The following is a 56,082-nucleotide window of genomic DNA, read 5'->3' on the forward strand; positions in this document are numbered from 1 at the left end:
CGGGTGACGTCCTGGCCGTCTACGCGGCACGGACCCTTCTGTTCGTCGTCATGCGACACATGCTGCCACGTCCTCGAACGACGAGGAGCCGACTTTTGTCCGCGGACAAAAGTCGGGACACCCGAGACGGGTCTCTCAACGGGTCAGGACCAGCCCGCAGCCCCGCTTCGCCGCCGGCGACCTCCATGCCACCCAAGCGCTGCCCGGGCGTCGGAGCAGCATGCCGCCCGGCTGTCGATAACCCTGCCACCCGGCACCGTCACGCCAGCACCGAAGGCGGCAGCCTCCGCCCCCCGGGCCGCCGCACCCACGGCGCCGGTGGCCCGCACTCCGAGGGCGTCGACGTGGTCCACCGGGCCGCTCAAGTCACCCTCCCCGTCCGGGAGCGACGGTCGAGTCGGTCGCCGCCCATCCCGGGGTGACCAACCAGACGCTGCGCAACGGGTTCCAGGCTGTCGACGGACGCCGCTTCGGCCCGGGGCGGCGCCGCAGCCCGGCGGTCGAGTTCCCGTGTCCCGGCCCCCGCGCCGGGGCCGCCCGCCGCCTGTCGCCCCTCGCGCCTCTTCTGCCGCCACTGTCCCGGGACACCCTCAGGACAACCACCCCTGGTGACTGGGACACGCCGCGCCTGACGATGTGACTTGTCCAGAACAACTGGGCCCGATCCTCTATCCCCAAAGGGAAACAATGACGCTCAGCGTGCTTGAAACACCCGCCAAGGCTGCCGAGTTCGACGCCGTGGACGAGTTCGACCTCGACGTGCGGATCGCCGTGAACGCGGACTTCCACTCGCCCGAGGGCTCCTTCAGCAACTGGTTCTCCTGCAAGGGCACCTGCAGCATCTCCCTCTGCTACTGCGGCACCAGTACGTCGTGCCGCGCTTGCTGATTTGAGCTCGCCGGGTCGGCCCGCTCCCGCCGGGGGCGGGCCGGCCCGCCCATGGGAGAGGCAGACATGACCACTGAACGAGTACTCGTCATATCCCCGCGCAAGAGCGGGACGCACCTGATCCAGGAACTCATGGTGCAGCTGGGTTTCCGGATCTACGGCGAGCCGGTTCCTCCCAGTGAGGGCCGACCTGCCTTCAGCATCGCTGAACGGCAAGAGCTTGCCGAGCGCTTCCTCGACCGCAGCGAGCTGGCCGAACTGGACCACCGGCGGGACCGCGCGGGGTTCCTGCAGACGACCGACCAGCTGTGGCACGAGCTCGCCTGGGCCTGGCAAGTGCGACTGGCCGTGGCGCCGCTGGCCCACGTGGAGGCGGTCGCCCCGGAGTCCGTCCTCAAACTCAAGACCAACGGCTCCTTCTGGACCTCGCGATTTTCCGAGACCCCTGCCGGGATGAGCTGGATCTTCCATTCCGCGGACGTCTGGAGGATGGACAACACCTTCCTCGCCGAGTGGCTGCACTCCGGGAGCCCGAAGGTCATCCTGAACTACCGGGACCCGCGCGACGCGCTCCTGTCCCTGGTGAACTTCTTCTCCAAGCAGAACGGGCTCGACTTCATCAGGTACCCGGAGTCGGCCATCTTCGGTCCCACCATGGAATCGCTCGGCTCACTGACCGAGAAGCTCGAGTACGCGATCACCGATCCGAACATGCCGCTGCTGGACGACTTCCGGTCCGCCATGACCCTGCTGCGCCACCCCAACGTGTGCAAGGTGTCCTTCGAGGAGCTGGTCGGGCCCGAGGGCGGCGGTAGCCGCGCCGGGCAGCTCGCCGCCGTGGGGCGGGTCGCCGAATGGCTCGACCTGGACGTGGACCGGGAGGCGGTTGCCGACTCGGTGTTCAACAAGAAGTCGTTCACCCTCAACAAGGGCCAGATCGGACGATGGCGCGAGGCCTTCACCCCTGAACTGACGGCGCGGTTCGAGAGCCGGTACGGGGACGTGCTCGACGCGTTCGGATATGCACGCGGCACGGCCGGGCTCCCGGAAGGGCCGGTATGAGGGCCGCGGCGACGGACGACACGGTGCTCGCCGGGCCGCTCGGCCGACGCGCCCGTGCGACCGCTCACCTCCTCGCCACCCGGCTCGCGGATCCTTCCTACGTATCGGCAGCGGTGGCCGCGTCACCGCCCGACCCGAATCTGCCCCACGGAAGGATCGGCAGCTCGCTACTGGCCGGCGACGCGGGCATCGCCCTGGTCCTGCGCACCGCCTCCCGGGCCGTGCCCGAATCCGCCTCGTACTGGGCCGGGCTGTCGCGGGTCCGGCTGGCCGCGGCCGTGCGCAGCACCCAGGAATCCCCGGTGCACGGCGCCGGCATCAGCCACGGCACCGCCGGGCTCGCCCTGGCAGTGGCGGACTCGGCCCGCGACGAACCGCGCTACGCCGGGGCCCTCGACAGGCTGAACCAACAACTCGTCCAGCAAATCGGCGCGTTGCCACTCGGGGGCGCGGTCCGCGACAGCGACTACGACATCGTCAGCGGCAGCGCAGGGGTGCTGGGCTACCTCGTGTCCGTGCCGGCGCCCGACCCGGCGTTGCGCAACTGCGCGCACCTCCTGATCGACCACCTGGTCGGCCTCTGTCTGCCGGCCGGGGGCGGCGGTCTCCCCGACTGCGTGATCCCACCCGAGTACTACCCGAAGCCCGAATACCGGGACGAGTACCCGCACGGATACGTCAACCTCGGCCTCGCCCACGGCCTTCCCGGGCCGTTGGCCGCCCTGTCGCTGGCCTGGCGGGCCGGCTACCGGCGCACCGGCATGGCCACCGCCATCCAGCGTGCGGCGGCCTACCTCCGATCCAAGGCTGTGCAGGACGAGTTCGGTGTCGACTGGCCGAACGGGATCCCGCTGGACCCGGAGGGACGGGAAGCGCCGGTCGGACCCTCGGCACGCACCGCCTGGTGCTACGGAGCGCCGGGCATCGCCATCGCCCTGCTCCACGCCTCGGCCGCCCTGGGTGACGACGGGTTGCGGGCGTACGCCACCGCCGCGCTCGCGGCCTCGCTACGGCGCATGCGGGCAGCGGACCGCCTGTCCCCGGCCACGCTGTGCCACGGACTGGCGGGCGTGCTCACCATCGCCGCCTCCTTCGTCCGGGCCACCGGCAGCACGGCCGTCGGTGCGTCGCTGCCGTGGCTCACCGAGCGCTTGCTGGACATGTGCGACGCCGACCTGCCGTTCGGCGTGCAGAACAGCGAGCCCCATCACCCGGTGATCGACAATCCGGACCTCCTGGTGGGTGCGGCTGGGGTCGCGGCCGCCCTCTGGTCGGCGTCGTCGCCGGTCTCCCACTACTGGCAGCGCTGCCTGCTCATCGCCTGATCCACTGCGGAGAGAAACCCCCATGCACCGATCGCACTCCACTCGCGCTACGGCAGCTACGGCACGTCCGGCGCTGTACAGTCCCGCCGGCTTCTTCCTCCTGCGCACCCCCACCCTGGCCGCCGACCGCTACCGGTCCGTGCTGCACGGCGAGGGCGGGGCGGACCTCCCCGGTTTGCCCGAACCGCCGGAGCCCGTCGCCGACCGCCGGCAGACGGCCCACTCCCGGCTGCGGGACCTCACGGCGGATCCGCTGGTGCGCCAGGCCCTCCAGGTGGCCACCCCCAGCCTGTTCCGAGAGCTAGACCGGCCGGCACGACGCGACGCCACCGGGTCGGCCGACGAGCGGGTGCTCTCCTCCCTCCTGCGCTACGTCGCCCGGATGAGCACCCGGGCGACCCCCTACGGCCTGTTCGCCCAGGTGGGAATCGGGGAGTTCGGTGAGTCCACCCGGGTGGTGCGGACCGGGGAGACGCCGGCCGCCATCCTGACCAGGGCCGACGTGGGCTGGCTGCTGACACTGATCCGTGCCATGGAGGAGGACCGGCTGCTGCGGGACTCCCTGCGGGTCGTCGTGAACCCCTGCCTCTACCGCAGCGGCGGACGCCTGGTGCTGCCCGTCACCGACGTCTACGGCCAGTCCGACAACCGCTCCGCCAGCGTCCGTTCCACCCGTGCCGTGGAGCTCGCCCTGCGGAGCGCGGAGGACCGCCCCACCCATGCCGAGCTGGTGGAGCGCATCCGCTCCGGCATGCCCGGCGTCGCGGAGGAGAGGGTCAGGACCCTGCTGGACGGGCTCTGGGACCTGCACGTCCTGACCAGCGACCTGCGACCGGCCACCACCGACGCGTATCCCGCGCGGGCGCTTCTGGAACGGATCCGCCTCCTCGACGGAGCCGCCGCGTACCGGACCGCGCTGGAGCGCACCTGCGCGCTCACGGACCGCGTGGACACCGCGTCACCGGGGGACCTCACGCCGCACCTGTCCCATCTGGACGCGCACCAGCGCTCGATGGCACCCGGCTACCGGAGCGACTCGTACCAGGTCGACGCGGCGGCAGGTCTCCTCACCCCCGTGATCACGTCCGCCGTCGCGGCGGAGGCCGCCGACGCCGCGGAAACGCTCCTGCGGCTGGGACTTGAGCCCGGTCGTCCCCGTCACCTCGTCCAGTACCACCAGGCGTTCCTTGAGCGGTACGGCGTGGGCGCGGAGGTGCCCGTTCTGGAACTGCTCAGCTCCGAACAGGGCTTGGACGCACCGGACACCTACGCGTACCCCCGTCGGTCGACCCCGCTGCCGCCCCTCGTCGAGCCGCGGCCCCGAACGGTCGAGCCCGCGCTGTTGTCCCTCGTGATCGCCGCGCTGTACCAGGGGCGACACGAGGTGGAGATCACCGACGACCTGCTGGCGGCATGGGACCCCGCCGGTACGGCCGCTGCCCGCGGGCCGTCCGCCAGGCCCTCGCTGGACCTCATCGGGCAGATTGCGAGCAGTTCCAGGGAGGCCCTCGACCGGGGAGAGTGGAGGCTGGTGCTCTCCCCTTCCCCGCTGCGCGACGGCGGACGTCTGCTCGGACGGTTCTCCGAGGTCGTCGTGTGCGACCTCACCACGAAACTGCGGGAGTTCGCGGAGGCTGAGGAGGCCCTCTGCCCGGAGGAGATCTTCGTCGAGCTGAGCTACGTCCACCAAGACGGCCGCGGCGGGAACGTGGCGATCCATCCCTCCCTGAGGAAGTACGAGGTCTGCGTCAACGCGGGCCCCTCGGCGGGCCAGGAGCAGCAGATCCCGCTCTCGGACATCCTGGTCGGCGCCACGGACGACCGGTTCTACCTCAGGTCCGCGAGTCTGGGCCGGGAGCTGAGGGTCACCCAGAGCCACGTCCTCAACCCGTACAAGGCCCCGAACATCTGCCGGTTCCTGCTCGATGTGTCGGACGACGGCTTCGCCGGGCTCGCGGAGTTCGACTGGGGTCCGCTGGAGTCCGCCCCGGTTCTGCCGAGGGTGTCCCGGGGCCGCGTGGTCCTGCAGGCGGCGCGGTGGCGCATCGACACCGGCCCGGGCATGCCCGGGGAACTCGCCGGGTCGCTGCCCGACCGTGACGCCTTCCACGAGTCCTTCCAGGAGTGGCGCCGCGCCTGGCGGGTCCCGAGGTGGGTCTGCCTGACGTTGATGGACCACCGGCTCCCGCTCGATCTGGACCACCCGGTCTGCGTGGACGAGATCCACCGGGAGCTGCGCCGCCCGGCCGGGCCCGATCTGCCGCTCGTCCTGGAGGAACTGCTCCCCGACTTCTCGGAGCTGTGGCTGCGGGACGGGGACGGAAGGGCGTACACGGCCGAGATCGTCGTCCCGTTGCTCGCGCGGGACGCCAGGTCCACCCGCCGCTCGGCCATAGCCGCACCGGTGACCGCTCCGGCCCCCGGCGCCGCGCGGCACGTCAAGCGGCAGCTCGTCGGCGGCGACTGGGTCCACCTCAAGCTGTACGCGGCCCTGGGCCGGCACGACGACATCATCGGCGGTCCGCTTGCCGCGCTCGTCCGGGAACTGCGCGCGGAGCGCCTCGTCGACCGGTGGTTCTTCATCCGGTACGCCGACCCCCACCCGCATCTGAGGATCCGGCTGCGGCGCGCACCGGGCACGGAGTCCGCGGCGCTCCTGAACCACGCCGTCGACTGGGCCCGGCAGCGGGTGGACGAGGGACTCGCGAGCGATCTCGCCGTCGTCGCGTACGACCGGGAGACCGAGCGGTACGGCGGGCCCGAAGCCATCGACGTCCTGGAAGCCGCCTTCGAGGCGGGCAGTGACACCGCCCTGGCCCTGACGGGTCTACGGCTCGCCCACGGCGGGCTGCCGGACGCCGACTTGGTCGGCGTGCTCGCCCTGGACAGGCTCCACCGCCAGTGGGGCGGCCCGGTGACGGCGGCGCGGGCGGCGGAGGGCGCCCACCGCGTCACCCCGGAGGACCGAGCACGGTTCCGGGCCCTGCGTGCCACGCTCTGCGACCTCCTGGCCCCCTGGGACGACCGTCCCGATCCCACCGCCCGGCGGTGGGCCGGCGTCCTCGGAGAGGCCCTGGAACGGCAGTACCGGGCGGTCGCCGGCGCTGGACGGCACGTCCGGGAGCTTGCCGGGGCCGGGCGGCTGGTCGGCCGGGAGGAGGACATCCTGGGGAGCCTGGCGCACATGCAGGCCAACCGGCTGTCCGGCCTGGACCGAGGGCGGGAGCAGCAGTGCCACTCCCTGTGGGCCCTCGCCCTGCGCGCCCTGGAGGGCCGCCCGGACGCGCACAGCGCGGACCGCGTCCGCGCCCCGCTGGCGACGGCACCGTGAACGGCCCGTCGAGGCGCGCCCTGGCCCTGCTGTGGGGAGTCGGCCGTGGGCAGATCCTCGTGCTGGCAGCCGCCACCACGGTCGGCTCGGTCGTACCCGCGCTGCAGGTCTACCTGGTCGCTCGCACGGTCCAGCAGGTGGCGAACGGAATCGGCGCGACGGGACACGGCGGGCACGGCCCCGCGATGGTGTCGGGGGTCTGTCTGGCCGCCCTCTTCGCCGTCAGCCACCTCCTGAGCGTCCTGCGGACCTACCAGGAGACCGTCCTGCGCGAGCGGATGTCCGACGCCGTCACGCTGATGATCATGGAGAAGGCCGCAGGGCTGTCGCTCCGGCAGTTCGAGGACGCCGAGACCTACGACGCACTCCAGCGCGCGACACGGGAGGCCGCGTTCCGGCCCTACCAGGTGTTCACGGGCTTCACCACCGTGGTCTCCTCCCTGCTGGCCTTCCTCTCCGTGGGCACCGTCCTGCTGCGCGGTGACATCCCGCTGGCGCTGGCCCTGTGCCTCGCCCCGCTGCCCTCCGCCCTGGTGGGCCTGTCGTACGGCCGACGCACCCATGCCGTCCAGCACGCCCGGGCGGAGGACCGGCGCAAGCTCGTCTACCTCGAACACCTGCTGACCAACGACCAGACCTACCAGGAGACGCGCCTGACGGACCTCACCGCCCTGCTGCTGGGCAGGTCCCGGGCCCTCGTGGACGGGTTCCACCGGGTCGACCGGGGCATCGAGCGCCGGCAGGCCGTGGCAACGGCGCTGTCCGGCCTGGTGAGCACGCTGGTCACCGGCGGAGCCGTCGTCCTCGCACTGCGCACGGCGCTCGACACCGGACAGGTCGGGGCTCTCGCCGGCTACATCACCGGCATCGCCGTGGTCCAGTCGTCCGTGCAGACCTTGTTCGGCAGCGCCACACAGCTCTACGAGAACAACCTGTACCTCGGGAACCTGCTCTCCTTCCTGGACCTGCCCCCGGACCCCGTCACGTACGGCGCCGCGACCCTGCCGCAGCCCCTGCGCGGGGGGATCGAGTTCCGCAACGTGTCCTTCAGCTACCCGGGCAGTACGGAAGCGGTCCTGGAAGACGTCTCGTTCACGGTGCCCGCCGGCAGCTGCGTCGCCCTCGTCGGACGCAACGGCGCGGGCAAGTCCACCCTGCTCAAGCTCCTCGCCCGGTTCTACGAACCGAGGAGCGGGACCATCCTCGTGGACGGCAAGCCCGTCACCGAGTACGACCTCGCCGAACTGCGCAGCGGCATCGGGGCGGTCTTCCAGGACTACCTCCAGTACGAGGCGCCCGCGCGGGAGAACATCGGGCTGGGCCGTGCGGACCGGCTCGACGACGAGCAGGGCATCCGTACCGCGGCCGAACGCTCGGGGGCGCTCGGCTTCCTCGACGACCTGCCCAACGGACTGGACACGTACCTCGGCCGCTGGTTCTCCGGGGGCCGACAGCTGTCCGGTGGGCAGTGGCAGAAGGTGGCCCTGGGACGGGCCTTCTTCCGCAACGCCCCGATCATGATGCTCGACGAGCCGACCGCCGCCATCGACGCCGCAGCCGAGGCCGAGATCTTCGAACTCCTCCGGAAAACGGGAGAGGGATCGACCGTCCTGCTCGTCGCCCACCGGTTCTCCGCCGTTCGCACCGCTGACCACATCGTCGTGATCGACGGCGGCCGGGTGCTCGAACAGGGCTCGCACGACGAGCTCATGGCCTCCCCGGGCCTCTACGCCCAGCTCTTCCAGCTGCAGGCCGCCGGATACCGGTAGTGCCCGCCCCACGAACTCCGGAGAACCGCTCCGGAACGCATGAAGTACCAGCGAGAAGGAGTACGCCATGTCAGTGCATGCCATCCGGCTGCCACAGTTCCCCGTTCCGGCGCTCGGCGAGGACGAGGCACCGCGGGTCATGACCGATTCCGCGGCCGAGCGCGCCTGGATCCCGGCGTACGCGGCGCAGACGACGCACGCGAGCGTCGACCGGTCCGTGCCGATGCCGCTCACCAGGGCGGCCTGACCGTCGGTTTGACCCCGTCCGCCTGAGCGGACGCACGGCGGTGGAGTGCCTGTCGCAGGTGCGCGCACCGGGCTCCACCGCCGCGCCCCGCTTCGGACGACTGCGCACGACCGCACCGTAGGAATGGAACAGAAAGGCATCACCGTGGCCACGGTCTCCCTCCGCACGGCGGAGGACATACTCGCGCGGGACGGTCTCTTCGCAGACTCCGCCGCCATCGAAGCCAGGAATCTCGCCAGGTACCGCCTGGGGCTGTCGCTCCTGGCCGCCCGCGACACCCGCCACGCCGACGTCCTGCACGCGCTCTCGCTGGAGGAGGACGACCGGCTGCTCCCCGTCCTGGCCGACCCCGTGCTGCGCAACGCCTTCGAGGACGACACGGCCTGCCTGGAGAACGGGGTGTTCACCGCGAGCGCCCTCGGCGGCTACCTCGCGGAGGGCGCGTGGCCGCTGTCCGCCGACGGCACCGGCCCCTGCGAAAGCCTCATGAGGTCCCGGGCCCGTCCCTGGCCCGGGACCGGGGCGGGCTGGGTATGGACCGGCCTCCGGGCCACGGCCTCCCGACAGCCCATGGCCGAACGGCTCCTTGAACTGTGCCTCAACAGCTTCGAGCCGGGCAATCGAACCGAACCCTTCGACGCGACCCCGGAGATGGTCGAGGCGCTGCGACAGGGCGCCGACCTGCTCACGTCCCTCCTCCCGCAGATCGGCCCGAGCGTCCTGCGGCACGTCTCCCTGATCGGGTTCAGCGACGGAGATTCCGCCGACGGCCCGCTGCAGTCGCTGTCGGGCGGCGACCCGCTGCCGTCCGCGATCCTGATGTCCCCCGGCCGGCTCCGCGAACCCTGGACGACGGCCGAGACGCTGCTGCACGAGGCCGCGCACCTCAAGCTGTTCGACGTACTGCGCTCATGCTCACTGGTGGAGGACGGTACGGCCCGGGTGCCCATTCCCTGGCGGCAGTCCTCCTGGAGCTTCATCAGGGTGCTGGTGGCCCTGCACTTCTACGCGCACCTGACGGTCTTCCAGTCCGCAGCCCGCGAAGCGGCTCCTGAACTCGTCGCCCGGTACGGAACCCCGCTCGCCGGCGAGGTCATCGACGAACCCACCCCCGGTAGCCCGGCCGCAGCCCTCGGCACCCATCGCACCGTGCTGGAGCGTCTGACCTACCTCGCGGAGCAGGCCCTGTGCGCCGACCACGGGCAGGTCACCCCGGAGGGCCGCCGTTTCGTCCACTGGCTGCTCGACGCCGTCGAGCACTGCGAGCCCGGGGTGCGCTCCCTGGTCCGGGTCCCCCCACCGGCCACCGCGGACCCGTCCGACGAACCCCACTCCCCCGACGGAGTCTTCGTACGCAACGAACCCGTGCTGGTCCGGGAGCTGCCCGCCCTGCGGCAGCTCCTGGTACTGCTGCCGGACCAGGCGCGCTTCCACTGGCTCGACGCTCACACCTGGACCGTCTACGCCCTGTGCGAGGGGGCGTCGCTGACCTCGCTCGCCGAACGGTATCGCCGCACGGTGCACGGGCCGATGGGTGAGGACGCCGCCCGCAGGATCACCAGCCGGTGCCTGGACCCGCTGCTCGCGGCCGGACTGGTGTCGCGGGCCGACGCCTCCATAGTCCCCGGCGGCACACCGTGACGGTCGTGCCCCTGAGCGTCCTCGACCAGGTCCCGCTGTACTTCGGGAGGTCCCGGAGCGACGCCCTCGCGGAGTCGGTGGAGCTCGCCAAGGCCGCGGAGGAGCTGGGCTGCCACCGCTTCTGGGTGGCCGAGCACCATGGCGGGGGCTCGAACGCCTGCGGCTCCCCGGAGGTACTGGCCGCTGCGATCGGCGCGGCCACCCATCGCATCCGGGTGGGGATCGGCGCCTTCACCCTGCCGCTCTACGCCCCCTGGAAGGTCGCCGAGTCGATCCGGGTGCTGGCAGGTCTGGCGCCGGGCCGGGTGGATGCCGGAATCTGCAGGGGCCCAGGTGCCACCCCGGAGGCCTTGGCAGCTCTGGTCGCCCATCACGATCCGGACCGGCGGCCGCCCTTCGAGCGGTTGTCCGCCGACCTGCTGGGCCTCCTGGAGCGGTACGCGGACGAACTGGCGGGCATGCCGCTCTTCGTGGCGGGTTCCGGGCCGGGCAGCGCCCGGCTCGCCGCCGCCCTGGGACTCCCCTACGTCTTCGGCCAGTTCGCGCTCGTGGAGCCGCGGCCCGACGTGGTGGCCCTGTACCGCGAGGAGTTCCGGCCCTCGCCGTGGTGGAACGCCCCCAAGACCGTCCTCGCCCTGCGGGTGGCGGCCGCCGACTCCGGGCGGACGGTCGACGCGCTGGTCGCCGGTTTCGCCGGAGTCATGGCCGGCGCCGCCCACCTACCGCGGGAGGCGCGCCGGCAGCTGGCCTCCGGCGCCCTGCCGACGATGGGCTCGTGCCTGATGACGGACGACCGGCTGCCGCCCGTGCCGGAGGTCGGCAGCACCCTGGTCCGGGGAGACGGGGAGGAACTGCGGGCATCACTCGCGGAGCACCTCGACCACTACGCGCCGGACGAGGTCATGGTCACCCCGTGGTCCTCCGACCTCGCCGGGCGGATCCGGGCGCTGGAGATCATCCGTGAGGCTCTGCCTCACTGACCCCGCTGACCCCACTGACCCCGCGGATCTGGTCGCCGGACGCCCGTCGGCGCGCACGGGAGAGCACCTCCGTGGGCGACGGCCGGACCGGCGGCTTCAGTGGTCGTCGGGCGCGGGCATCAGCGCGGGCCGAAGCATGGCGAGAACCGTTTCCATGTATGCCTCCGGCAGGGGGCGGGTGCGCAGGAGCCAGGTGTGGTAGATCGGCCCGTAGAGGATTTCGACCGCCAATTCGAGGTCCAGGTCGGCGCGGATCTGCCCGGCGTCGCGGGCTTTGGCGAGGCGGGCGACGCACTCGTCGATGGAGACCCGCAGGATGCGGGTGACCCCGGCCGCCGCGGCCTCATCGGACTGGGCGGCGCCGATCAGCCCGCGCCAGATCGCGCCGAACTCCGTGCTGAACAGTTGCATGACGCTCGCGGTCTGAGTGGCCAGGTCCGCAAAGATGTCACCGGTATCGGGATAGCCGGCGGCGGCGTCCCGAGCTGTCTCGACGCCCTCGATGAGGATGGCGGCTTTTGAGGGCCACCACCGGTAGATGGTCGTCTTACCGACACCCGCCCGGGCCGCGATCGCTTCGATCGAGACCGAGGCGAGGCCTCGCTCGGCACAGAGGCTGAAGGCGGCGTCGACGATGGCCTGACGGGACTGTTCGCTGCGAATGGCGGGGCTCACAGGCTCATCCTACCGAAGCGCGACGCTACGTATCGTATTGACAGCCTTCAAATCCAGCCGCACACTGATGACGCAACGATCCGTTTCGTATCGATTGCATCGCGGGGGGCGTCACCGGTACCCGTACCGCGGGTACCGGAACGACGCCCAAGTAGATCTGACACCTTAAGATCACCCGACCTTGCGGGAGGGACCGATGCAGACAGGGCACCCATGGTTTTGGCGTCGAGACGCACCTGCTTGTCCCGCACTCGCCACGGCAGTAGCGCCGTCCGTGCGTCCCCGTTCACAGCCGGCTTCGAAGCCGTGTCCTTCAGGACACAGGGATACCGCCGTCTGCGCGCCGTCGGCCTACTTCGACGGTTCCTCGAAGAGGCGAACGCCGACGCCGGTCCCGCGATGACACATGGTGATCACGCCAGGTCAGGTCACCGCCCAGGCGCGAAGGGGCCGTCCAGTGAAACAAACGCCGACTGAGCCGGTCCGGGTGTTCCTCGTCGAGAGGAATCCGCTCATGCGGATCGGAATCGGCGCGGTGCTGACGCACGACACCGTCCTTCTGGTGGGCGAGGCCCCGGATGGCGAGGCTTGTATGGAGCGGATCGGGGACACGGGCCCGGACGTCGTACTCCTGGACCTCGACAGGCCGAGGGGACCCGGACTCGCGGCGCTCCGGTCCCTGGTGCAACGCTTCCCCGCTGTCGGAGTGGTGGCGACCGGGTCGGTCCGGGACGAAGGGAACGAGCTGGCGCTGGCGGCTCTGTCGGCCGGCGCCCGGGGGTTCCTGTCGAAGGACCTGGAGCCGGCCATGATCCTGGACGCCATCAGGCTCGTCCGGGGAGGCGGGGTGGTGGTCAGCCCCGGCGCCGGCGGTGCGTTCCCCTCGTTCCTCGCCTCGGTGCCTGACGTAGGAAGCAGATGCGACCTCACCCCCCTGACCACCCGTGAGCACGACGTGCTCCGCCTCGTCGCCCATGGCTTCGACAACCGGCGGATCGCCAGGGAGCTGATCCTCTCGGACAAGACGGTGCGCAACTACGTCTCGGCCGTGCTGACCAAACTGGGAGCGGGCAGCCGCGGCGAGGCCATCGTGGCGGCGCGGACGGCCGGCTTCGCGTAGGCGCCGGGAGCGGGACGAAGCTGCTGGCGCTGCTGAAAGCGAAACGCTGACGGCGCCGTCGCCGGATCCACGGGCGCCTACGGCGGCGCTTCGCGCTGGGCTTCGCCCGCCCTGGACAGCTCAGCCCGCCCCTGGACCTGGCTTGCTATCGGCCGGCCCCTCAGCTGTGTCGCGCAGCCGGGCAGCGCGGAGACTCGCCGCAGTGCGAACCGGTGCTGGAGAGAGTCCGCGTGCCTTGCACCGGGGTGGGCGGGCCGGCTGCGCGTCCGTCCGGATCTTGTGCGTTCTGACAAGGCGTACGCCTCTCGCAAGAACCACGCCTACCAGCGCCGCCGTGGGATCCGCTGCACCATCCCTGACAAGACCGACCACATGCGTAGCCGCAGGAAGTTCGGCTCCCGCGGCGGCCGACCGCCGCACTTCGACGTAATCGCCTACCGCGAGCGGTACGCGGTCGAGTGCGGGATCAACCGCCTCAAGAGGCAACGCGCCGTCGCCATGCGATACGACAAGCTGGCGGTCCGCTACGAGACAACCGTCCTTGTTGCAGCCATCAGCGAATGGCTGTGACAAAGGAGTTGGTACGGGCGCACGCAACGGGAACTCCCGGTCTTCCGTTGCGCGATCGCCCGTCTTTGCAGCACCGGGATTGCAGCCGAGAACGACGATACCCGAGCCCAGCTGCCACGCCGCCTCACGGATGAAGATCCACTTTCGATACACGACCTAACAGACGGCTGCTGGCGCTGTTTCGTCTCATGGGTAGATCTGGCGGTACTTCACCCCGGCGGGTACGTACCGCCGCCCCCCCGGCTTTCATGAGCACCAGATCGACCGCGAAGAACTCCCCGAGCTGCCCGTCCACGTCCCACTCGAACTCGCCCGCCGCCTCGACTTGCACCCGGCCGACCAGATGCCCGGCGCCGACGAACTCTTCGAGCTGCCCGCCACCACTGGGTCATCGACCGTTGCCCGGCTGGCCCGATCCAGCCCGCCGAAGCCGAGGTCCTCCTGCACGTCTGGGGCGACCGAAGCATCGACCCTCACGACGACGCGCAGCGCCAGGCCCTGGAAGACCACGCAGCCGCCGTGTCGGACGACAGGAATGTGGGCCAGAGCCCATCCTCATGTCGTCCGACAAGACCCTCGACCTTTGTCCTGTCGTCTGCCGCGAGAACGTCACTCGTTCTGCCGCGGGAAGTGTCAGTGGCGGCTACGGGTGAAGGCGGGAGCTTCATGCCCCCTGAGCTACGAATGGCAAGCGATGACAGCTTCCGTTCGGACACGCTCTTCGAGCAGGTCGCCCTCCGGCCGGAACGCGGTCAGTGCTCGGCGAAGGTCACGTTCGAAGGCCGGAAGATCGGAGCCGAGGGCGGCCGGGCTGGTGAAGCTGAAGGAGAGCTGGAGCCCGACGACCTCGTCCACGGTCCGGCGGACCGTGCGATCCCAGTGAATCGCCTTGATCCGGGAGAACGGTGAGCGGAGCAGAACCTCCTCGTGCCGCACGTCGGGATAGGCGCCCAGGGCGGAGTCCGGACGGCGGTCTGGGCCTAGATAGCGGTTGCGGACCTCCTCGACCACAGGCAGCCAGGCCGGGAGATCGAGGTCCTCGTGCCTCGCTCCGCAGGTGGCCAGTACCACCGCTCCACCGGGTTCGATCAAGGTGTCCAGGTCTTGCAGCAGCCGTTCGCGGTCGGTCCAATGGAATGACGCGCCCATGACCGTCAGCAGTACCGGCCCCACGTTCAGCGCGAGCAATGTATTGGAGTCCCCCAGCCGCCAGTCGATGCCGAGCACACCCGCCTTGGCGGCAAGCCGGCGGCCCTCGGCAAGCATGTCCGGCTCCGGATCAACCGCGACCACTTCACGGACCAGCGCAGCCAGCGGCAACGTCAGCGCTCCGCTGCCGGCCCCCAAGTCCAGTACGCGTTGGGTCCCGTCCAGCGAGAAGCGCGTACCTAGCAGGGTGAACAAGTGATCGTCGTACGCAGGTCGAAACCTTGCGTAGTACGGCACGGTCGAAGCGAACAACCCACGCGGTGAAGACTCCATCCCTTCACTGTTCCACCACGGCCACTCGGTACGTCGGAGGCAGGGGGCGGCTGCGGGATCACCTGGCGTTCCCTTCGAGCTGGGCGGGGACGCGGGAGGTCCGCAGTCCCTTGAGGTCGGGGATGTGGTTGTAGAGGGTGCCCACCGAGACGCTGAGCAAGGCCGCGATGGTCTCGATGCTGTTCTCCGGGTTGGGCAGTATGTCGCGGGCGGCGCGCAGCAGCTTGTCGTTGACGACGGTGGGCCGGCCGCCGACTCGGCCGCGGGCCCATGCGGCGGCCAGGCCCTCGTTGGTGCCCTGCACGATCAGCTCCCGGATGAACTCCGCGAGCGCGGCGAAGACTCTTGGCAGAACCACTGACGTCCATTGGCAGAACCCACTGGCATCCCCATGGCAGACGACATGCCTGACCCCACCCATCGCCGCAAAGTAACTCTTCAACCCGCAAGATCCCCCGCAACGTACAGCTTCAATCCGCAGTCTCCGAAGTCACAGGACCTTTGTCCGCGGACAAAGGTCGAGGGTCTGCACGTGTCAGAGACAGATGGTTAGCACTCCACGTATCTTTGATAAAGGATCATGAGGCCGCTGAGGTAGACGCGGAAGAGGGGGTGGCCAGATGGGGTACGCGACTCCCATCTACGCCCCCGAGCAGGTCGATTACCGGCTGAGCGAGGCTGCGGATGTGACCGGGTCGAGGATGCCCAGGTCGAGTACCGGCTCGCCGGTGAGAGCAGCCTGCGGTGGATCGGCGGTGGGCTCGGTGAGTTGGGGCTGGTCGCCGGGGAGCGGGTGGATCCGGGGGCCGCGCACGCGCTGATGGACGGGCGGGACTGGCATACCGGTGAGCAGCTCGTCGTGCGGAAGAAGGTGCTCGATCCTCGGGGGAAGGTCGTCGCGCGGGTGCTCGTGGACGCCGTCGCCGAGGTGGCCGCCGATGCCGGGATGACCGTCACGGAGTACCTGGGGCGGCCCGCGCTCGCGAAGAGGTTCGCCCGGGCCGAGCGCGGGATCGTTCGGGACGGTGAGGTGCACCTGCTGCCGCTAGCCGACGCCGAGCAGCTGGCCCCTGCCGCCGGGCTCGGGCTGGAGGGGCTGTACGGGGCGGACGCGGTGGCCGAGGCGCGGAAGTGGATGGCACACCGGGTCGATGTCGGTCTGCGTGGTGTGGACATCACCCTCGATCTTCCGAAGAGTGTTTCGGCCGCGTACGGGTTGGCCGGCGCCGGGCTCGCCCTGCGGATCGAGGAGGACTGGCTGGCCTCCGTAGGCGAGGCCGTCGAGGCGCTGGAGCAGTGGGCGGCGTACGGGATGGCCGGCCACCACGGGGACGGGCGGCTGGCGACGTCCGGGCTGATCGGCTGGACCACGCTGCACCGTTCCGCGCGCCCGGTGGACGGGTCGCCCGGTGACCCGCACCTGCACGTCCACGTGAACATCGCGCATCTGGCGAAGTGCGTGGACGGGAAGTGGCGCACCATCGCCGGCGGGGGCGAGGACCTGCACCGTTACGCCCATCTCGTGAACGAGATCGCCGAAGGGCGGCTGCGGGCGCGGCTGGCGGAGTCGTACGGGGCCACGTTCGAGCGTTCGGTGCACACCGGGGCGTGGGAGCTGGCCGGGATCGACGAAGGGCTGCGCGAGGCGTTCTCCCGACGGCACCGGCAGGTCGTCGAGCTCGCGGGTGAGGGGGCCCCGCGCGAGCAGCAGAAGACGGCCGCCCGCCGGAGCGCGGAGGCCAAGGAGGAGGCCGAGCCGGGTGCGCCGAGGGAGGCCTGGCGCACCCGGGCGGCCGCCGTCCTCGGAGGTGGCCGCGCGGGCGAGGGCCCGGTCGACGCGATGGTCGCGGCTGCCCTGCCGGGGTGGGACGGATCCGGGCCGTCGCCGGCATCCGTGGCCGGTGGTCCCCGGATGCCGGGTCCGGCCGAGATCGCGGAGCTGATCTGGGACGAGGAACACGGGCTGACCGCTTCGCGGAAGACCGTCGCGCACACGCACGTCCTGGCCGCCGTCGCCAGGACGCTGCCCAGCCTCCGGTCGGTCGGGCAGCTGACGGCGCTCACGGACGAGGTCCTCTCCGTGGGCGGCCACGCAGTCCGCCTGGCGGACTCCAACCGCGGCCACCACACCCATCGCCGACGCTACACGCACACCACGGTCGTGGCCGCCGAGCAGATGGTGATCGAGTGCGCCACCGCGGGTCTGGCCCGGGGACGGGCCCGGCTCACCGCCGAGTCCGCCGAGTCCGCCGAGTCCGCCGAGTCCGCCGAGATGACGCTCACGTCCGTAGAGCTCGCGAACTCGACCACCGAGCGCCCCTTCGCCTTCACCGCCGAGCAGCGCGCCGTCGTGACGCGGCTGCTGACCGCCGGTCACGCGGTCGACGCGGTCATCGCGTCGCCGGCGCGGGCAAGACCACCCTCATGCAGGCCGCCCGGACCGGCTGGGAGGCCGCCGGGCTGCGCGTCGTCGGCGCCTCCACGGCCGCGGTCGCCGCCGCGAACCTGGCCGCCGAGGCGGGCATCGAGTCCCGGACCGTCGCCGCCCGGACCCGCGAGGTGAGCGGAGGCCGGGGCCTGCACGGAGTCGGCGTACTCGTCATCGACGAGGCCGCGATGGTCGACGACCGCGCGCTCGCCGCCCTCCTGCGGCACGCGGCCGGTACCGGTACCGGTACCGGTACCGGTACCGGTACCAAGGTCGTCGCCGTCGGCGACCCGCTCCAGTTGCGCGCGGTCGGCATCGGCGGCGGCTTCGCCCGCGTCCACCGCCTGGTCGGCGGCCTGGAGCTCACCGAGAACCGCCGCCAGCGCGACATCGTGGAGCGTGCCGCCCTCCAGGACTGGCGGGCCGGCGGGCGCACGAGCGCGCTCGCCGCCTTCGCCGCCCACGGCCGCGTCCACGCCGAGGACACCGCCGCCGAGGCCCTCACGGCGATGCTCGGCGCCTGGAACGAGGCCCGCACCGGCTGGGCGGGCGACCCGCACGGCCAGGTCGCCGAGCTCCTGCTCCTCGCCGCCCGCCGCGCGGACGCCGCCGCCCTCAACACCGGTGCCCGGGCAGCCCTCGTAGCCGCCGGAGAACTGGAGCTGGGGCGTACGTACGCGGTCGCGGGCGGGGAGCGGATCGCCTTCGCCCCCGGGGACCTGGTCCACATCCGCCGCAACGACTACCGCAGCCGGCGCGACCCGGGCGCGGTCGACGTCCTCAACGGCTTCCGCGGCGTGGTCCTGGCCGTGGACGAGCGCCGGGGCGTACGCGTCCAGTGGCGCAGCACGTCGCGTCCGGCGGACGGCGGGTTCGCCACGCACGCGGCCTGGATGTCCGTCCGGGACATCGCCGGGGGCCGTCTCACCCACGCGAACGCCATGACCGTCGCCTCCGCACAGGGCCTGACGGCCGAAGTCGCCATCGCCTACGGGCTACACGCCGACTCCCGCACCCTCGGACGCGATGGTCACGGACGAGCTCGTCCGGGCGGCCGCGTTCCCGGCCCCGGCCGCGCAGGAACCGGCGTACGCCACCTGGCGCGGCCGCCCCTACGGCCACCTGCCCGCTCCGCACCTGACGGCCCGGCAGGCCGAGGAGCAGGCGGCCGCGCGGCGCGCCGAGGGGCTCGCCGAAGCGGCCCGCGCGACGCGCGCCTCGGCCGAGGCGCTGCGCGAGGCCGGGCAGACCCTGGCTGCGTACCCGCACACCTCCCTGCTCGCGCCGCGCGGGACCTGGACCCTGCCGAGGGACGCGCAGGCGATGGCCGCCGTCCTGGAGGCGATGCGGCACCGCGTCCCGGAGCTGGCCGCCCGCATGGACGCCGGGCTCGCCGAGGACGCCCGGCAGCTGCGCGCCGACGCGGAGGCACAGCGCAGCACGGCCGAACGGCACCGCGCGTGCGCGACCGGTCTGCGACAGGAGGCCGCCCTGCGCGAGGAGATGCGCACCGCGGCCCCCGTCCACCACGCCCACGAGGCAGAGGAACGCGCAGTTGCTCTTCGAGGCGGGCAGGACAGGCCCCTGCCTCCGCAGGCTCCGGTTCCGGCACCAGCCTCTGCCGCGCCGCTCCGCCCTGCGCTCGCGCCGACTCCTGGCGACGAAGGCCTCGGCCACCGTCCTTCGGCGCGCTGACCCGCGCGCCGAGCAGGCCGCCGACGGGGATCCTGCGGTACAGGACTGGCTGCCAGGGCGCCGGAGCCGGCATGGCGGGGGCCGGCGAGAAGACGACGGCGCAGTCCGGAGTCTGTGAACGCCGAGAACGGGTTGGGCGCGTGTCGAAGGCAGGTGTCTGATAATTGGTCACAGCGGGTGTGGATGAAGCATGGCGGGGCGGCAACCGGTAGGGGGCTGGAGCGCTGCTGCGTCGAGGTGTGGGGATCGTGTTGGAATTGCCGGTTGCATCGGATGCTGTCGGGGCGTGCGAGGACAGGTTCGATTGGTTTTGCGAGGCGGTGTCCACTGATGTGATGCCCGTCACGCTCAGCACCCGGCATGCGGCCGACTTCCGGGCGAGCTTCACGTACCTGGATCTCGGCGTGGTGCAGCTGTCTGCCCTGGCATGTTCACCAGTGCTCTCGCGGCGCACGTTGAGTCACGTCCGGCGTGGTGATCCCGAGCATTTGCAGCTGGCGCTCATCACTCAAGGTGCTTTCAGGATTTCTCAGCGGAGCAACGAATCGGTGGTCGCGGGGGGACTCGTACTCACGGACACCTCACGGCCGAGCGAGGGGGAATGCAGAGGAGGGCAGGTCGAGACGGTGGTCATGCAGATTCCACGTCAGGCCCTGGCATTGAGCTCAGACCGCGTGGACCGCCTCCTCGCGCAGAACTTGGCCGCAAGCGCGGGGTCGGGGGCAATCCTCGCTGACTTCCTGAAGACGCTCCTCACACGCGGCCCGAGCTGCAGTCCGGAGGAGCTGCGTGGGATGGGGTCCGTCACCTTGGACCTGGCAACCGCGTTTCTCGCACGACAACTCGGTGACCCTGGTCAAGCGCCTGCCGAGGCCCGTGAGCAGGAGGCACTCCGGCGGATCTACCGCTTCATCGAGAACAATCTCGGCGACCCGGACCTGACGCCGCAGGCGGTGGCCGACCGACACGGGGTCTCCCTGCGCACCCTCTACAACCTCTACGCCGACCAGCCTTTGAGCGTGGCGGCGCACATCCGTCAGGCCAGACTTGAACGGGCGTGTGCGGACCTTGAGCGCCCGGAGGTGAGCAGGCAGCCCGTGCAGATGATCGCGCTCCGCTGGGGCTTCTCCAGCGTCAGCGCGTTCAGCCGCGCCTTCCGGGAGGTTTACGGGACCACTCCGACCGAGCACCGAAGGGCCAGCTTGAGCACGAGTGTCGGCATGGCCCGATAGTCGGTTGGCCCGTGACCCCGGATGAGCGGACCTTCGAGCGATTGAGGGCGTCGGTGACCAGCGCATCAACCAGCACTGCGCGGGCGGCTTCGTTATTCCAGGCGATCTTCGGTTTACCCGTGATGGACACCCTGCCGACCTTCCGCCGGACCCTGCACCGCGCCGGCCCGGAGGACCACGTCATCGCGATCGTCGGCCGGTCCCCGCAGGTCGCCGCGGCCTGGGGCGGCCCGCTCGGGCTGGTCTTCATCGACGGCGGCCACACGGACGAGCACACCACGGGCGACTACGAGGGCTGGGCCCCGCACGTCTCAGTGGGCGGCACCCTCGTCATCCACGACGTCTTCCCCGCCCCGGCCGACGGCGGCCAGGCCCCGTATCGGATCTACCTCCGCGCGCTGGCCTCCGGCGCCTTCGAGGAGGTCTCGGTCACGGACTCCCTCCGCGTCCCGCGCCGCACGGCTCCGGGGCTCTAACCGCCTGGGTCAGGGATTCGGCGGCGGAAGAGGCGAGTTCACCGAGGCCGGATCAGAGCTTCGACGGGTCCGGAGGGTCGAGGGCCTCCAGCATGCCCGTGTAGTCGCCGGTGGCGGTAAAACCACCGGATGTGTAGACGCAGTTGCCGGCCACGCCCACGGGACACGGCATGGCGGCCGCGGCGGGACTCAAACGGCGTGTCGGCAGCGGGGGCAGGTCTGTCCAGAGGTTCGAGGCGGGGTTGTACGACTGGACAGTGCCCAGGATGCCGGTCTGGTCGAGGCCGCCCACGGTGTAGAGGCAGGTACCGCTCTGCCCGGGCGGGCAGGTGGAGGCCGCCATGGCTGCGCCGGTCCGGGCCGTCGGCAGCGAAGCCACCGGGCTCCAGGCGTTGGTGGCCGGGTTGTACGACTCCACCGCGCCGCTGTAGTTGCTGTTGAAGCCACCAGTGGCATACACGCAGGTGCCGGACTGCCCCGGCGGACAGGCCGCCGACGCAGCACCCAGGAACCCTCGGGGCGTGGGCATCGCGGTCACTGTGCTCCAGGAGTTGTTCGTGGGGTTGTACGACTCCGCCGTGCCCAGCGGGCCGCTGCTGTTGCTGCCTCCGACGGCGTAGACGCAGGTACCGCCCTGGCCCGCCGGGCAGGGGGCCGCCGCGGCTGCCAGACCGAAGCGCGCCGTCCGTAGCGGGGTGACAGTGCTCCAGGCGTTGGTCACCGGGTTGTAGGACTCCACCACCGACTGCGGGATCGCGTTCTCCGGCACGAGGATCTCGCCGCCGATGACGTAGACGCAGGTTCCGGTCTGGCCGGGCGGGCAGGTAGCGGCCACTGCCGCCGCACCAAGGCGCCGTGTGGGCATGGGCGGGAGCGTGGACCAGGCGTTGGTGATCCGGTTGTACGACTCCGCCCTGGCCAGGTCACCATCGGCGCCGTGCCCGCCCAGACTGTAGACGCACACGCCGGTCTGGCCGGGCGGACAGGGGGCGACGGCCGAGGCGTGGTCCCGCCGGGGCGTGGGCATGCTCGGCAGGGTGGTCCAGATCGTGCCGTTGCTGGCGGCTGCGGGCAGTATCCCGGCGAGGACCGCGGCAGCGGCCAGTGCGGCGGCCAGGGCGAGTCGCCCCCGCCACTTCTTCCGGGAGCGGGCGGGGGGTGGTGTGCGCGTGGGCGGCACTCGTCTCCTCCTTCGTCGGGCGGGAACGTCCCGGGGGATGTCCCACGCCGCGCCGCGGGACCCGGCCGCCTACCGGCGAGTCACCCACCATTGGCCCTGGCAGGACACAGCGCCTGGAGTAAAAGGCGGCGGTAGAACGGGCCGAACGCCGAGAGGCGCGCAAGGCTGAGTCGTTCGACTCGCGGGGGGCCCACCTCGGCGCGGCAATCGTGACTGTCGCCCTGGTCCTCCTCCGCTGGTACGGCAAGCTGGTAGCTCTGGGCATCGTCAGCGGAGTCTTTCTGCTCTGGTTCTCCGCAGCCCTCGCGTGGGCCTACGCCGACGGGGACCATGGCCGGCACGCACTCCAGCGCGCGTACAACGTCACCTTCGGGTGGGGCGACGGGTTCTGAGTACCGAGTACGTGGCGCCTGCTCCCAATCTGGGCATGACTGTCGGCGTACACATCGATGGGCTCCATCGCTGATCTTGCGACCCTGGAAACCCGTACGCGGTGTATGGCTGCGGCTTAGGGTCGTGGTCATGGAGCCCACTTCGCCGAGCTCGATACCCTCCTCTATCCACAGGCCGGGGCAGCAGATTGTCCTGTTCCTCGTGGGGTGTGTGTTCGCACTGTTGGCCGCTGGGGCGCTGATCAGCGGATCTTTCGCCGGAGATCCCTTCGGCATAGTGCTCTACGTCGTCCTTGGCGCGGGCGGTCTCTGGATTGTGTTCCGCAGCCGGGGCCTGGGTGTAGAGATCTACTCCACGGGTCTGACCGAACGTGGCCTCGAACGATCGAAGGTCATTCCGTGGTGTGCGATCGACGCGGTCAGCACCGGTGCTGGTCCGGGCTTGGCCCCGGCTCAGGCTCCCGGATTGGTCCTCAAGAACGGTAAGCGGGTAGGACTCGGCGCCATCGCCTCGTCCTCCAGTCGTATCGTCGACCGAGACTTTGCCCTGATCAAGTCCCTACACGCCACCCACGTCGCCGAGTGCCCCAACTGCGCGTGAGTGCGGTCGCGGGTGTAGCCGCGGTCAGTCGCGTGTGTGTTCGCGGGAGGCTGGTTGGCTGGCCCGGCGGGACTGTCGGCTGGTGATTCGCCTGGTCATGAGGGTGATCGCGGCCCAAGTGATCAGCGACTCCGAATGCTGGCCTGTCATCGCAGTTCAGGGGCGCTTCCAGCTCTCTGGCCACCCCTTGGATGATGATCGGGTCAGCCTCGCCGAGCGCGAGTTGTCCAGAGAAGAGGAGCCCATCCATGTCGGCCGACACGTGGTCCGAGCTCTTGGTGAACGCCGAGCGGCTGACCGTGCTCTATGCCGAGCTGCCGCCCCTGGAGCATATGGTCCTCAGGTCGGTCCACCTGAGCCCCTACGGCCCCGGTGTGACGTTGCGGATGGAGTTTCCGCGCTTTCCGGACCGCGCCCCGCTGACGTGGACCGAGGCGGGCTGCGACCGGTTCGAGGCCCAGATCGAGTTCCTGGCCGTGGGCGAGGATCTGCGGATGCGGGGCATTCCCGACCGCACCGTGGTCGACGTCGAGCTCAGCCCCCTCGTCCAGGTCCACGAGCGCCGGATCAGGGTCGCGGTGCGTGGAGCGGAATTCTCCTTGGACTTCACCGCCTTCGCCGGCCTCAAGGCCGGCCGTCTCAACGCGTACCGCTCCATCGACGCGGACCCCGATACTGCTCAGCGCTGGTTCGAGAGCCGCATCGACCGGCATCTGCACCACGTACTGCCTCCCACGACCGCGAAGGCGTTCTATGAGTGACAACGACTGGTCCGCCGAGGTGACCGAACCCGAGACGGTCCGCGACGTTCTCGGCTCACCCCCGCCACCGCTGAGTGCCTACGACCTGACCTCCGTTCTCATCGACGAACGCGCAGCGTCGGTCACCTTGAGGTTCTCCGCCTTCGCCGTCCCGGACGCCGCCGCGGACCTGTGGCGGGCGCGCGGGCACAACGCGGTCGAGTTCGTCCTGGTCTGCATCGGCGTGAAGAACTTCGAGGTGGACGGCTGGTCCGGCTGGCCCACGACCACCGCCACCCTCACGGGGAACACGGTCGTGCTCGCCGGCCAGGACAAGCGCGTGTCCTTCGAGGCCACCGAGATCCGCGCCGAGCGTCCAGTCGGACGCCTGTGGAGCCGATCGCAGTGACAGCACTCACCGGTCAAGAACAGACCGGTACCCCGGGAGCTTCACCCGCGCGGTGAAGGTCGGCGGGACGCCACCGGTGTCGGTCGTGTCGTGCCGTTCGCGGCCGACCCCGCGGGCTCACAGCGCGCGTAGCGCGATGCCGAGGTCGGGGCCGTAGTTGCCCCAGCACTGGATGTCGCCGGCATCGGAGACGAGGTCGCCTAGGTACCAGTCACCGTTGCCGGCCCTCACCGCGCAGAGGCCCCGCAGATTGATCGCGTAGTCGGCGCGAAGGGGTTCGCCGTCAAGGGTCACCTTGCCGAGGGCGGTGAGCAGCTGGGCCTCCGGGCATCCGGTGACGCGCTGGATGTCGGCCATGGTCCACGGCTCGGGCAGACGCTCGTCGCGGGGCTCGGTGTCGGGGAGGAGCTCCACCACGGCGTGGCCGAGGCGCGGACGGATCCATTCGCCCTCGCGTTCGATGCCGAGCACGCCGCCGAGGAAGGCCATCTCGGATGTCCCGACGATCGTTTCCCAGCGGAACGGTACGCGGGACACGTGCGAGGGGAAGTCCTCCTCGTCGGTGGTTCCCGGACCGAACGACCGCTTGGGGGACGGTCCGTCGACGGTGTACCGGTGGGCGAAGAAGGCGTTGATCCAGCCGGTGACCCGGTCGCCGCCGGAGTCCGACTCCCACTTGTAGAGCGAACGCCAGAACGCTTGGTCGGTACCCCACCCCGCAGCCGCCGCGCTGATCGCGTCGAGTACCGGGTGCAGGGCGGTGAACCACGGGCGCAGGCCGTCGAACCACCCTTCCAGTTCCCGTACCCGGCCCGCCAGCAGGCGCCAGTCCCGGTCGGTGCCCTCCAGCCGGATCCGGGGAATTCCACAGAGGGTGACCCAGCGGAAGCGGTAGTACGGGCTGACCACGTCCATCAGCGCCACGAGTGCAACCGTGGCGTCGGTGGGGGCGGTGGTCGAGAAGGCGGGCTGGAACAGGTCGGCCACGTCGTCGCCGACACGGGCGCGCAGGGGCTGTTGGACCAGGTCGATCGAGCGTCCCCAGTCCAGCGGAGCGAGGTCGTCGCGGACGGTGATGGACTGCTGGTGCCCGGGCGTTTCGGTGAAAAGGCCCGCGTACGCGTCGGAGTTCAGGCGGACGTGGACGGCCACCTCGTGCACTACGGCGTACCAGAGCAGGTCGGGCGAGAGGCTCAGCGGCAAGTGGGCCGTGAAGCACAGATGGATGGCACGCAGCAGCAGGCTGGAGGCGGGCTCGGCGGACTCCGGAGCATCGGTGGGCCAGCCGACGAGGCGGTCGGTGCTGCGGTGGTGGACGTGCGCCCGGCCGGGGAGTACCGCCCGCAGGAAACGGTCGTTGCCGAGTTCGGTGAGCTCGGAAGCGAGCCGATCAGCGGCGGCGTCCTCGCCGAGCGGCAGGTCCATCTCTACAGCCATCGGTATCCCCCGGAGACAGTGATCGGCTCTGGTACCCGTCCCGTCCATTCGACGGGCCGGGCAGCCAGAACTTGGCGCGTACGTAGGATCGCCTGGCGGTCTTACGTACGCACCACCGGGCCCCTCCTACTCGGAACGCGGGGACCGGGGACCGGGGACCGGGTGCCGCAGCCGCCGTCGTCCGTAGCCCCGTGTACGTGCGAGGAACGGGCGAAGTCCGTCGTGCAGGCACCGAACACGTTCGCCGTGCGGCCCACGGAGGCGCCCGGGCCGGCGGCGAGCGTGAGGGTGGCCGCAGCCGCTAGACCCTTTGGGGGCAGGAGGTCCAGCACCTGCGCCGTCACCGCCACCTGGGGACTGGTTCGGAGCAGCCGTTGACCTCTCCCGGCCTTGGAGCTGGGAGGAGCGGTGGGTGGTCTTGTTCCCTCAGATCAAGCTGTCGGATATGTCGGATTCGGTGAAAGTGCTTCAGAACGCCTTTGTGTCGACCTAAAGTGGCAGGTCAGCAAGCCTGCTCCCCGCGCACGCGGGGATGACCCCGAACGGCCCACCTGCACGAGGGGTGGGTCACGATTCAAGCGCCGCCGACACGAGATCGGCCAAGGCGGACCTTCGGGCCGGGAATCAGAAGCCGGGCGCCCTTGGCACGCAGGGAGCCGCCGGGGCAGAGGGGTCCAGGGCCTGTTTGACCAGTCCGATCGCACGCGGGCTGTACGACATGCTCAGATGGGCGGAGAAGTCGACGAAGCAGCCCTCCTGCAAGGTGATGTTCTGCACCGTTGCTCCGGGGCCCGCCGTCATGAACGTGGTCTGCCAGGGGGTGGTGATCTCGTCGTACTTCGTAGCGATCACGGTGTAGTCGACCCCGGGAACGGTGTCGCCGTCGGCGTTGAGCTCCTTGATGAAGTCGGATTTCACGTACTGCTGGACGCCCGCCTCCCCGAGGGGCTTCGCCCCGGCTTCCAGTATGTGGAGCTTGTCGGCGAGGGTGGTGAAGCCGCTCATGGTGGTGCCGTGGTTGGTCGCGCCGAGCTCGACGACCTTCTTGACCTTGTTCTTCGAGGGGTCGGCCGGGTTCGCGCCTCCGTCGGCCTTGAGATACCAGCGGGCCAGGGTCCCGCCCTGGGAGTGGCCGACGAGGTCCACCTGGCCGGAGCCGCTGGCAGCGAGCACCTTGTCCACGAAGGCGGCCAGCTCCTTGGAGGACTTCTTGATGTCTCCGTAACCCTTGACGGTGGGAGCGAGAGCCACTCCGGCGTCGTCGGTGTCGCCGTAGTCGAGGGCGTAGACGCAGTAGCCCTGGGCCTTCAACTCGGGAGACATCCGGGCCCAGTTGTTGTAGCGGTTCTCGTAGGTCCCGTGCACCAGGACGACCGGGCGCGGGTGGGCGGCGCTGGGACGGCAGTTCCAGTCATTGGCGCTGGGCGGATCGATGTCGAGGTGGAGGATGGAATGGACCATGGCGGGAAGGAAATCGTCCTGCTCAGGTCCGGTCTCCGCGGCCGCGGCCGCGGACGTGGACGTGGCTAAGACCGTCGCCACGGCGGTGGCGCAGACGGCGGTGACATATTTCGGTATGCGCAAGACGGCTCCTGAGAGGTGTGGGACTCGGGCCACGCGCGATGTTTCACATGGGTGCCGACCGAAGAGGGAACCTCGGGTGACCCCCTCCGACGTCCCCACCGGATGGCGCACCGTCAGACCCGGCCCCGGTGACGCCCGAGGAGAGTCCCGGAGCGTCGGCCGCGTAACCCTGGGTAACTTTCTGGGCCCCCAGTATGCACGCGAGGCGGGAGGTTCTGAAGGGAGGAAACACTTGAACGGCAACCCCATAGTCCCAAGTGCCGCCACCAGGCAATATGGGTCCGTGAAAGACCTACCCCCAGGTCTGCCGCCCGCGGGCTCACGCAAGTGGCACAGCCGCCGATGGTGGGACCAACTGGGATATCTGCGCGTGCGCTCCTTGGCGAACCCGGGCTGGTCCCGGGACATGCCTTGGCTGATCGCGTGGTTGCGACGTGAGCGGTCGACCGCCCTCCCAACGGATCGCGACCTCTACGACAAGGCGATCACCGCAGCTCAGGGCTATGCACGAACTCCCGACCAGTCACAGAGCGCTGAGCGCGCATGGGATCGAGTTCTCGAACCCATCGACGAGTTGCTCGCGCGGCGGCAAGCAAGGCACCTCGACGACGTCCACAGGGCTCGAGCCGAGCAAGGTGATGTGAGCCTCTGACATGGGGGGCGGCGTCACCAGCCGTGTTCGGTCAGGCCGTCGGCGTTCTTGAGGTAGCCGTACAGGCCGGCGGCGGGGTATTCGATGATGTCCTCGGGCAGGGCGTCGATCGGGAACCACGTCAGGGCGAGGCACTTCGCGGGCTCGCGGTTGACCGGCTCGCCGTGCCACTCCGTCGCGAGGAAGAACAGGCCGATCCGTTCGACCGCCCCGCTCTGCTTGTGGTGCACGGTGTGTACGAGCCGAAGGTGCTCGGGGTCGACCTCGACGCCTGTCTCCTCGCGGAGCTCGCGGGCGGCGCCGACGGTGAGCGGCTCGCCCTGGTCGAGCTTGCCGGAAGGGGCGTGCCACCGTCCGTGGCCGTACGGGCCTCCGCGTTGCGACAGCAGGATCATGTCGCCGTCGCGCAGGATCACGTGCGTGTCGATTACGGGGGCTGCGGGTGTGGGGCTCATGGGTTCACCGTGTGGTCGTCGGTCTGTTGGGGCTGCCCTAGAAGCTACCGCCGGGCAGGGGCAGCGCGTCGGCGATTCGGTGCGCTACGTCCTTTGGGGCGAGCGTGGTGGAGTCGAGCACGAGGACTCGTACGCCCATGGTTCCCAGGGTCCGGGCTGCTTCCGCGTACAGCTCCAGCTCGCGGCTCGCGGCTCGCGGCTCGGGGCGTCCGGGTCGTGGTGGAAGCGGTGGCGTACGCCCCGGGTGGCGAGGCGGGCGGCGATCACGTCCGGATCGGCGGTGAGGATCACGGCGAGGTCGGGCAGCACGACTCGCGGTGCAGGTCGAGCACGAACTGCTCGGCGACGCCGTCCAGGCGCTGGAGGACGAGGGAGGAGGCGAGGTAGCGGTCGCTTATGACGGTGAACCCGGCCTCGCGCATCGGGCGCAGCTCGTTCTGGACCCGGGCGAGGCGGAGCGCGTCCGGGGTGGGGAGGGCCTTCCGCAGGCTGTACGCCTGACGGATCGCGAGGGCCGTCTCCGGGTGTTCCGGGCCGTGGAGGCCAACGTGGAGGTGGACGACGTGAAGGTACCAGTCCACCGCGGTGTCATGGTGGCGGCCAGTCAGATGTACGAGGTAGGCGCGGACTTCCCGGACCCTGACCGTCTCGATGTGCCTTTCGCCGTACGTGGCGGTGAGCTTCGCGTCGAGCTCCTCCGCCAGGACGTGCGCGCGGGCTAGGTCGGTGGACGCGGCCGCCTGAACGGCGGCCAGTTGGGCGGCGACCTCTCCGCTCACAGCCGCGGCCTCGCCCTCGAACGGGGAGACGGATTCGGCGGCCTCCTCGGGCTCCGCGCCTGTCCAGAACCGGGGGTCGACGACGCCCCAGGGACGGAAGAAGGGCTCGTCGTGCATCGGAGTTCCTGTGCTTGTGCCGGTCACCAGGCGACCACCCGGCGGATGGCGGTCCCGGGTCATACAGTTCGTCGAGTTCCGCGAGCTGCTGTACGGGACGAGCAGCGTACGGACCCCCGTGCGCGGGGACTCCACGAGCAGGCCGGACCCGATGTACATGCCGACGTGCCCCGGGCTGGCGGCCGAGCCGTCGGATCCGGCGTTGAAGACGAGGTCGCCCGGCTTCGGATCGTCCAGGCCGACCTGGCCGGGCAGCTTGACCTGGTCGTACGTCACGCGCGGGATGGTGACCCCGGCCGCCCTGTACGCCTGCTGTACGAGCGACGAACAGTCGCACCAGTGCTGCGGATCCGCCCCCAGAGCGTTCGTGCAGTCCTCAGCTGGACCGCGTGGGAGCCGCCTCCCCGGCCGTTGCCCCGACAGCACACGCGGCGACGGCCGACTTGCCGCACGGCTCCAAGCCCATCATGCGCTGGTCCACGGACTGCTGGAACAGGGGATGGGCCTCCGAGTCATCGCTCGGCACCTGGGGTGGGGCCGCCACACCGTCCAGCGGTACGCCCGCGCCGACCACTGGCAGCATGTCTCGCCCGGCCGCCACCGCCGCGGCAGCACCCTGGACGCACACCGCGCCTACCTCATCCGTCGCATGGCTGAAACACACGGGCGAGTCCCGCTCACCACCCTCCACCGCGAACTCGCCGCGCAAGGCTGGAAAGGTAGCTACTCCACCCTGCACGCCTGGGCACGCCATCAGCTTGACCAGCCCCGTCGAATGCCCCAGCCGCCAGCAGCTCCACCCAGCGTGCGGAAGGTTACCGGCTGGCTCACACGCTGCCCCAGGTCACTCACCGAAGACGAAGTCCTCCAGCTCAAGACAGTCCTCGGCGCCTGCCCTGAACTGGCCACCTCCTACGACCTGGTCCGCGACTTTGGTGACATGCTCACCCAGCAGACCGGAGTCCTGCTGCCCGCCTGGATCGATGAGACTCTCACGGCCGAACTACCTGGACTGACCAGCTTCGCCCGCGGCTTGGATAACGGCCTCAACGCGGTAACCGCCGGACTCACCCTCCGCTGGAGCTCAGGTGGCACCGAGGGACCAGCCACCGCGGCAAGTCCTGCTCGTTGCGCTCCTCGAACATCGCACACGTTCGCCGCATCGCTCCCTCAAGCCGGGAGAAGGCTGCCCTGTCTCACCGGAAAGAGCGGTCTTACCACCGAGCGTCACAAGTCCCCGTGATCGCTGCCAGACCCCAAAACAACCCGTTGAAAACAGGAGGCAGGCGTGGCTCAGCCTCTTCGGTCCTCGACCGTCCAGCCGTCGCCCAGGTCGCGGCGCAACGCTTCGAGTACTGCATTGGCCTCACACTGGAACGATTCCTGTTGCTCAAGGGTTCAGGGCGAGGGACCCGCCGGGTGGTCCCAGTCGAGTGAGGACTGGTACAGGTCGGCGAGTCTCGTGAGCTCGTTGCTGGTAACCGGAGTGATGGGCAGTTTCTCCGGGGCGTCACCAGCTCCGCGCTGACGGCCGATCCCAGACCTGGCATTTTTGGCGCCCCGTGCTGCCGGGCGCGAACGTCAGATCTGTGTCGGGTCGACTACCGGCGCCAATCGCCGCTCGCTGGGGCGGCGTTGGGGTGCTGGGGCAGGCCGGTGCGGCGGTCGTACGGGGCCGGGAGCGGAGCCAGAGGATGCCGGCGGACCTGCCAGATCTGGCAGCCGACCAACGCGGTGAGCGAACCGAGCAACGCCACCGATCCCCACAGTGTTCCCCAGCCGAGGCCGCCCTGGGCGGTCGGCTTGGTCAGTGAGTCGCCGCCCGCAGCACCCAGCGGCCTGGTCAGGATGAAGGCGAGCCAGAACAGCACGGTCCGGTTGGCGGCGGTGAACCGGTATGCCGCGACGATCAGCAGCATGATCGCTGCGATCAGGAAGAAGGCGTTGCGGAATCCCAGCCCGGTGTCGTCGGCCAGCCAGTCGCCGCTGGAGGTGCCCAGGGTGTTGGAGACGAGGATGGCGATCCAGTACAGGATCTCTCCTTGGCGGCTGGTGATGTTCTCCACGTCGAGGGTCTGCCCGGTGCGCCACCACATCGCGAACACCCCGGCGAGCAGGCCGGTGAGAAGGGCCGCGCCCCAGGCGTAGCCGATGCCGTCGGGAGCGCTGCCGTGCCCGAAGCCACGGTTGAGGAAGTCGGAGATCTCGGTGCCGACCATGCTGGTGCCGAGGATCACCGCCCAGTACAGGGCCGGGTGGAAGCGCCCGGCCCGCACCTGGGCTACCGCGACAGCCGTAAAGAAGGCCAGGAACAGCAGGGCCGTCGTCACGTAGCCGACCCCGAAAGTGATGCCCAGCAGGTCGCCGGCGGTCTCCCCCAGGGTCACCGCCACCGTCTTCAACACCCAAAACAGCAGGGTTACCTGGGGAAGCTTGCGCAGCACGTATCCGACCTGGTCGCGCTGCGCCGCGACGTCCGTGGTGTCCACCGGGTCATCGTGCCACCGCCGGCGGCCCCGGCCGGCTGTTCCCGGCCGTCGGAGCCGATCGCTACCCGAAGGAGCGAATTCGATAGGCACTCGCTGCCGCGGGGTGAGGCCGAGCAGCGACGGCCCCGCACAGCCGGCCGAGCGGTCAGGCTGGGACCCTGGACGGATTCTTCTAGCGTCCGCGCGGGGGCTGGGGTGCGCCTGTCGCGGAGGCCGTTTCCCGGTCGCGGTCGTGTGAGTTCCAGCCGTCGCGGCGGTTGCGGTGGACGGTGAAGCGGTCGAAGAGCACGGGGGCGGGGAACGGGTTGGCCGCGGTCGCCGTGGGGGTGTGGAAGTAGCTGACCGTGATCGTGGTGCGGCCGCCGGGGAGATGCCCGGGGTCGACGTCGAAGACCGCCATCCCGTACGGGTAGGCGGTGTCCGGGTCGCGGACCGCCGACCACGTGGCCTTCTCCTTGGCGTCGGGGTCGGCTTTGAAGGGGAGCCGCTTGGTGCGTACGAAGGCATCGGGGACGCCGCTGCCGTCGGGGTCCGTGAGGTAGACGTCGTCGTGGGAGGCGGTTCCGCCGCCGCCCAGGATGAGGTGGATGGTTCCCTTGGAGGTATCGATCTCGTCCAGGCGGTCATCGACCACGCTGGGCCGCAGGAGGCTGCCGGGGTCGGTGCCGCGTACCGGGTGGGTGCGCTCGTAGTCGTGGTCGTGACCGCACAGGACCAGGTCGACCGAGTACCGGTCGAACAGCGGCAGGAGCTGTTCGCGGATGCCGATGTCACCGCCGTGGCTGGCTGCGGATGAGGACATCGCGAACTGGTGCATCGACACGACGATCCAGTCCACCTCCCGGCCTGCCCGGGCGCGGGCCAGTGTCCGTTCCAGCCAGCGAAGCTGGGCGCCCTCGCTGTAGCCGCTGATGTACACGGACTGGCCGGTGGCCGGGTCGATGCTGGCGTCGTCCTCGATGGCGATGTCATTGCCGTCGACGGAGAGGAACAGGACCGAGCCGACCTGGAAGCTGTACCAGTTGCCGCAGAAGTCGCGGGTCTGGTTGTCCGGCAGGGCGAACCGGGTGTGGTACGAGGCGTAGCCCAGCTCGCCTCCCCCTGCTTCGACTTCATGGTTGCCGGGGGCCGGCATCCACGGCCTGTTGCGCGCGGAGGCCGACATGTTGTTCATGAAGGCGTCCCAGCACTGGGGCTGGCGCTCCTGGTTGTTGTTGGCGTACGCCAGGTCGCCGTTGAGGAGGTGGAAGAGCGGGTTGAACTGTTCGACCTGGTGCACGGCGGCCGCGCCGTGCAGTGCCGACTTCTTCCAGGAGGCGTCTCCCGTGCCGAGGTCTCCGAAGCTGGTGAACCTGAACGCCGCCCGCTCGCGGCCGGGCGCGGTGCGGAAGGTGCCGCGCACCGGGGCGGCGCCGTCGTGCAAGATCTCGTACACGTACGCGGTGTCGGGTCGCAGCCCGTGCAGTCGGGCGTGATGGGTGTACGTCTCGACCTTGTTCAGGCCGTCGACGTAGGTGCGGGTCTCGGCCTCGACCGTACGCCCCAATCCGCCGTGGGGTGTGCCCAGCCGGAGCTTGGGCCGGCGCACCGAACCACCCGTCGCCCAGGAGACCGTCATCTCGCGCGACGGCTCATTGCCGTACTGGAGGTGCACCTGCTCGGGCCCGGCGGTGCCGGCGACGGCGGGCTGGCTCCAGAGCAGCGCCGAGGCGGGCACGGCGGCGAGCGCGCCGGCCGCTGCCGTGCCGCGAAGAACGGTTCTGCGCGAGGGATGTGACACTTTCGGCCTCCTGAGTCCGGAAATCGTCCGAAGGCTCACAGCGGCGACCGACACGCGCACCAGCGGGACTCGGACAGGCGGCCAACACGAGGTGAACGGACTCAGAGGAACCGGCGAATCGGCTATTTGCCCAGAAGTGAGCAACTGTAGCCGGGCCGCGGCATCAGGCGCGTCAGGCTTCCCTGTGTACTGAGGCCACGGGGTATCCGGCGGCCGTGCAGCGCAGGGTGACGGTCAGGTCGCCAGTGTGGCCGCCGACCTGATCCAGTCTCAGTGCGGCGCTCTCGGCAGGCCCGCGGGAAACCTCGTCCAGGGTGAAGTCGGCGGCCGGGCTCCAGCTGACCAGGTAGATCCGGCCGTCGTGGCATTCGACGACCGCGCTGCCGCCCTGGAACCGAATGCTCTCGCGGATACCCGGTGTTGATGTACCTGTCGCGGCCGAGCCGTCCTGGGGCCGCGGTGGCTGAGCCGCATGCGCCGGGGCGGCGGCATCCGCGAGGGCCCGTCGTACATGTGCATCGTCCAGAGGCGCCGACGCGTTGGTCCCGTCGCTCGGTTCGACATGGGCGATGGACCAGGCCCCCAGAGCGCCCGCCACTGCCATCGCACCCACCCAGGTCGCGACCGTAGCGGCGTTCCGCCATCTCTTGGGCTTGCCCGTCTCATTCACCTGTGATCGCCATGGCACGGGTCCAGCATCCCCTGCCATGCCCTAACGCCGGGTTAAGCCCGTCCAATGATCGAGACGGGGGATGCGACGGTCTGCGGGTGCTGCATACGCTGCCTCGATGGCCCATCTCCTTGTCGTCGAGGACGACCCGCAGTTGCGTGATGCGCTGATGCGGGCCCTTCGCGACCGGGGGCACGCGGTCGCCACCGCCGCGACCGGCATGGCAGGTCTGGACGCGGCGGTCACCGACCGGCCCGACCTGGTGGTGCTGGACTTGGGGCTGCCGGATGTGGACGGCGTTCAGGTGCTGCGGATGCTGCGCGCGGTCAGCGACGTCCCCGTGATCGTGGCGACCGCCCGGGACGAGGAGCCCGACATGGTCGCGGCCCTCGGTGACGGGGCCGACGACTACATCGTCAAGCCCTTCGGGGCAGCGCAGCTGGACGCACGCGTCAAGGCGGTGCTGCGGCGCTTCGGGCCGCCCGAACCAGAGCTGCCCCTCCGCGTCGGAGACCTCGTCCTCTCGGTCGCCGCGCGCGAGGTAACACTGGAGGGGAAGGCTCTCGATCTGACGCCGCGCGAGTTCGATCTGCTGTGCTTCCTGGCCCGCCGGGCCGGGCAGGTGGTGAGCCGGCGTGAGCTGCTGGCCGAGGTGTGGCAGCAGCCGCTGGGCGGCGCCGACAAGACAGTGGACGTCCATCTGTCCTGGCTGCGGAGAAAATTGGGCGAGACCGCGCAGTTCCCGCGATATCTGCACACGATCCGCACCGTGGGCGTAAAGCTGGCCGCACCGGCCGGTACGGAAGCGGATTAGCCGACGATGCGCCGCCAGCTGCTGCTGCTCACCGCCGCCACGACGGCCCTCGTACTCATCGCACTGCTCGTACCCCTGGCGCTGCTCACCCGCAGCCACGCCGCGGACCAGGCACTGGCCGACGCCACCCAGCGGGCCCAGTCTCTCGCCGCTGCCGTGGGCGGAGCACTGGGCCGGCCGGACGGGACCGAGACGGTGGAGGCTGTGCTCGCCGGGGCGATCGGACCCGACCTCCCCCGTATCTCGGTGGTGCTGCCGGACGGTCACGTGCTCGGCGCGCCCGCGCCCGTCACTGACGCCGTCCGGCTGGCCCGGACCGGCCGCACGTTCGTCTACGCGCCCGCCGGCGGCGGCCGGGTGGTCCTGGTTCCGGTCCAAGGAGTCCTCCGGGACGGCCACGAAGAGGGCACGGCCGTCATTGAAGTCACCGTCGGCGATGAGCAGCTGTACGACGGCGTACTGGCCTCCTGGCTCACCGTCGCCGGTCTCGGCGCCGCCCTGATCCTGCTCGGCCTGCTGGTGGCCGACCGGCTCGGCGCCCGCGTGGTCGGCGCCACGCGGCGCCTGGCCGCAGTGGCCGACCGGCTTGCACGCGGTGACCTGGCCGCCCGCGCCGAACCGTCCGGGCCCCCCGAACTCAGGCTCGTGGCAGTCGAGCTCAACCAGCTCGCCACCCGCATCGGGGAGCTTCTGAAGGCTGAACGTGAGAACGCGGCCGATGTCGCCCACCGCCTGCGCACCCCGGTCGCCGCGCTCCGACTGGATGCGGAAGGGCTGCGCGACCGCATCGAAGCCGAACGCATCACGGCCTCGGTGATGGCGCTGGAGCGCAGCGTGGACGAGGTGATACGCACCGCCCGCCGCCCCCTGCGCGAAGCCGCCGCCGCCCGCTGCGACCTTGCGGCGCTCTCCCGGGAACGCGGCGCCTTCTGGCTTCCGCTGGCGGAGGACCAGGAGCGCACGCTACGGCTGAACACACCGGCCGCGCCGGTGATCGTGGGAGTGGAGGAGGCCGACCTGTCCGCCGTACTCGACGCCCTCATCGGCAATGTCCTCGACCACACCCCGCACGGCACCGGCTTCCGGGTCACGGTCGGCCGACGTACCGACGGCGGCGGCCTGCTGACCGTGGAGGACGACGGACCGGGCTTTCCCGCTCAGGACGTTACCGACCGCGGGCACAGCGGAGCGGGCTCGACGGGCCTGGGCCTGGACATCGTCCGCCGCACGGCACAGGAATCGGGCGGCGCCATCGAACTGGGGCCGCCCGGCGCGGGCGCCCGCGTCAGCGCGAGCTTCGGCCCGCCCCGCTGAGGGCGTCGACCGGCAATTCCGGCCGAAGCTCACCCAGCGCACCGCGATAGGTGGCGACATCGGCGCCCCGCGAAGCGAACGGAGCGAGCAGCACATCCGCCGCGGTCGGCGGCCCCGCCGTCCTCGTCACGACCCGGACCACACCGGTATCGGCGCGTACCGAGGTTCCCGCTTCCAAGTCCCGGACGGTGTGCCCCGCATCGCAGGTGATCCGCACTCCGGCCACGGTGAAGGTGGCCCGCTGGAAATCCGTGGCGACGACCGGCTGGAAATGCCCGGGCACCCCAAGACCGTACGCATCGTCCAGCACCTCCGCCAGCAAGTCACGAGCGGACGCACTCAAGGAGCCGCCCGCGCCTTCCAGCCCGATCCGGTGCTTGACGACATCACCCCGCCACCCCGTCACCTTGACCTCGAACTGCCGTGTACCCGACTCTTCATAGAGCCTCTGGGACGCATCGAACCTCTCACCCTCCAGGCCGCGATCGCGGTAAAACTCCAGCCCCGGGGTGTCGTAGTGGACGACGTGGTGGCGGAACCAGCGGCGCCCGTTGATCGACAGCGCCCGAAACGCCCCGCCCGGCCGCCCAGGGGCCGTCAGTTGAGAGGCCACGCCCGGGAAGACATCGTGCGGCACGAAATAGATCCGGTCGTGGCGGGTGAGCAGCCCGGCCTCCGCCACCGCGTCGGCGAGAGCGACCGGACGAGCGGCGAGCGCGGCACGCCCGATGGCGCGCACCGCCGGGACGACGGGGGCCCTCACGCCGCGTGCCCGGGTGAGCGCCGCCGGGCGGATCGTACGCAGAACTCCATGAGCTGTTTCCCCTCTCCCGGCGTGGCCGCGTAGCCACGCCAGATCCCCGACGCTAGGGGCAGCGAGGTTAAGGCCGCCCCCCGACAACGGTTAATTAGCTGAGGGGTTCGTGCACTTGCCCCAGGGGATCGTCGGCTGCCGCGAGCCAGCCGATGCCGAACAGCCAGCCGCCCAGTACGTCCGTGGTCCAGTGGGCCCGCAAGGCGAGGCGGCTGAGACCTACGGCGGCCGTCACGCACGCCGCCGCACCTGACGCGTGAGTTCCCGCGACCAGCCGTGCTGTGAGGAACGCGGTCGCCGTGTGGCGGGACGGGTAGCTCGCGCAGCGAAGGGCGCCGTCCGACCGGACGACTCCTGTGCCAAGGGCCGAAGACACAGCTATGCGCTTGCGGTTTGGTTCTCCCCACGTCGGTTCGGGCATGAGCGAGGAACTCGAAGCGAGCGGCGACAAGCCCTACCGCTTCGACGTCGTCTGCGACAGCGAGGATGTTCGCGACATAACGGTTTCCCTCACCCGGGAAGCGTTGAAGAAGCAAGTCGAGGTCAGCTGCGCGAGCAGCGCGCGCAAGCTCCCCGTACACATCAACTTCCCAGCCGGCCAACCCGTCACAGTGACAGTCGCACCAGCATCCAGCGGCCTCATGGGCCTCATGGGCCTCATGGGCCTCATGGGCCTCATGGGCCTCATCGTCTGGGAACTCAAAACCCTCGACCTCACGAACGTACAGGGTTGCACCGACGAGATCTTGGGCTGCTGACGACCACAGCGAACCAAAAAGAAATATCGCCACGCCTTCGGCCCGCTCACCACACGCGAGCCGGATACTGGCAGGAAATCGGAACGGTTCAAACAGCCGAATCTTCAAACCGGTTACGTCCAACCAGGACATCTCGACAAGATCCTGTTACGAGTTCTCACAAGAAGAAACGGCCCGCCGAAGAACCGGCGGGCCGTTACGAAACATTACATAAGACTAGTTGTGGCCAGACACGGCACAGTAGTTGCGCCAGTCCCCTCCAGGCCATGACGGATTCGACCACATCGCCCAGTCTGCTACGCCGTTGGACTTGTAGAAGACGAAGTTGCCGTCGTCCTGGACCTGGGCCCAGCCACCGGAAGCGCCGTTATTTCCGCGGATCGTGCACGCATTGACTCCGTTGGCCCTCATGAGCTTGATACCGCCGGTCGAGGCCGACCAGACCAGGGTGACGACGCCGTCGTTGTAGGTGCCCGAGGCCCACATCACGGCATTGTCACGCCCGCGGTAGGCCACCAAGTTGCCATCGGACTGGAACTTGATGTAGATGCTATTGGGGCCCGGCTGACCACTTACCGGCCACGAGCCCCACGTCCAGTTTTCTGAGGCCTGTATGTCCCTTTGGGACGTAACGAAGTAGGCGCACCGGCTATCGGCGAACGCATTGGAGCCGGATACGAAAAGCCCGAATGCTGCCAGCGTTGCGACTATGCTTCCCCTTGCGAGCTTGCGCTTGTGACGCATTTTGCCCCTTTTGGGTGGAAACCGCTACGAATTGCCTTCGTCGAGCCGTTGCGCCTTGGCTTGGTACACCCTCGATCCTGCTGCTGAAAACAGAGAAGCGTCAAGGGGCAGTTCGATCCGGCTCTTCGGCACGTTCCGCGATGGAGATCATTCGGCGAGGAGACATGACTTTGTCCACTCGCCGGTCACCTCTTTCGGTTCTGATCTCGCCATCGGGATCTGGTCAACCAATACGCGCGGCTAGGCCGTTTTGTTTGGATCATCGGGCTGACCACAGGAAGATGCCTCCGATGTGTTGTCTGGCCAGGCAGATCGTGGCGATCTTCTCGTACCATCAGCGCGGACGCAGAAGGCCGCAAGGCGGAGACCGTCGAGGTCAAGCCGTCCGTTCCGCCCGCGCAGTGACCTGACGGACACGCCGGAGAGGAAGGGCACCGTATGAGCAGGCTGCTGGAAGCGGTGTGTGCGCTGACCATAGGCGTCCTCGTTGCGCTCCTTGTATGGGGTGCTGACCGTGGCGCCGTGCGGGTGGCGTGGCGGGAGGGCGAGATGAGCGGTGTGACGGTCGTGTTCGTGGCGGCGTGTGCGCTGTGGCTGATGTTGTGGCGCAGGCGTACCGGGCGGGGCTGGCTGGCATGGCCGCTTATGGTGCTGCTGTGCGGTGCGGCTGTTGCGCTGGTCGTGGCGGCCATGGGCGGTTGACCGGCACGGGCGGGCAGGTGGGGCTTCCTACAACCGGCTGAGGATGTGGGTCGTGGACGGCACCTGGGAGCGGGTGTTCACCGCGCTCATGGCCCCGGCCGACGCCGACGAGGACCTGAACTGGGCCGTATCGGTGGACTCGACGATCGTGCGCGCTCACCAGCACGATGCCGGGGCCCGCAAAAAGGGGCCCGGTCGGTGAGCCGCACGACCATGCCATCGGTCGGTCCCGCAGAGGACTGACCACAAAGATCCATCTCGCGTCCGACGCCCACTGCCGACCCCTGGCCTTCCTTCTCACCGCCGGACAGGCCGGCGATGCGCCCGCTTTCCCGGACGCGATGGCCCAACTTCGTGTCCCTCGCCCACGTGGACGGCCCCGGACCAGGCCGGACACGGTTCTGGCCGACAAGACGTACTCCTCACGCGCCATTCGCGAGCACTTACGCAAGCGCGATGCATCAACCGCTTGAAGCAATGGCGCGGCATCGCCACCCGCTACGAGGAGACCGCCACGATCTACCTGGCCGGACTGCACATCGCAGGCATCTTCCTGTGGTCAGCCCGATGATCCAAACGAAACGGCCTAAGAAGTCGCCGGGTGATCGTTTCCCACCCGGACTGCCCTGGTAGAGAACATCAACACTATGGGGTGAGGCAACCGCCGGGCGCTCGCTCCTGGCCCACGAAGCCGGATTCCCAGGCCCAAGCGGCGATCTCGACCCGGTTCCGGGCATCCAACTTGGCCTGCACGTTCCCCAAGTGGGTCTTCACCGTGCCCACCGTAATGGACAGTTGGGCAGCGATTTCCGCATTGGTGCGCCCTCGGGCCACCAGGCGCACGAGGTCTAGCTCTAGCCTGTGGGTTCTTGAAGTTCTGCCAGTAGTGCCGGCACGGACCGTCGGGTGGCTTTCTTTCCGGCGTACAGGAACGGCCATTGGGGGCCGTCGAAGTGGCCGGGTACCAGGCCCAGGCGCTTGCACAGCCCGCGGCCGACGGGGAACGCGGCGGTCAGCAGGCCGAGGAAGTCGTTGAAGCCCGGGGTTCCCGTTGCGAACGGGCTGAAGGTGAGCCAGCAGTCCAGGCTCGCGACGGCTGCGGATGCTGCTTCGTCCGCTGTCCAGTGGCGTCCCAGTTCGGACAGTGCCAGCCCTGGGAAGCCGGCCTGTGCGAGTTGGTCGGCGAGTTCCCGGGCGACATCCACGTTCGCTGCGGTGACTCCCTGGGATTTGACCCGCTCGCAGACCGCAGCCGTCCAGGCCACCAGCGTGGTGTGCTCCTGGGTTCCGACGAATTTCCCGATGTCGGTCCGGTCTGTCTCGATGCTGCGCAGGACGTCCAGCAGTTGCCCGGTGACCTCGGCGAGATTGACGGGGACCGCTGTCTCGTCACCAGCCTGCGCAGGGTGTGGCAGGTGCGGTAACTGAGGTGGACACGACATGGAGGCGATCCGGGTGATGAACTCACGGTCGGTCCTGCGCATCAGGAAGGGAACGTCGGCGTCCGATTCGCGGATCGCGTGGCCGTGGTTGTACACGTCACGGAGCACTGCGATGACCTGTCGGCGCGGATCGTCGCCGCCGAATCTCCGTGCCGTCTCCAACGTGCCGGGCGGGATGACCTGCTCGGCCTCTCCCGAAGCCAGCAGCCGCTCCCACTCCAGGGTACCTTCCCGGTCCTCCTCGACCGCTGCCTCCGCGAACGCCCACCCCTGCTCGTCCTCGGCCGCCACGACACGCCGCAGGCTGCGGTCCGAGATCGCCAGGTCGTCCTCCATCATGCTGCGGATCGCCCCATCGACCGAGGTGTCCCACCGTGCCCCGGCCCACGGGTGGGCATCGCGCGCTTCGCGGTCGATCAGCCACTTGCGCCGCGCGACGATCCTGATGTGCCCCTTCTCTACATGCTTGACGAAGTCGGCTGGCGTGATCCGGCAGTCCGGATCCTGCAGAAGCGCACTGGATGGCGCCCACAGCGTCAGCGGCTTGCTGGCCGCCAGCATCCTGTGCAGTTCCCCGTACCCTGGGGCGCCCAGCTCGCTGATATGGCAGAACGTCGCGAACCGTGTCGGTGTGGACGTCATTGGGCCACCACTTCCCTTGAGTACGCGTCAGGTGCCGCAGGGTCGTAGACCCCGTCGGACAGTCCGGTGATCTGCAATACGGCGGAGCCGTCGTTACGCACAGCGTGGGAAACCATGGGCGGCACCTCGATCAGCACTGCCCCGTGCCCCTCGAACCCCCGGCTGTGCACAGGCGTTCCCTCGCTGCCCTCATCCCAGTGAGCCGACCACGCGCCCTGATGCACAACGATCAGCAGCTCGCGTCGCGCCCGGTGAAAGTGGTTCCCGCGCACGCCCCCGGGCACAAGCGTCGTCACATGCACATCTACGGATCCGCCGGCCGACCCGAGCCAGGTGGCAGGCAACGCAAAACTGCTCCCCCGCTCATCTCCGCCGTCCGGCAGCACATGGAAAATCAGACTGTTCAGGCCCATTTCCACAGCCTGACAGGTCAGGCCCGCCCAAGAGAGCGGAACCCCGAACGCGCTCGGTCCCCGGGCCACGCCGGGCATTCTCTGCCACAGGGATTGACGTCGGGTCGTACCTGGCAGCAGGTACCTGCGGCACCATTCGGGCCGTCGGGGGCGACAGCTCACCGGCGGTTCACCGAGTGGAGCAAAGCACGGGTGTGGGCCAAGCTCCAGCGCCTGGTCCTCGACGAGGTCGGCGCCCGTGGAGAGTTGGACTGGTCCCGCTGTGCGATCGACTCGGTGAACATGCGGGCCCTGAAAAGGGGGACCTGACGGGTCCGAATCCTGTGGACCGGGGAAAGTTCGGGTCGAAGATCCACTTGATCACGGAGCGGACCGGTCTGCCGCTGTCCGTCGGAATCTCGGGCGCGAACCTGCACGACAGCCAGGCTCTCGAACCCCTCGTCCGCGGGATACCGCCCATCCGTTCCCGTGTGGGCGCCGACGTCGCCGGCCCGGCAAGCTCCACGCGGACAAGGGATACGACTACGCCCACTTGTGGAGACGGTTACGCGGACGTGGCATCAAGCACCGCATCGCCCGTAGAGGCTTCGAGTCCTCACAACGGCTGGACGTCATCGCTGGGTAGTCGAGCGGACCATGTCCTGGCTCGCCGGCTGCCGCCGGCCGCACCGCCGCTACGAACGCAAGGCCGAACATTTTCTTGCCTTCAGCAGCATCGCCTGCACCCTCATCTGCTACCGCAGACTGGCCAAATGAGATGACTTCTAAGTGCTGACACAACGCCTCAGATTGATACCTGAGCCGCCACTCGCTGGGCCGGATCAGCCCGTCGACGTGAACTGTTCGGTGCCGACGACCCGGAGGAGGGCGAGGCGGTCGGCCGTGTCCGTGCCGGGCGGGGGCGTCAGGAGCACGAGGCGCTGGTCGCCCTCCGGTGCGAGGAGCACCTGGCAGTCGAGATCCACGGGGCCGACGACCGGGTGGATCACACGCATGCGGCTGTGGCGGCGGACGGCGACCTCGTGCAGTTCCCACAAGGCGGCGAACTCCTCGCTGGCCTCCCGCAGGCGCTCCACCAGGCGGGTGGCGGCCGGGTCCGCGGAGCGGCGGCCGACGGCTGCCCGCAAGTCGGCGACGTGGACCCGGCTGTACTGCTCGTGTTCCTCGGCGGGGTACGCCTCCCGCGCGGCCGGGTCGGCGAACCAGCGCCAGATCACGTTGCGGCCGTGCTCGGACACCGTGCACACGCCGCCCAGCAGGTTGCGGGCCATCTCGTTCTGAGCCAGGACGTCGCCCAGGTCGCTGAGGACCTGGGCCGGGGTGCCGGGCAACTGCTCCAACAGGTGCAGCAGGCCCGCGCTGACCTGGTCGCCGGCGATCCGCCCGGCGGGCGGGCGGTGGCCGGCCAGGAGGTGGAGGTGGTCGCGGGCGTCGTCGCTGAGCCGTAGGGCGCGGGCGAGCGAGGACAGCATCTGTGGTGACGGTTGCGGGCCTCGGGCCTGCTCCAGCCGGATGTAGTAGTCGGCCGACATGCCCGCGAGCTGGGCGACCTCCTCGCGCCGCAGACCGGGCGTGCGCCGCCGGGGGCCCGCGGCCAGCCCCGCGTCCTGCGGGCGCACCCGTTCTCGGGAACGACGGAGGAAGTCGGCGAGTTCACGGCGGTCGATCGTCATGTGGATCATCCTGCCGGACACCTCCGCGCCGTATCCAGGGATCCCCGGTCCCAGGTTCGAGGGGTCTCTCCCGCCCCTGACACCGCGGCGGCAATGTTGGCGGTGCCGGAGCGAACGCCCCGGCACCCACCGCGGCAGAAGGAACAGTCAGCCATGTCCACCACCACCCCCCTCGCCACCACCGCCACCGCCACCGTGAGCGTCGCCGCCACCGCCACCGCCACCGTGAGCGTCGCCGATGCCCGGGTCCACTACGAGCGCACTGGTTCAGGGCCGGCACTCGTCCTCGTCCACGGCACCGGCTCGGGCGGCTCCGCCGTCAACTGGGGCCAGACCCTCCCCCGTTTCACCGCCCGTCACACGGTGATCACCCCCGACCTCTCCGGCACCGACCGCACCACCGACGACGGGGCCCCGCTGACCGTGGAGGGGCTGGCCGCGCAGGTCATCACCGTCATCGAGGACGCGAACGCCGGCCCGGTGGACCTGCTGGGCTTCTCCATGGGCGCGCCGGTGTCCGCAGCCGTCGCCGCTCTGCGCCCCGACCTCGTACGCCGCCTGATCCTGGTCGCCGGATGGGCCCACACCGACGGCGACGAGTACCTGCGCAACCTCTTCACCCTGTGGAAGCAGCTCGGCACCTCCGACCCGGCCGCCTTCGGCCGCTCCGTCGCCATGACCGGCTTCAGCCGCGGCTTCCTCAACGCGATCGGCCGCGACCAGGTGGAACTCCTGATCCCCAACATGCCGCCCACCCCCGGCACCCTGCGCCACGTCGACCTCGACACCCGCATCGACATCCGCGCCCTCCTGCCGCGCATCCAATCCGAGACGCTCGTCATCGGCTGCGCCCAGGACATCACCATCCCGGTGGAGAACAGCCGCGACCTGCACACGAGGATCGCGAACAGCACGTACGCGGAGATCGACGCCGGACACGTCGCGTTCTTCGAGAAGGAGGACGAATTCGTCAAGCTGGTCAGCGAGTTCACCCTCGCCCCGTGATCCCCCACGGAGCACGGGGCGTGAGGCGGCCGAGGCCGTCGGCTCGTCCATCCGTACGCCTCCCCCTGTCATGGCGACCGTGCAAAGGCAACTCTTGGCCTGTCGCGTCGCCATGGAGTCCTTGAGGCCACGCGCGGCAGCCAAGGAGGGCGCCTCACGGTGCGAGATGCGGCCCCTTCAGGACGGTGGCGGTGCTGTCATGCAGCTCGCTCCGCCGGAGCCCCGGCACGTCCTCTACCTGTGAGCCGCCGACCAGGTCCTGCACCAGTTCCGTCATCCGGGTGGAGGGGAAGACCCCCAATTCCCTCCGCAGGAACGACTGGTACTGCTGGTACCGCTTGAGCGCGCTCGCGACGTTCCCCTCGACGATGTACACCTCGATGATGATGCGGTGGGCGGTCTCCCGGATCGGATCGATACCGATGACCGCAAGTGCGGTCTGGAGCGCGGGCAGGTATCCACGATCATCGCCGTCGAAGCCCTCGCCTTAACCGATCAGCCACACCACCTGACCGTGATCGGCCAAGGACCCCGACGGGAGCGTCTGGAACGGCGAGCCATCGAACTCGGGCTCCGGGACCGGGTCCAGTTCGAGCCGTTCCTGACCCGCGCCGAGCTGTGGCGCCGCCTGCCGAACTTCGACGCTTTCGTCTTCACAACCAGAGGTCTGGAGGCTTGCGGGCTCGTCCTCATTAAGGCCCAAGCCCACGGACTTCCGGTCGCCCACTCCGATCTGCCCGATATGAGGGAAATCCTCGGGAGCGCTGGTGCTCCCTACACTCCTGGCGACCGGCGTTCGCTGGCCATGGCGCTAGACGAGATGGGCCGGGACCTCCACCGGCGCAAGGCCCTGACCAGCGCGGCTCTCAATAACGCACGCCGATACGACATCACTACCACCAGCCGCCAGCTTCGCGAACTGACACTCCGCGTTACCCCCTAACCCCACCCTGGTGCTGCTGCCTGCGCCGCCAAGGCGATCCGCTCGCCGGTCGGCCCGCCGTCCCCTGCCTGCGGGGTCAGGTACCGGCCGTGGGCAGGCCGAGGACGGTGTCGCGCTTGTCGTACCAGCGCAAGGAGTTGCGGATGCCCTCTTCGAGGGAGTGCTCGGCCTTCCAGCCGAGGTGTTCCTGGGCGAGGTCGACGCGTGCGTAGGCGCCTGCGGAGTCGCCGGGCCGGCGGCCGGTCTCGATGGTGGTGAGCGGTGTGCCGGTGACCGTGGCGAAGGCGGCGGCGAGTTCGCGGACGGTGGTGCCCTGGCCGGTGCCGAGGTTGATGACGCGGTATGGCTCGGTGTGGGCTACTGGGCGGCCCGAGGCACGTCCGGCGGCTTGGACGCCGCGCAGGCCGCCGTGCACCTCGGGCTCGACGAGGACGCCGCACGCAAGCTGATGGCCCGCTTCGGGCGTTGGAACTCGTACCGCTGACCCGGACGTCCCGGGCGGTTGGCAGCCCGCCAGGGCCGACGTGCGAAGGAGGACTCGGACGGGCTAGCCAGCGTGCCAGGTCGGTCAGGCAAAGTTGTCGGGTGGAATGAGAGCCTCAGGCGCTGGAATCGCCAGCTGTTCTCTCCTGGCCCTTCGGGGGCGTCTGCTCGAAGAGTGCAGTTTGCCGCTCATGGTGCAGGCCTGCCTCCTGCGGCTTGCCCCAGGCCTCAGGATGGAGGTATTTCCCGCGGTCGCCTTCGGACTTTCCTTGCTCGACGATATGGGGATTCGCTCGCGCGTACGGGTCCTGCCGGACGCCGGTCACCTGGCTGTCCGTCGCCGTGTACAGGCCGACCGGGCGTTTGCGGATCCGGTCAGGGGTACCGCGCTGCAGCTGGGGGAAGTGACGCACGCGTCTCCGGGTGCGACTTAGCGCCGTACTTGGCCTGTCTGGCCAAGTACGGCGCTCAGGGCCAGGCCGGGGCAAGGAACCGGTCCGCTGTGGCTGGAAGCGAGGTCGTGGGTAGCGATGGTTAGGTGGTGGGGAGGAGACCGGCGACGAGGGCGGCGAATTCCTTGGGGTCGAGGATACGGATGCCCAGCTCTTCGGCCTTGGTGCGCTTGGATCCGGCCTTCTCGCCCGCCACCAGGAGCGTGGTGCGCTTGGACACCGACGAAGATGCTTTTCCGCCGGCCCGCTCGATCAGCTCGTTCATTTCGTTCCGGGACAGCAGCTCAAGGGGCCCGGTCATGGAACCGGTGACCACGACGGCCTGGCCGGCAAGCGGGCCGTCCGCCGAGTCCCCGCCGTCGTTCGCGTCGGTTGCGGGCTGCTGCGGCTCGGAGACCTGCGTGCCGACCTGCTGGGCCTGGAGCTTGTCGAGGAGCGGGCCGAGTTCGACGAGTTCGGCCGCAATGACGCGGGCCTTCTCGGTGCCGATGCCGTCGACACCGGCCAGCATGTCCGCGTCGGCGGCCCGGATCGCGGCCATCGAGCCGAAGTGCGCGGCAATCCGGCGGGACATCGTGCGTCCGGTGCCGCGGACACCGAGGGCGCAGAACACGCGGCTCAATGCGGCTCCGCGGGCAGTCTCGATCGCGTCCAGGAGGTTGGCTGCGCTGGTCTCGCCCATCCGCTCCAGACCGAGGAGCTGCTCGCGGGTCAGCGTGAACAGGTCGGCGACGTCCTTGACCAGACCTGCCTCCACCAGCTGGATCGCGCGCGTGCCGCCGAGACCTTCGATGTCGAACTGGTCGCGGCCGGCCGCGTAGATCACCGAGGCCACGGCCTGACAGTTGCGGCCGCGCACACACCGCCACCGCTGCTCGGAGGTGTCGATCGCGTCGCCGCAGCGTGGGCACACGTCGGGGAAGACGATCGGGCTCTCGGCACCCGTGCGCTGGTCGACCAGTGGCGCCTCGACCCGGGGGATCACGTCGCCGGCCCGGTAGACGAACACCTGGTCGCCGATCATGAGCCCGCGACGGCTTATATCGGACGGGTTGTGGAGCGTGGCGTAGGTGACCGTCACCCCGTCGATGACCACGGGCTCCAGGACGGCGCGCGGGGCGATGATCCCGGTCCGGCCGACGTTCCACTGCACCGCCCGCAGGCGGGTCACCTTGTGTTCGGCTGCCAGTTTCCGGGCCACCGCCCACCTCGGGGCGCGGGAGCCGTTGCCGGCCTGCCGCTGGTCCTCGGCGGTGTCGGCTTTGACGACGACACCGTCGATCCCGAACGGCAGGTCTGCGCGCAGGCCGGCGATCACGTCGATGCGCTTTTGCACTTGCTCTACGGTCTCGCATCGCATCGGGGCGGCGTCCGTGCTGGCGGCGGTGTTCGCGCCGAGCGCGGCCAGGTTCTCCAGCAGGGCGACGTGGCCGAGGTCGTTCAGGCCGATCGCGCTGTAGGCGAAGAAGGTCAACTCGATCCGGTAGGGGCGGTCCTTGGCCCGCAGGGTCCCGGCCGCTCCACTGCGCGGGTGCGCGAAGGGAGTGGCCTCGTGGGCGAGCCGGATCCGGTTGGCCTCCTCGAACTGCGCGGTCGTCAGCAGCACCTCGCCGCGCAGCTCGACGTCGATCGGCTTCGTGAGATTTGGGGGCAGACCGAGGACGGCGTCGGCGGCGTGGGTGATGTCCTCGCCGGCCAGGCCGTCGCCGCGGGTGAGGACCTGAACGAGCCGGCCACCCCGGTATCGGGCGGCGACCGCGAGGCCGTCGAGTTTCGGCTCCACACACCACCCGGCCACAGGGTGTCCCAGACGCCGTTCCAGCCCATCGGCCCACTCGGCGAGCTCGTCGGCGTCGAAGACGTTGTCGAGGGAGAGCATGGGAACCGAGTGCGGCACGTCACCCTGCACAGCCCCGCCAGCCACCTTCCCGGTCGGCGACTGGGCAAGCACCTCGTCCGGGTGGGCCTCCTCGTAGGCCGCGATGGCGCGGAGCAGCCCGTCGTACTCGTCGTCACCGAGCGCGGTGGTGCCGTCGCCGTAGTACGCGGCCGACGCCACCACCGCGGCGGTCACGGCCTCCGCGTAGGCGGCAGGAGAAAGCAGGGCGATGTTTTCGGTCATGAAGGTCATCATCCTGTCCCCCACTGACAACGCCGCCAGAGCTCGTCTTGCCACAGCACGCAACCGAGCCGCTCTGGGACACAGGGGGAACGGCAACGGCGGTGAGCTAGCCTGCCCGGATGCGTAGACAGTTCACTGGCTGGCCTGAGCAGGCCATGGACGTGTTGTGGCAGCTCCAGGGCGAACCGACCCACGCGACCCGCGAGCGCTGTCGCGCGGACCGCGAACGCCTGGTCCGGCAGCCGATGATCGCCCTGCTCAACGAGGTCGCGGACACCGACCCCCGATACGAGGACTTCTCCGTCTGGCACTACCGCACCGACTCCTGGTGGTGGCAGCACCAGAGCGCGGTGATCCGGATCGACCGCAAGATCGAGATCGGTCTCCGGTTCTCCCTGGACGGCCTTCGGATCCAGGGCGCCTGGTGGTACCCAGATCCCGGCCAGGTGGACAGGTTCCGCAGGGCCGTTGCCTCGGAGGGGAGCGGCCGCGAACTGTCCGCCATCATCGAGGACGTGCGGAAGAAGGGCTACGACATCTCCGGGGACGTGATGAAACGTCCCCCGCGCGGCTATCCGACGGACCACTCCCGTACGAACCTGCTGCGCCACCGTTCTCTGATCGCCGCCCGTCCCCTCGGCTGCGGGGAATGGCTGCACACCCCCGAGGCGGTCGACCGGGTCCTGTCGGCCGCCGCCGACCTGGACGCCCTGATGCTGTGGCTGGTCCGCCACATGAAGCACGCATCCTGACATCACGAGGTCGCCGCGCGGCACGGGAGGGTAGTCGAACGCTCAGCGAGGCCAACCTGACAACCTGTTCCTGAACCACAAAACTGCAGGTCAACCCCTGGAAATCCGAAACGGGAAGTTCGCGGTGGCGTTTGCCGAGGCGTCGCAGTAACCGTGCGGCAGGCTCTGACCGCGCTTCCGTGACGACTACGCCAGAGCTAGGGGTCTTCCACCCAACACGGTCTCTTTCGGATCCGTGTTGGGTGGAGGACGACGGGTTCCTCTGCTGACCAGGCGTTCCACCAGAAGGAAGGCGCCGATGGCGATCACCATGGCACCGCTGATGCGGGTGACGACCCGGGCGGCCGAAGGCCGGGTCTTCAGGACCCTGCGGGCCAGGACACCGACGGCGAGGTAGACGACGGCACACGCAGTCAGGTGCAGCAGGCTGAGCAGCCCGGTCTGCGCAGTGACCGGCCAACCGTCGGCGGAGTCGATGAACTGCGGGAACAGCGCGAAGTACAGCAGCAGCGCCTTCGGGTTCAGGCCGCTGATCCCGGCCCCCTTGAGCATGACCCGTACCTGGCAGACGTCTGCGTACTCTGCAGCGGCCGTCGGTACGGCTGGCTGCCTCAGAACGCTCCAGCCCAGCCACAGCAGGTAACCGGCGCCCGCCACCTCGCAGGAGCGGCCGCGGACAGCTCCGACCAGGAGATCCTCCGCTACGGCTACACCGACGGTCACCTCACGGAGGTAACCAACTCCTGCGGACGGCCCCTGCGCTTCGGCTGCGACGAGTACGGCCGGATCACCTCGTGGACCGACAGCAACGGCAGCCGCTACGACTACGTCTACGACGAGAAGGACCGCTGTACCTATCAGTCCGGCACCAACGGCCACCTCGAATCCCGGTTCACCTGGGACGACACGGACCCCGAAACCGGCCTGCGCACGACAACCCTGACCGATGGCCTCGGCCACACCAAGCGTTTCGTGGTCGACGAGCGTTCCCACGTGGTCGCCGAGATCGACGCCCTGGGTGCGGTGACCCGCTTCGAGTACGACCGCTACAACCGGCTCCTGTCCCGGACGGATCCACTGGGCCACGCCAGCCGCTTCACCTATGACGAGCACGGTCACATGACGGTGTGGGAGCGCCCCGACGGACGTACCGCGCGGGCCGAGTACGACGAGCATGGTCTGCCGACACGCCTGATCCGCACCGACGGAACCGTCCTGCGCCAGAAGTTCGACGAGCGCGGCAACCGCCTGTCGGTGGCCGAGCCCTCCGGAGTGACAACAAAGTTCGCGTACGACGACGCCGGCCGGCTCACCTCGGTGACCGACCCCCTCGGCGCCACCACCCACCTCGTCCTGGACCGCCGGGGCCTGCCCGTCGAGGTCACTGATCCACTGGGTGCCACGACACGCTACGAACACGACGCCTTCGGCCGGACCATCCGCATCACCGACCCCCTCGGCGGCCAGACACGCCTGGAGTGGACGGTCGAGGGCCTCCCGTCCCGGCGCACCGCACCCGACGGCACGGTGGAGTCCTGGACCTACGACGGCGAGGGAATCCGCCTCAGCCACACGGACTCGATGGGCGGCACGACCCACTTCGCGTACACGGACTTCGACCTGCTGACGGCCCGCACAGGTCCCGACGGGATCCGCCACGAGTTCTCCCACGACACCAACCTGCGCCTGACGCAGGTGACCAACGCGCAGGGCCTGACCTGGGCCGCCGGGTGGGAAGGACGACGCCCGGCGGTGCGTTCAGCCAGTGGTCGTACGACGCGGTGGGCCGCAAGACCAAGCTCATCGCGTCGGGGCGCGAGATCGACTTCTCTTGCGACGCCCTGGGCCGCGAGGTAGGGCGCACAGTATCGGACTTCGTGGCACTGTCGTCGTCCTTCGACGAGATGAGCCGCCTGACCGGCCAGGAGATCACCTCCCGGGGCAGGCCCATCCAGCAGCGCGCCTACACCTACGGCCCGGGCGGAGGTCTGCTCGGCATCAGCGACGCACTCTCCGGTCCCCGCGGTTTCGACGTGGACGCGGCCGGCCGAGTCACCGGCGTCCACGCGGACGGTTGGAGTGAGCACTACGCCTATGACGACGCCGGAAACCAGACGGATGCAGCGTGGCCGGCGACGCATCCCTCCCATGCCGCGACCGGCGCACGCACCTATCGAGGCACCCGGATCATCAGCGCGGGCGCTGTCCGCTACGAACACGACGCCCAGGGTCGGATCGTCCTGCGCCAAAAAACCCGGCTCTCCCGCAAACCCGACACCTGGTGCTACGAGTGGAACGCGGAAGACCGTCTGACTGCAGTGACCACCCCCGACGGCACCCTATGGCAGTACACGTACGACCCGCTGGGCCGCCGAATATCCAAACAGTCGCCTTTCGAGACGGTCCACTTCACCTGGGACGGCACGACCCTGTGCGAGCAGACGACCGGGAACCTCGTCTTGACCTGGGACCATGCGGGCCCGCGCCCTCTGTCCCAGACGGAACGCCGCACGGACACCGACGAGGAACGCTTCTTCGCCATCGTCACCGACTTGATCGGCACCCCCGACAGAACTCGTCGATGAACACGGCGAACTCGCGTGGCGCACCCGCACCACCCTGTGGGGCACCACGACGTGGAACCGCGACGCCACGGCGTACACCCCGCTTCGCTTCCCGGGCCAGTACTTCGATCCCGAATCCGGCCTCCACTACAACTACTTCCGCTACTACGACCCGGAATCGGCCCGCTACCTCAGCCAGGACCCCCTCGGCCTCGCCCCGGCCCCCAACCCGGCGGCATACGTCCACGACCCTCTGCTGTGGGCAGACCCCCTCGGGCTTCTGGCCTGCAGGAATAACGAGCCGGACGACCCCACATGGGACGGCAGGGTCGTCTACGGCGAACTCGACTCACTCGGGCGGCCGACAGGAATACACGCCACCCTCGGGGACGACATGATGGGGAAGAACCCCACGGACCCGCACGGCGATCCCCCTGGCTGGGGAAAGACAAGGGATACAACCGGGCCCACCTCCTCGGCGCACAGCTCGGTGGATCAAACTACAATCCGGCGAATTTTGTCACCATGCACTCCTATGCCAACTCCCCCGTCATGCGGCATATCGAAAAACAGGTCAGGGATGCAGTCGAATCCGGGGAAACTATCCAGTACAGCGCCACCCTCCTGATGTAATGGGACCGATAAAATCCCCATAGGGGTGGATATCGAGGCCTATGGCTCGAACGGCTTCACATTCACTGAACACAGAAGTACCGGAATTACCGATTCGGGAAATACTGCATACATACCCAACAAGAAGAGAGGCAGTTGACGGGAGAAAAACCCCACAAGGGCAACCTGTCCCAGCCTTGCCTTCCGGACTTGTAGATACCAGAATAAGGAGAACGCCATGCCCAACGCCCTTGCGCGTCTTCGTGAAATCGCCCCAGCCCCGAGCGAGCCCCGCCAGAAGGACTGGGAGGAGGTCGAACGCACCCTTGGTGTCGAACTTCCCTCCGACTATAAGGAGCTCATCCGTGTCTATGGAGGAAGCAACTGGGACGACTACCTGTACGTCCTTGAGCCCGACTGCCTGAACGATAATTACGACCTCATCGAATGGGCAGAGAACCAGGCCGAAGACCTCGAAGGTCTATGGGAATTCGAGAAGAAGCCAGTAGAGCTCGAACCAGAGGGCTCCCGTGTCCTCCCGTGGGCGACCACGGACAACGGAGAGTGCCTCTACTGGCTCATTCAGCCGGGTCTTGAACCTGACCAGTGGACCGTCATGGTGAACGAGGCGCGCGGCGATCGTTGGGAGCATTTCGACGCCAGCTGTACCCAGTTTCTTGCAGCATCGCTCGATGGACAGCTGCAATCGAATGTCCTCTCATCCCTATTCCCCCTGGCCGCCCATGAATTCCGCCGACTCGGCGCGGTGTGACGGTGTGACACGCTGTAGTACACAAACGGTCCTCGCGGTCTCTCGGGCGGTCGCTGGCCAGGCGGGCGTGTGCGCTGGGTTTAGACATCGTTTCTCATGGCGTGATCGTTCGTTGAACCGTGCATGACAGATCTGGTTGAGCGGCTGGTGCCAGAGAGTTGTGGGTGCTGTTCCGGCGGGTGGTACCGCCGACGGAGGTCATACGTCCTCAGGGCGGCGGCCGACGTCGAGCGGGTGACCGTGAAGCCTTGGCCGCGATGATCTTCGTGGCGACCTCGGGCTGCACCTGGCGGCAGTTCCCGCCGGTGTTCGGCCCGAGTTGGCAGACGGTCTACCGACGTTTCGCCCAGTGGAGCCGGGCCCGGGTCTGGGCCCGGCTCCATCACATCATCCTCGACGAACTCGGCGCCCGCGGGGAACTGGACTGGTCGCGCTGCGCGATCGACTCTGTCAGCATGCGGGCTGCAAAAGGGGGCCTCTGACAGGACCGAATCCGACCGATCGAGGCAAGTTGGGATCCAAGATCCATCTGCTCACCGACCGGAACGGATTGCTGCTGTCGGTGGGTATCTCCGGTGCGAACATGCATGACAGTCAAGGTCTTGAACCGCTCGTGCGGGGCACCCCGCCGATCCGCTCACGCCGCGGCCCACGGCGGCGACGGCCGGCGAAACTACATGCCGACAAGGGCTACGACTCCGATCACCTGCGTCGATGGCTCCGCAAGCGCGGCATCCGCCACCCCATCGCCCGTAAAGGGATCGAGTCCTCACAGCGGCTCGGCCGCCACCGTTGGGTTGTTGAGAGGACTGTGTCCTGGCTCGCCGGCTGCCGTCGGTTCCACCGCCGCTACGAGCGCAAGGCTGAGCACTTTCTCGCCTTCGCCGGCATAGCCGCAGCCCTCATCTGTCATCGCAGACTCGTCCGTGTGGACGGGCAGGAACAGTCAGCGTGAGGCCCCGACACTGGTGACCCAGACACCGAACGGCCTGATCTCCGGCTCGGTCGCGGTCTTCATCGAGAGGCTCTGCACGTCGTCCAGATCCGACCAGGCGATGGAGCCTGGCTCGCTGACGGCCAGAAAGCACTCGACGACCGGACCCCAACCGATCGCCCGCTCCGTGAACGCGGAGCGGGGCTTCGACCACGACGTCCTCGATCCCGTCGACCATCGCCGGACCTTCCTCGACCTCGTCGAGGAACTCCGGGGCCGGCTCCGCGACGAGCAGCAGATCGCCGGACAACTCACCCTGTCCGTTCGGTATGCAGACCGTTTCACCAGCTCGCGCAGCCGTACCCTGGCCGAGCCGCGCCCGGGCGCGCTACGGGCCCGGCACCATCCGGCCAGCCACCCTCGCCGTCATGGGCAGCCGAGCCCTGCACGGCGTACCCGGGAAGGGGTGATTTGTAGGGGCGATCGACTTCAGCAATCGAGCCCGCATCTCAGCAGTAGACGAGCAGTCGACGGTCTACTTGAGCAGATAGCGAGCTGTGTCGTTGGCTGGGTGTGTACTGGTGCCCGACCTGTTGCGACCTGGAGGTACCCGATGGCCCGCCTGTACGTACGTTCCGGCCTTGACCCCGACGAACCGGACGTGCCCGTCGCCGTCCTCGTCGTTGATCCCGAGGGCACTCCCGGGGAGCGCGCCGTGGCCCGGCTCGACACCTACTGCCACGAGGTGAACGGGTGGGCCTGCCTGTTGCAGACCGACGGTTGGGTCGAGCACGCACGCGACGGCGGCCAACTGGCGGTCGCCGTCGCCCTCTACCCGGGCACATTGCTCGCGGTCCGCGTGGACCCCGCCGACTTCACCGACCGGTCGGCCGTCGACCCGGAGGCCGTGGTGGTCCTGCGTGCGCAGACAGCAGCCGCTCCGGATGCCTCCGTACGACTGTCCGATGGGACCGCCGTCTTCACCACCAGTCTGGACATTCCACTGGACGAGTTGATCGCGACCTACGACAACTGGCCGATGGTGCTCGCGCCCCCGCCCGAGGAACCCTACGACGACGAGGAGGACGACGCTCCGTCGGAGGAGTGGGAGAGGCGGACTTCAACGGCTACCGGGACGGTCAAGTAGTTCAACACCGAGAAGGGTTTTGGATTCGGCCGACTGGTGAGCCGAAAAAGCAACGCTAAGCTGTGCGGCAGCCTGATCTGAACGACCTATACGAAGAGCAGATCCAACAGTGGGATAGCTTCGTCGTATACGCACGCGTGTAACGGGAGTGGCGGACGACGTCCGGCCCAGGAGAGGTTGGCAGCGGCCATGAAAATTCCCCGCACGGCCCATTCCGACCAGCCGTGGCGGATCCACGAGTTCACCAGCGACTTTCGGACCGAGGACGTGTGGTCCTTCCGCACTCCCGGTGCCGGCCCGGACGACTTTCCCGTCATACTCGCCGCGATGCAGACAGCCGACGGATTCGTCAAGCAGCCCCGTGCAGTCCGGTTCCTGTTCGCGGCGCGCTGGAAGTTAGGTGCCCTCCTCGGTTGGGACAAGCCCAAGACGAGCCTCGGGAAGCGGGTTCAACCACTGCATGACCGCCTGCCAGGCGATCTCCGTGAGACCGTCGACGTCTCCGACACCAGCGGCGCCCCGTTCACCCCCGTATACCTGCTCCACAACGAGTCCGTCCGCGAACTGGCGAACAAGACCTGCCACGCCGTCATGCACCTGGGGTGGGTGCCTACCGGAGGCGGCGAATACGAACTGCGGATGGCGATCCTGGTCAAGCCCAACGGCCGGTTCGGACGGGTGTACATGGCTCTCATCGCACCGTTCCGCTACCTGATCGTCTACCCCGCGATCACCCGGCAGTGGGAGCAAGCCTGGCGGGACCGCGAGCATCCG

The 56,082-nt window shown here is 69.3% G+C and carries 54 protein-coding genes and 6 pseudogenes (1 of these 60 only partly in view); 36 read left to right on the plus strand and 24 right to left on the minus strand.

Features of this window, described 5'->3' with window-relative positions; all coding sequences use genetic code 11:
- Positions 1-699: 699 nt before the first annotated feature.
- The 8 genes from ACFXDJ_RS05925 to ACFXDJ_RS05960 all read left to right on the plus strand — a co-directional run bounded on the left by ACFXDJ_RS05925 (position 700) and on the right by ACFXDJ_RS05960 (position 11,243).
- Positions 700-888: a hypothetical protein gene (locus ACFXDJ_RS05925; RefSeq protein ID WP_384649144.1), complete on the plus strand. Its 189-nt coding sequence runs from the start codon at positions 700-702 to the stop codon at positions 886-888.
- A 66-nt stretch (positions 889-954) separates the two neighbouring features.
- The gene (locus ACFXDJ_RS05930; protein ID WP_384649146.1) at positions 955-1,950 is read left to right on the plus strand and encodes a sulfotransferase domain-containing protein; all 996 of its coding nucleotides are present in this window, start codon (positions 955-957) and stop codon (positions 1,948-1,950) included.
- Entirely contained in the window at positions 1,947-3,275 is a 1,329-nt protein-coding gene (locus ACFXDJ_RS05935) for a lanthionine synthetase C family protein (RefSeq protein ID WP_384649148.1), read from the plus strand. Before ACFXDJ_RS05930 ends, ACFXDJ_RS05935 begins: the two co-directional genes overlap by 4 nt.
- Before the next feature lie 22 nt (positions 3,276-3,297).
- On the plus strand, positions 3,298-6,606 hold the full coding sequence (locus tag ACFXDJ_RS05940; protein ID WP_384847961.1) for a lantibiotic dehydratase: 3,309 nt from the start codon (positions 3,298-3,300) through the stop codon (positions 6,604-6,606).
- Positions 6,603-8,375, plus strand: coding sequence for an ABC transporter ATP-binding protein (locus tag ACFXDJ_RS05945; RefSeq protein WP_384649152.1), 1,773 nt, complete (start codon positions 6,603-6,605; stop codon positions 8,373-8,375). Before ACFXDJ_RS05940 ends, ACFXDJ_RS05945 begins: the two co-directional genes overlap by 4 nt.
- 67 nt (positions 8,376-8,442) lie before the next feature.
- On the plus strand, positions 8,443-8,622 hold the full coding sequence (locus tag ACFXDJ_RS05950; RefSeq protein ID WP_384649154.1) for a hypothetical protein: 180 nt from the start codon (positions 8,443-8,445) through the stop codon (positions 8,620-8,622).
- 123 nt (positions 8,623-8,745) lie between these two features.
- Positions 8,746-10,263, plus strand: a complete 1,518-nt coding sequence (locus ACFXDJ_RS05955; protein ID WP_384649156.1) for an aKG-HExxH-type peptide beta-hydroxylase — start codon at positions 8,746-8,748, stop codon at positions 10,261-10,263.
- A gap of 5 nt (positions 10,264-10,268) precedes the next feature.
- Positions 10,269-11,243 (plus strand): MsnO8 family LLM class oxidoreductase, encoded by a 975-nt coding sequence (locus tag ACFXDJ_RS05960; protein WP_384649158.1) that lies wholly within the window; start codon positions 10,269-10,271, stop codon positions 11,241-11,243.
- Between the two features lie 96 nt (positions 11,244-11,339).
- Here ACFXDJ_RS05960 and ACFXDJ_RS05965 read toward each other — a convergent pair whose 3' ends face one another.
- Positions 11,340-11,918, minus strand: a complete 579-nt coding sequence (locus ACFXDJ_RS05965; RefSeq protein WP_384847964.1) for a TetR/AcrR family transcriptional regulator — start codon at positions 11,916-11,918, stop codon at positions 11,340-11,342.
- A 406-nt stretch (positions 11,919-12,324) separates the two neighbouring features.
- Here ACFXDJ_RS05965 and ACFXDJ_RS05970 point away from each other — a divergent pair, with 406 nt between their 5' ends.
- Both ACFXDJ_RS05970 and ACFXDJ_RS05975 read left to right on the plus strand, forming a co-directional pair.
- Positions 12,325-13,038 carry a LuxR C-terminal-related transcriptional regulator gene (locus ACFXDJ_RS05970; protein ID WP_384664142.1) on the plus strand — a complete coding sequence of 238 codons (714 nt, stop codon included), beginning with the start codon at positions 12,325-12,327 and terminating at the stop codon, positions 13,036-13,038.
- 279 nt (positions 13,039-13,317) lie between these two features.
- Positions 13,318-13,608 carry a hypothetical protein gene (locus ACFXDJ_RS05975; RefSeq protein WP_384664143.1) on the plus strand — a complete coding sequence of 97 codons (291 nt, stop codon included), beginning with the start codon at positions 13,318-13,320 and terminating at the stop codon, positions 13,606-13,608.
- Between the two features lie 678 nt (positions 13,609-14,286).
- On the opposite strand, the gene ACFXDJ_RS05980 is transcribed toward ACFXDJ_RS05975, so the two are convergent.
- Both ACFXDJ_RS05980 and ACFXDJ_RS05985 read right to left on the minus strand, forming a co-directional pair.
- A complete protein-coding gene (locus ACFXDJ_RS05980) occupies positions 14,287-15,012 on the minus strand; it encodes a class I SAM-dependent methyltransferase (RefSeq protein WP_384663853.1) in 726 nt (241 codons plus the stop codon).
- 136 nt (positions 15,013-15,148) lie between these two features.
- Positions 15,149-15,448: a hypothetical protein gene (locus ACFXDJ_RS05985; protein ID WP_384663851.1), complete on the minus strand. Its 300-nt coding sequence runs from the start codon at positions 15,446-15,448 to the stop codon at positions 15,149-15,151.
- A gap of 363 nt (positions 15,449-15,811) precedes the next feature.
- Here ACFXDJ_RS05985 and mobF point away from each other — a divergent pair.
- From mobF to ACFXDJ_RS06010, 5 genes and pseudogenes are all read left to right on the plus strand, one after another.
- A pseudogene (gene mobF / locus ACFXDJ_RS05990) lies at positions 15,812-16,876 on the plus strand (MobF family relaxase); the annotation flags it as partial.
- Between the two features lie 638 nt (positions 16,877-17,514).
- Positions 17,515-17,943: pseudogene (locus ACFXDJ_RS05995) on the plus strand (AAA family ATPase); the annotation flags it as partial.
- 601 nt (positions 17,944-18,544) lie between these two features.
- A complete protein-coding gene (locus tag ACFXDJ_RS06000; RefSeq protein ID WP_384848337.1) occupies positions 18,545-19,213 on the plus strand; it encodes a hypothetical protein in 669 nt (222 codons plus the stop codon).
- A 248-nt stretch (positions 19,214-19,461) separates the two neighbouring features.
- On the plus strand, positions 19,462-20,445 hold the full coding sequence (locus tag ACFXDJ_RS06005) for a helix-turn-helix domain-containing protein (protein ID WP_384653506.1): 984 nt from the start codon (positions 19,462-19,464) through the stop codon (positions 20,443-20,445).
- Positions 20,446-20,564: 119 nt separating this feature from the next.
- A pseudogene (locus tag ACFXDJ_RS06010) lies at positions 20,565-20,921 on the plus strand (class I SAM-dependent methyltransferase); the annotation flags it as partial.
- Between the two features lie 52 nt (positions 20,922-20,973).
- Here the strand turns inward: ACFXDJ_RS06010 and ACFXDJ_RS06015 are convergent.
- Positions 20,974-22,101, minus strand: a complete 1,128-nt coding sequence (locus ACFXDJ_RS06015) for a Kelch repeat-containing protein (protein ID WP_384847967.1) — start codon at positions 22,099-22,101, stop codon at positions 20,974-20,976.
- 209 nt (positions 22,102-22,310) lie between these two features.
- Between ACFXDJ_RS06015 and ACFXDJ_RS06020 the strand changes: the two genes are divergently transcribed.
- The 4 genes from ACFXDJ_RS06020 to ACFXDJ_RS06035 all read left to right on the plus strand — a co-directional run bounded on the left by ACFXDJ_RS06020 (position 22,311) and on the right by ACFXDJ_RS06035 (position 24,243).
- Positions 22,311-22,493 (plus strand): hypothetical protein, encoded by a 183-nt coding sequence (locus ACFXDJ_RS06020; RefSeq protein WP_384653502.1) that lies wholly within the window; start codon positions 22,311-22,313, stop codon positions 22,491-22,493.
- A 130-nt stretch (positions 22,494-22,623) separates the two neighbouring features.
- Positions 22,624-23,094 carry a hypothetical protein gene (locus ACFXDJ_RS06025; RefSeq protein ID WP_384847970.1) on the plus strand — a complete coding sequence of 157 codons (471 nt, stop codon included), beginning with the start codon at positions 22,624-22,626 and terminating at the stop codon, positions 23,092-23,094.
- Between the two features lie 248 nt (positions 23,095-23,342).
- Complete coding sequence (locus tag ACFXDJ_RS06030; RefSeq protein ID WP_384653498.1) at positions 23,343-23,855, plus strand: Imm50 family immunity protein; 513 nt, start codon at positions 23,343-23,345, stop codon at positions 23,853-23,855.
- Positions 23,848-24,243: an Imm50 family immunity protein gene (locus ACFXDJ_RS06035; RefSeq protein WP_384653496.1), complete on the plus strand. Its 396-nt coding sequence runs from the start codon at positions 23,848-23,850 to the stop codon at positions 24,241-24,243. Before ACFXDJ_RS06030 ends, ACFXDJ_RS06035 begins: the two co-directional genes overlap by 8 nt.
- Before the next feature lie 117 nt (positions 24,244-24,360).
- On the opposite strand, the gene ACFXDJ_RS06040 is transcribed toward ACFXDJ_RS06035, so the two are convergent.
- The 8 genes from ACFXDJ_RS06040 to ACFXDJ_RS06075 all read right to left on the minus strand — a co-directional run bounded on the left by ACFXDJ_RS06040 (position 24,361) and on the right by ACFXDJ_RS06075 (position 34,149).
- Positions 24,361-25,680 carry a DUF4419 domain-containing protein gene (locus ACFXDJ_RS06040; RefSeq protein WP_384847972.1) on the minus strand — a complete coding sequence of 440 codons (1,320 nt, stop codon included), beginning with the start codon at positions 25,678-25,680 and terminating at the stop codon, positions 24,361-24,363.
- A 624-nt stretch (positions 25,681-26,304) separates the two neighbouring features.
- Positions 26,305-27,264 carry an esterase/lipase family protein gene (locus ACFXDJ_RS06045; protein ID WP_384653492.1) on the minus strand — a complete coding sequence of 320 codons (960 nt, stop codon included), beginning with the start codon at positions 27,262-27,264 and terminating at the stop codon, positions 26,305-26,307.
- 666 nt (positions 27,265-27,930) lie between these two features.
- Positions 27,931-28,371, minus strand: coding sequence for an NUDIX domain-containing protein (locus ACFXDJ_RS06050; protein ID WP_384653490.1), 441 nt, complete (start codon positions 28,369-28,371; stop codon positions 27,931-27,933).
- A gap of 84 nt (positions 28,372-28,455) precedes the next feature.
- Positions 28,456-28,680: a hypothetical protein gene (locus tag ACFXDJ_RS06055; RefSeq protein ID WP_384653489.1), complete on the minus strand. Its 225-nt coding sequence runs from the start codon at positions 28,678-28,680 to the stop codon at positions 28,456-28,458.
- On the minus strand, positions 28,659-29,693 hold the full coding sequence (locus ACFXDJ_RS06060) for an NlpC/P60 family protein (protein WP_384653487.1): 1,035 nt from the start codon (positions 29,691-29,693) through the stop codon (positions 28,659-28,661). Before ACFXDJ_RS06060 ends, ACFXDJ_RS06055 begins: the two co-directional genes overlap by 22 nt.
- Positions 29,694-30,868: 1,175 nt before the next feature.
- A complete protein-coding gene (locus ACFXDJ_RS06065) occupies positions 30,869-31,756 on the minus strand; it encodes a hypothetical protein (RefSeq protein WP_384653485.1) in 888 nt (295 codons plus the stop codon).
- Between the two features lie 172 nt (positions 31,757-31,928).
- Positions 31,929-33,536 (minus strand): purple acid phosphatase family protein, encoded by a 1,608-nt coding sequence (locus tag ACFXDJ_RS06070; protein ID WP_384847975.1) that lies wholly within the window; start codon positions 33,534-33,536, stop codon positions 31,929-31,931.
- A 172-nt stretch (positions 33,537-33,708) separates the two neighbouring features.
- The gene (locus tag ACFXDJ_RS06075) at positions 33,709-34,149 is read right to left on the minus strand and encodes a hypothetical protein (RefSeq protein WP_384847978.1); all 441 of its coding nucleotides are present in this window, start codon (positions 34,147-34,149) and stop codon (positions 33,709-33,711) included.
- A 175-nt stretch (positions 34,150-34,324) separates the two neighbouring features.
- Between ACFXDJ_RS06075 and ACFXDJ_RS06080 the strand changes: the two genes are divergently transcribed.
- Positions 34,325-35,020: a response regulator transcription factor gene (locus ACFXDJ_RS06080; protein ID WP_384847981.1), complete on the plus strand. Its 696-nt coding sequence runs from the start codon at positions 34,325-34,327 to the stop codon at positions 35,018-35,020.
- A gap of 6 nt (positions 35,021-35,026) precedes the next feature.
- A complete protein-coding gene (locus tag ACFXDJ_RS06085; protein WP_384847984.1) occupies positions 35,027-36,334 on the plus strand; it encodes a sensor histidine kinase in 1,308 nt (435 codons plus the stop codon).
- On the opposite strand, the gene ACFXDJ_RS06090 is transcribed toward ACFXDJ_RS06085, so the two are convergent.
- Positions 36,306-37,073, minus strand: a complete 768-nt coding sequence (locus tag ACFXDJ_RS06090; protein WP_384653475.1) for a hypothetical protein — start codon at positions 37,071-37,073, stop codon at positions 36,306-36,308. The two genes, ACFXDJ_RS06085 and ACFXDJ_RS06090, sit on opposite strands and share 29 nt — an antisense overlap.
- A 169-nt stretch (positions 37,074-37,242) precedes the next feature.
- Positions 37,243-37,569 (minus strand): phosphatase PAP2 family protein, encoded by a 327-nt coding sequence (locus ACFXDJ_RS06095; protein WP_384653473.1) that lies wholly within the window; start codon positions 37,567-37,569, stop codon positions 37,243-37,245.
- Here ACFXDJ_RS06095 and ACFXDJ_RS06100 point away from each other — a divergent pair.
- Complete coding sequence (locus ACFXDJ_RS06100; protein WP_384653471.1) at positions 37,568-37,906, plus strand: hypothetical protein; 339 nt, start codon at positions 37,568-37,570, stop codon at positions 37,904-37,906. The two genes, ACFXDJ_RS06095 and ACFXDJ_RS06100, sit on opposite strands and share 2 nt — an antisense overlap.
- A gap of 216 nt (positions 37,907-38,122) precedes the next feature.
- Here the strand turns inward: ACFXDJ_RS06100 and ACFXDJ_RS06105 are convergent, their stop codons facing one another.
- Complete coding sequence (locus ACFXDJ_RS06105) at positions 38,123-38,650, minus strand: hypothetical protein (RefSeq protein WP_384653469.1); 528 nt, start codon at positions 38,648-38,650, stop codon at positions 38,123-38,125.
- 438 nt (positions 38,651-39,088) lie between these two features.
- Here ACFXDJ_RS06105 and ACFXDJ_RS06110 point away from each other — a divergent pair, with 438 nt between their 5' ends.
- From ACFXDJ_RS06110 to ACFXDJ_RS06120, 3 genes are read left to right on the plus strand one after another with little or no spacing between them, the layout of a single operon-like run.
- On the plus strand, positions 39,089-39,352 hold the full coding sequence (locus ACFXDJ_RS06110; protein ID WP_384653467.1) for a hypothetical protein: 264 nt from the start codon (positions 39,089-39,091) through the stop codon (positions 39,350-39,352).
- A 52-nt stretch (positions 39,353-39,404) separates the two neighbouring features.
- Entirely contained in the window at positions 39,405-39,554 is a 150-nt protein-coding gene (locus ACFXDJ_RS06115; protein ID WP_384653465.1) for a hypothetical protein, read from the plus strand.
- Complete coding sequence (locus ACFXDJ_RS06120) at positions 39,520-39,825, plus strand: transposase (RefSeq protein ID WP_384653463.1); 306 nt, start codon at positions 39,520-39,522, stop codon at positions 39,823-39,825. Before ACFXDJ_RS06115 ends, ACFXDJ_RS06120 begins: the two co-directional genes overlap by 35 nt.
- A gap of 172 nt (positions 39,826-39,997) precedes the next feature.
- Here ACFXDJ_RS06120 and ACFXDJ_RS06125 read toward each other — a convergent pair whose 3' ends face one another.
- Genes ACFXDJ_RS06125 through ACFXDJ_RS06135 form a run of 3 tightly spaced genes read right to left on the minus strand, consistent with a single transcriptional unit; the run spans position 39,998 to position 41,849 of the window.
- Complete coding sequence (locus tag ACFXDJ_RS06125) at positions 39,998-40,291, minus strand: response regulator transcription factor (RefSeq protein WP_384653461.1); 294 nt, start codon at positions 40,289-40,291, stop codon at positions 39,998-40,000.
- The gene (locus tag ACFXDJ_RS06130) at positions 40,207-41,436 is read right to left on the minus strand and encodes a hypothetical protein (RefSeq protein WP_384653459.1); all 1,230 of its coding nucleotides are present in this window, start codon (positions 41,434-41,436) and stop codon (positions 40,207-40,209) included. The genes ACFXDJ_RS06125 and ACFXDJ_RS06130 overlap by 85 nt, the downstream gene beginning before the upstream one ends.
- Positions 41,433-41,849, minus strand: coding sequence for a hypothetical protein (locus ACFXDJ_RS06135; RefSeq protein WP_330294237.1), 417 nt, complete (start codon positions 41,847-41,849; stop codon positions 41,433-41,435). Before ACFXDJ_RS06135 ends, ACFXDJ_RS06130 begins: the two co-directional genes overlap by 4 nt.
- Positions 41,850-41,945: 96 nt before the next feature.
- Between ACFXDJ_RS06135 and ACFXDJ_RS06140 the strand changes: the two are divergent.
- Positions 41,946-42,605 (plus strand): annotated as a pseudogene (locus tag ACFXDJ_RS06140) (IS5 family transposase); the annotation flags it as partial.
- A 65-nt stretch (positions 42,606-42,670) separates the two neighbouring features.
- On the opposite strand, the gene ACFXDJ_RS06145 reads toward ACFXDJ_RS06140, so the two are convergent.
- Positions 42,671-43,531 (minus strand): helix-turn-helix transcriptional regulator, encoded by an 861-nt coding sequence (locus tag ACFXDJ_RS06145; RefSeq protein WP_384653457.1) that lies wholly within the window; start codon positions 43,529-43,531, stop codon positions 42,671-42,673.
- Positions 43,532-43,675: 144 nt separating this feature from the next.
- Between ACFXDJ_RS06145 and ACFXDJ_RS06150 the strand changes: the two genes are divergently transcribed.
- Positions 43,676-44,527 carry an alpha/beta fold hydrolase gene (locus ACFXDJ_RS06150; protein ID WP_384653455.1) on the plus strand — a complete coding sequence of 284 codons (852 nt, stop codon included), beginning with the start codon at positions 43,676-43,678 and terminating at the stop codon, positions 44,525-44,527.
- A gap of 154 nt (positions 44,528-44,681) precedes the next feature.
- Here the strand turns inward: ACFXDJ_RS06150 and ACFXDJ_RS06155 are convergent, their stop codons facing one another.
- Positions 44,682-44,981, minus strand: coding sequence for a bacterial transcriptional activator domain-containing protein (locus tag ACFXDJ_RS06155; protein WP_384848325.1), 300 nt, complete (start codon positions 44,979-44,981; stop codon positions 44,682-44,684).
- On the opposite strand from ACFXDJ_RS06155, the gene ACFXDJ_RS06160 reads away from it, so the two are divergent.
- Positions 44,919-45,470, plus strand: a complete 552-nt coding sequence (locus tag ACFXDJ_RS06160) for a glycosyltransferase (RefSeq protein WP_384653453.1) — start codon at positions 44,919-44,921, stop codon at positions 45,468-45,470. The two genes, ACFXDJ_RS06155 and ACFXDJ_RS06160, sit on opposite strands and share 63 nt — an antisense overlap.
- A 76-nt stretch (positions 45,471-45,546) precedes the next feature.
- Here the strand turns inward: ACFXDJ_RS06160 and ACFXDJ_RS06165 are convergent, their stop codons facing one another.
- The 3 genes from ACFXDJ_RS06165 to ligA form a co-directional block, all read right to left on the minus strand.
- Positions 45,547-45,885: a hypothetical protein gene (locus tag ACFXDJ_RS06165; protein ID WP_384653451.1), complete on the minus strand. Its 339-nt coding sequence runs from the start codon at positions 45,883-45,885 to the stop codon at positions 45,547-45,549.
- Between the two features lie 184 nt (positions 45,886-46,069).
- On the minus strand, positions 46,070-46,366 hold the full coding sequence (locus ACFXDJ_RS06170; RefSeq protein ID WP_384653449.1) for a hypothetical protein: 297 nt from the start codon (positions 46,364-46,366) through the stop codon (positions 46,070-46,072).
- 121 nt (positions 46,367-46,487) lie between these two features.
- Positions 46,488-48,536 (minus strand): NAD-dependent DNA ligase LigA, encoded by a 2,049-nt coding sequence (gene ligA / locus ACFXDJ_RS06175; RefSeq protein ID WP_384847987.1) that lies wholly within the window; start codon positions 48,534-48,536, stop codon positions 46,488-46,490.
- Between the two features lie 110 nt (positions 48,537-48,646).
- Between ligA and ACFXDJ_RS06180 the strand changes: the two genes are divergently transcribed.
- Positions 48,647-49,279 (plus strand): DUF2461 family protein, encoded by a 633-nt coding sequence (locus tag ACFXDJ_RS06180; protein ID WP_384653840.1) that lies wholly within the window; start codon positions 48,647-48,649, stop codon positions 49,277-49,279.
- Positions 49,280-49,465: 186 nt separating this feature from the next.
- Here ACFXDJ_RS06180 and ACFXDJ_RS06185 read toward each other — a convergent pair whose 3' ends face one another.
- Complete coding sequence (locus ACFXDJ_RS06185) at positions 49,466-50,002, minus strand: LysE family translocator (protein ID WP_384848328.1); 537 nt, start codon at positions 50,000-50,002, stop codon at positions 49,466-49,468.
- Between ACFXDJ_RS06185 and ACFXDJ_RS06190 the strand changes: the two are divergent.
- The 7 genes and pseudogenes from ACFXDJ_RS06190 to ACFXDJ_RS06220 all read left to right on the plus strand — a co-directional run.
- A pseudogene (locus ACFXDJ_RS06190) lies at positions 49,928-52,132 on the plus strand (RHS repeat-associated core domain-containing protein); the annotation flags it as partial. The gene ACFXDJ_RS06185 and the pseudogene ACFXDJ_RS06190 overlap by 75 nt on opposite strands.
- A 26-nt stretch (positions 52,133-52,158) precedes the next feature.
- The gene (locus ACFXDJ_RS06195) at positions 52,159-52,476 is read left to right on the plus strand and encodes a DNA/RNA non-specific endonuclease (RefSeq protein WP_384653883.1); all 318 of its coding nucleotides are present in this window, start codon (positions 52,159-52,161) and stop codon (positions 52,474-52,476) included.
- Between the two features lie 217 nt (positions 52,477-52,693).
- On the plus strand, positions 52,694-53,227 hold the full coding sequence (locus tag ACFXDJ_RS06200; protein WP_384653842.1) for an SMI1/KNR4 family protein: 534 nt from the start codon (positions 52,694-52,696) through the stop codon (positions 53,225-53,227).
- A gap of 158 nt (positions 53,228-53,385) precedes the next feature.
- Positions 53,386-54,182 (plus strand): IS5 family transposase gene (locus ACFXDJ_RS06205; RefSeq protein ID WP_384653844.1). Its coding sequence is split into 2 segments (ribosomal slippage): positions 53,386-53,704 and positions 53,704-54,182, totalling 798 coding nucleotides; the frame shifts between segments, so codons are not numbered across the junction.
- 100 nt (positions 54,183-54,282) lie between these two features.
- A pseudogene (locus tag ACFXDJ_RS06210) lies at positions 54,283-54,477 on the plus strand (hypothetical protein); the annotation flags it as partial.
- Positions 54,478-54,774: 297 nt separating this feature from the next.
- Positions 54,775-55,308: a hypothetical protein gene (locus ACFXDJ_RS06215; protein ID WP_384653885.1), complete on the plus strand. Its 534-nt coding sequence runs from the start codon at positions 54,775-54,777 to the stop codon at positions 55,306-55,308.
- Between the two features lie 189 nt (positions 55,309-55,497).
- A protein-coding gene (locus ACFXDJ_RS06220; RefSeq protein WP_384653846.1) for a DUF2867 domain-containing protein crosses the window boundary here: on the plus strand, positions 55,498-56,082 show its 5' portion. 30 nt of this gene lie beyond the right edge of the window; 585 of the gene's 615 nt are visible here — the first part of the coding sequence; its start codon is at positions 55,498-55,500; its stop codon lies beyond the right edge, outside the window.

This window comes from Streptomyces sp. NPDC059443 (genome assembly GCF_042750105.1).
Classification (GTDB): Bacteria; Actinomycetota; Actinomycetes; order Streptomycetales; family Streptomycetaceae; genus Streptomyces.

Coding starts and splice junctions, on each gene's coding strand:
- ACFXDJ_RS06180 (WP_384653840.1), top strand. CDS start 48,647: ATGCGTAGACAGTTCACTGGCTGGCCTGAGCAGGCCATGGACGTGTTG.
- ACFXDJ_RS06195 (WP_384653883.1), top strand. CDS start 52,159: ATGGGACGGCAGGGTCGTCTACGGCGAACTCGACTCACTCGGGCGGCC.
- ACFXDJ_RS05930 (WP_384649146.1), top strand. CDS start 955: ATGACCACTGAACGAGTACTCGTCATATCCCCGCGCAAGAGCGGGACG.
- ACFXDJ_RS06110 (WP_384653467.1), top strand. CDS start 39,089: ATGAGCAGGCTGCTGGAAGCGGTGTGTGCGCTGACCATAGGCGTCCTC.
- ACFXDJ_RS06120 (WP_384653463.1), top strand. CDS start 39,520: ATGCCGGGGCCCGCAAAAAGGGGCCCGGTCGGTGAGCCGCACGACCAT.
- ACFXDJ_RS06000 (WP_384848337.1), top strand. CDS start 18,545: ATGGTCACGGACGAGCTCGTCCGGGCGGCCGCGTTCCCGGCCCCGGCC.
- ligA (WP_384847987.1), bottom strand. CDS start 48,536: ATGACCTTCATGACCGAAAACATCGCCCTGCTTTCTCCTGCCGCCTAC.
- ACFXDJ_RS06200 (WP_384653842.1), top strand. CDS start 52,694: ATGCCCAACGCCCTTGCGCGTCTTCGTGAAATCGCCCCAGCCCCGAGC.
- ACFXDJ_RS06095 (WP_384653473.1), bottom strand. CDS start 37,569: ATGCCCGAACCGACGTGGGGAGAACCAAACCGCAAGCGCATAGCTGTG.
- ACFXDJ_RS06100 (WP_384653471.1), top strand. CDS start 37,568: ATGAGCGAGGAACTCGAAGCGAGCGGCGACAAGCCCTACCGCTTCGAC.
- ACFXDJ_RS06040 (WP_384847972.1), bottom strand. CDS start 25,680: ATGGCTGTAGAGATGGACCTGCCGCTCGGCGAGGACGCCGCCGCTGAT.
- ACFXDJ_RS05940 (WP_384847961.1), top strand. CDS start 3,298: ATGCACCGATCGCACTCCACTCGCGCTACGGCAGCTACGGCACGTCCG.
- ACFXDJ_RS05970 (WP_384664142.1), top strand. CDS start 12,325: ATGGTGATCACGCCAGGTCAGGTCACCGCCCAGGCGCGAAGGGGCCGT.
- ACFXDJ_RS06145 (WP_384653457.1), bottom strand. CDS start 43,531: ATGATCCACATGACGATCGACCGCCGTGAACTCGCCGACTTCCTCCGT.
- ACFXDJ_RS06130 (WP_384653459.1), bottom strand. CDS start 41,436: ATGACGTCCACACCGACACGGTTCGCGACGTTCTGCCATATCAGCGAG.
- ACFXDJ_RS05950 (WP_384649154.1), top strand. CDS start 8,443: ATGTCAGTGCATGCCATCCGGCTGCCACAGTTCCCCGTTCCGGCGCTC.
- ACFXDJ_RS05935 (WP_384649148.1), top strand. CDS start 1,947: ATGAGGGCCGCGGCGACGGACGACACGGTGCTCGCCGGGCCGCTCGGC.
- ACFXDJ_RS06025 (WP_384847970.1), top strand. CDS start 22,624: ATGGAGCCCACTTCGCCGAGCTCGATACCCTCCTCTATCCACAGGCCG.
- ACFXDJ_RS05955 (WP_384649156.1), top strand. CDS start 8,746: ATGGAACAGAAAGGCATCACCGTGGCCACGGTCTCCCTCCGCACGGCG.
- ACFXDJ_RS06135 (WP_330294237.1), bottom strand. CDS start 41,849: ATGGGCCTGAACAGTCTGATTTTCCATGTGCTGCCGGACGGCGGAGAT.
- ACFXDJ_RS06105 (WP_384653469.1), bottom strand. CDS start 38,650: ATGCGTCACAAGCGCAAGCTCGCAAGGGGAAGCATAGTCGCAACGCTG.
- ACFXDJ_RS06030 (WP_384653498.1), top strand. CDS start 23,343: ATGTCGGCCGACACGTGGTCCGAGCTCTTGGTGAACGCCGAGCGGCTG.
- ACFXDJ_RS06125 (WP_384653461.1), bottom strand. CDS start 40,291: ATGGCCGTTCCTGTACGCCGGAAAGAAAGCCACCCGACGGTCCGTGCC.
- ACFXDJ_RS06080 (WP_384847981.1), top strand. CDS start 34,325: ATGGCCCATCTCCTTGTCGTCGAGGACGACCCGCAGTTGCGTGATGCG.
- ACFXDJ_RS06150 (WP_384653455.1), top strand. CDS start 43,676: ATGTCCACCACCACCCCCCTCGCCACCACCGCCACCGCCACCGTGAGC.
- ACFXDJ_RS06085 (WP_384847984.1), top strand. CDS start 35,027: ATGCGCCGCCAGCTGCTGCTGCTCACCGCCGCCACGACGGCCCTCGTA.
- ACFXDJ_RS06050 (WP_384653490.1), bottom strand. CDS start 28,371: ATGAGCCCCACACCCGCAGCCCCCGTAATCGACACGCACGTGATCCTG.
- ACFXDJ_RS06035 (WP_384653496.1), top strand. CDS start 23,848: ATGAGTGACAACGACTGGTCCGCCGAGGTGACCGAACCCGAGACGGTC.
- ACFXDJ_RS06215 (WP_384653885.1), top strand. CDS start 54,775: ATGGCCCGCCTGTACGTACGTTCCGGCCTTGACCCCGACGAACCGGAC.